This is a genomic window from Rhodococcus sp. 852002-51564_SCH6189132-a (assembly GCF_001665495.1).
Taxonomy (GTDB): Bacteria; Actinomycetota; Actinomycetes; order Mycobacteriales; family Mycobacteriaceae; genus Rhodococcus; species Rhodococcus pyridinivorans.
This window is the reverse complement of record NZ_LZMJ01000004.1, coordinates 115,343-166,032: the sequence shown is the minus strand read 5'-3', so window position 1 is coordinate 166,032 and position 50,690 is coordinate 115,343. Positions and strand designations below refer to the sequence as shown.

The 50,690-nt window shown below is 68.2% G+C and carries 46 protein-coding genes and 2 pseudogenes (1 of these 48 cut by a window edge); 30 read left to right on the top strand and 18 right to left on the bottom strand.

The genetic code is table 11. The features are described 5' to 3' along the window. The first annotated feature begins 162 nt into the window (after window positions 1-162). The 3 genes from A5767_RS01045 to A5767_RS01035 all read left to right on the top strand — a co-directional run bounded on the left by A5767_RS01045 (window position 163) and on the right by A5767_RS01035 (window position 3,319). Window positions 163-1,743, top strand: a complete 1,581-nt coding sequence (locus A5767_RS01045; RefSeq protein ID WP_231913085.1) for an alpha/beta hydrolase — start codon at window positions 163-165, stop codon at window positions 1,741-1,743. Then, window positions 1,740-2,234 (top strand): LppA family lipoprotein, encoded by a 495-nt coding sequence (locus A5767_RS01040; RefSeq protein ID WP_019288108.1) that lies wholly within the window; start codon window positions 1,740-1,742, stop codon window positions 2,232-2,234. The genes A5767_RS01045 and A5767_RS01040 overlap by 4 nt, the downstream gene beginning before the upstream one ends. A gap of 83 nt (window positions 2,235-2,317) precedes the next feature. Continuing rightward, on the top strand, window positions 2,318-3,319 hold the full coding sequence (locus tag A5767_RS01035) for a hypothetical protein (protein WP_064851434.1): 1,002 nt from the start codon (window positions 2,318-2,320) through the stop codon (window positions 3,317-3,319). Between the two features lie 84 nt (window positions 3,320-3,403). On the opposite strand, the gene A5767_RS01030 is transcribed toward A5767_RS01035, so the two are convergent. Together A5767_RS01030 and A5767_RS01025 are read right to left on the bottom strand one after the other, a co-directional pair. After that, window positions 3,404-4,363, bottom strand: coding sequence for a glycerate kinase family protein (locus A5767_RS01030; RefSeq protein WP_033097330.1), 960 nt, complete (start codon window positions 4,361-4,363; stop codon window positions 3,404-3,406). Continuing rightward, entirely contained in the window at window positions 4,360-5,265 is a 906-nt protein-coding gene (locus A5767_RS01025) for a hydroxymethylglutaryl-CoA lyase (protein ID WP_064851433.1), read from the bottom strand. Before A5767_RS01025 ends, A5767_RS01030 begins: the two co-directional genes overlap by 4 nt. A 210-nt stretch (window positions 5,266-5,475) precedes the next feature. On the opposite strand from A5767_RS01025, the gene A5767_RS01020 reads away from it, so the two are divergent. The 6 genes and pseudogenes from A5767_RS01020 to A5767_RS23970 all read left to right on the top strand — a co-directional run. Continuing rightward, window positions 5,476-5,667: a hypothetical protein gene (locus A5767_RS01020; RefSeq protein WP_006553937.1), complete on the top strand. Its 192-nt coding sequence runs from the start codon at window positions 5,476-5,478 to the stop codon at window positions 5,665-5,667. 216 nt (window positions 5,668-5,883) lie between these two features. Next, window positions 5,884-7,959, top strand: coding sequence for a hypothetical protein (locus A5767_RS01015; protein WP_006553938.1), 2,076 nt, complete (start codon window positions 5,884-5,886; stop codon window positions 7,957-7,959). A 106-nt stretch (window positions 7,960-8,065) separates the two neighbouring features. Further along, on the top strand, window positions 8,066-9,061 hold the full coding sequence (locus tag A5767_RS01010; protein WP_064851432.1) for a hypothetical protein: 996 nt from the start codon (window positions 8,066-8,068) through the stop codon (window positions 9,059-9,061). 95 nt (window positions 9,062-9,156) lie between these two features. Then, window positions 9,157-9,519, top strand: a complete 363-nt coding sequence (locus tag A5767_RS01005; protein ID WP_024103494.1) for a PadR family transcriptional regulator — start codon at window positions 9,157-9,159, stop codon at window positions 9,517-9,519. Then, the gene (locus tag A5767_RS01000) at window positions 9,519-10,871 is read left to right on the top strand and encodes a permease prefix domain 1-containing protein (RefSeq protein ID WP_064851447.1); all 1,353 of its coding nucleotides are present in this window, start codon (window positions 9,519-9,521) and stop codon (window positions 10,869-10,871) included. Before A5767_RS01005 ends, A5767_RS01000 begins: the two co-directional genes overlap by 1 nt. Window positions 10,872-11,193: 322 nt before the next feature. Continuing rightward, a pseudogene (locus tag A5767_RS23970) lies at window positions 11,194-11,589 on the top strand (aromatic ring hydroxylase); the annotation flags it as partial. 68 nt (window positions 11,590-11,657) lie between these two features. On the opposite strand, the gene A5767_RS00990 reads toward A5767_RS23970, so the two are convergent. Continuing rightward, a complete protein-coding gene (locus tag A5767_RS00990; RefSeq protein WP_006553946.1) occupies window positions 11,658-12,317 on the bottom strand; it encodes an SDR family oxidoreductase in 660 nt (219 codons plus the stop codon). 86 nt (window positions 12,318-12,403) lie between these two features. Beyond that, the gene (gene lhgO, locus A5767_RS00985; RefSeq protein WP_064851446.1) at window positions 12,404-13,600 is read right to left on the bottom strand and encodes an L-2-hydroxyglutarate oxidase; all 1,197 of its coding nucleotides are present in this window, start codon (window positions 13,598-13,600) and stop codon (window positions 12,404-12,406) included. Between the two features lie 210 nt (window positions 13,601-13,810). Between lhgO and A5767_RS00980 the strand changes: the two genes are divergently transcribed. Both A5767_RS00980 and A5767_RS00975 read left to right on the top strand, forming a co-directional pair. Further along, window positions 13,811-14,611, top strand: coding sequence for a DUF5602 domain-containing protein (locus A5767_RS00980; RefSeq protein WP_064851445.1), 801 nt, complete (start codon window positions 13,811-13,813; stop codon window positions 14,609-14,611). A gap of 21 nt (window positions 14,612-14,632) precedes the next feature. Continuing rightward, a complete protein-coding gene (locus A5767_RS00975; RefSeq protein WP_064851430.1) occupies window positions 14,633-14,998 on the top strand; it encodes an SRPBCC family protein in 366 nt (121 codons plus the stop codon). 51 nt (window positions 14,999-15,049) lie between these two features. Here the strand turns inward: A5767_RS00975 and A5767_RS00970 are convergent, their stop codons facing one another. Together A5767_RS00970 and A5767_RS23550 are read right to left on the bottom strand one after the other, a co-directional pair. Next, window positions 15,050-16,153: a glycosyltransferase gene (locus tag A5767_RS00970; RefSeq protein WP_064851429.1), complete on the bottom strand. Its 1,104-nt coding sequence runs from the start codon at window positions 16,151-16,153 to the stop codon at window positions 15,050-15,052. A gap of 3 nt (window positions 16,154-16,156) precedes the next feature. Next, window positions 16,157-16,876: a helix-turn-helix transcriptional regulator gene (locus tag A5767_RS23550; RefSeq protein WP_231913084.1), complete on the bottom strand. Its 720-nt coding sequence runs from the start codon at window positions 16,874-16,876 to the stop codon at window positions 16,157-16,159. A 174-nt stretch (window positions 16,877-17,050) separates the two neighbouring features. Here A5767_RS23550 and A5767_RS23545 point away from each other — a divergent pair, with 174 nt between their 5' ends. After that, the gene (locus tag A5767_RS23545; protein ID WP_231913083.1) at window positions 17,051-17,194 is read left to right on the top strand and encodes a hypothetical protein; all 144 of its coding nucleotides are present in this window, start codon (window positions 17,051-17,053) and stop codon (window positions 17,192-17,194) included. Window positions 17,195-17,461: 267 nt separating this feature from the next. On the opposite strand, the pseudogene A5767_RS23540 reads toward A5767_RS23545, so the two are convergent. The 4 genes and pseudogenes from A5767_RS23540 to A5767_RS00945 form a co-directional block, all read right to left on the bottom strand. Then, a pseudogene (locus tag A5767_RS23540) lies at window positions 17,462-17,617 on the bottom strand (salicylate monooxygenase); the annotation flags it as partial. Window positions 17,618-17,756: 139 nt separating this feature from the next. Further along, window positions 17,757-18,146 carry an excalibur calcium-binding domain-containing protein gene (locus A5767_RS00955; protein ID WP_064851428.1) on the bottom strand — a complete coding sequence of 130 codons (390 nt, stop codon included), beginning with the start codon at window positions 18,144-18,146 and terminating at the stop codon, window positions 17,757-17,759. A gap of 218 nt (window positions 18,147-18,364) precedes the next feature. Then, window positions 18,365-20,248, bottom strand: a complete 1,884-nt coding sequence (locus A5767_RS00950) for a ketoacyl-ACP synthase III (RefSeq protein WP_064851427.1) — start codon at window positions 20,246-20,248, stop codon at window positions 18,365-18,367. 46 nt (window positions 20,249-20,294) lie between these two features. Beyond that, window positions 20,295-21,128, bottom strand: a complete 834-nt coding sequence (locus tag A5767_RS00945; RefSeq protein WP_006553955.1) for a 3-oxoacyl-ACP reductase family protein — start codon at window positions 21,126-21,128, stop codon at window positions 20,295-20,297. A 672-nt stretch (window positions 21,129-21,800) separates the two neighbouring features. Between A5767_RS00945 and A5767_RS00940 the strand changes: the two genes are divergently transcribed. Both A5767_RS00940 and A5767_RS00935 read left to right on the top strand, forming a co-directional pair. Next, window positions 21,801-22,580, top strand: a complete 780-nt coding sequence (locus tag A5767_RS00940; RefSeq protein ID WP_033097343.1) for an alpha/beta fold hydrolase — start codon at window positions 21,801-21,803, stop codon at window positions 22,578-22,580. A gap of 97 nt (window positions 22,581-22,677) precedes the next feature. Then, complete coding sequence (locus tag A5767_RS00935) at window positions 22,678-23,058, top strand: hypothetical protein (protein WP_231913082.1); 381 nt, start codon at window positions 22,678-22,680, stop codon at window positions 23,056-23,058. Window positions 23,059-23,131: 73 nt separating this feature from the next. Here A5767_RS00935 and A5767_RS00930 read toward each other — a convergent pair whose 3' ends face one another. After that, window positions 23,132-28,615, bottom strand: a complete 5,484-nt coding sequence (locus A5767_RS00930; RefSeq protein ID WP_064851425.1) for an ATP-binding protein — start codon at window positions 28,613-28,615, stop codon at window positions 23,132-23,134. Window positions 28,616-29,406: 791 nt separating this feature from the next. Between A5767_RS00930 and A5767_RS00925 the strand changes: the two genes are divergently transcribed. From A5767_RS00925 to A5767_RS00900, 6 genes are all read left to right on the top strand, one after another. After that, window positions 29,407-30,609 carry a hypothetical protein gene (locus A5767_RS00925; protein ID WP_064851424.1) on the top strand — a complete coding sequence of 401 codons (1,203 nt, stop codon included), beginning with the start codon at window positions 29,407-29,409 and terminating at the stop codon, window positions 30,607-30,609. A gap of 167 nt (window positions 30,610-30,776) precedes the next feature. Then, a complete protein-coding gene (locus A5767_RS00920) occupies window positions 30,777-31,223 on the top strand; it encodes a hypothetical protein (RefSeq protein WP_230826357.1) in 447 nt (148 codons plus the stop codon). 95 nt (window positions 31,224-31,318) lie between these two features. Beyond that, window positions 31,319-32,176 (top strand): ParA family protein, encoded by an 858-nt coding sequence (locus tag A5767_RS00915; RefSeq protein ID WP_006553961.1) that lies wholly within the window; start codon window positions 31,319-31,321, stop codon window positions 32,174-32,176. After that, complete coding sequence (locus tag A5767_RS00910) at window positions 32,173-32,685, top strand: hypothetical protein (RefSeq protein WP_064851423.1); 513 nt, start codon at window positions 32,173-32,175, stop codon at window positions 32,683-32,685. Before A5767_RS00915 ends, A5767_RS00910 begins: the two co-directional genes overlap by 4 nt. Window positions 32,686-32,830: 145 nt before the next feature. After that, window positions 32,831-33,556: a hypothetical protein gene (locus A5767_RS00905; protein WP_064851422.1), complete on the top strand. Its 726-nt coding sequence runs from the start codon at window positions 32,831-32,833 to the stop codon at window positions 33,554-33,556. A 164-nt stretch (window positions 33,557-33,720) separates the two neighbouring features. Further along, the gene (locus tag A5767_RS00900; RefSeq protein ID WP_064851421.1) at window positions 33,721-34,704 is read left to right on the top strand and encodes a TauD/TfdA dioxygenase family protein; all 984 of its coding nucleotides are present in this window, start codon (window positions 33,721-33,723) and stop codon (window positions 34,702-34,704) included. Between the two features lie 72 nt (window positions 34,705-34,776). Here the strand turns inward: A5767_RS00900 and A5767_RS23535 are convergent, their stop codons facing one another. The 3 genes from A5767_RS23535 to A5767_RS23525 are packed head-to-tail and all read right to left on the bottom strand — an operon-like array spanning window position 34,777 to window position 35,485. Then, the gene (locus A5767_RS23535) at window positions 34,777-34,995 is read right to left on the bottom strand and encodes a hypothetical protein (protein WP_006553967.1); all 219 of its coding nucleotides are present in this window, start codon (window positions 34,993-34,995) and stop codon (window positions 34,777-34,779) included. Further along, complete coding sequence (locus A5767_RS23530) at window positions 34,896-35,162, bottom strand: hypothetical protein (RefSeq protein WP_231913081.1); 267 nt, start codon at window positions 35,160-35,162, stop codon at window positions 34,896-34,898. Before A5767_RS23530 ends, A5767_RS23535 begins: the two co-directional genes overlap by 100 nt. Further along, window positions 35,156-35,485: a hypothetical protein gene (locus A5767_RS23525; RefSeq protein ID WP_006553968.1), complete on the bottom strand. Its 330-nt coding sequence runs from the start codon at window positions 35,483-35,485 to the stop codon at window positions 35,156-35,158. Before A5767_RS23525 ends, A5767_RS23530 begins: the two co-directional genes overlap by 7 nt. Before the next feature lie 219 nt (window positions 35,486-35,704). Between A5767_RS23525 and ctaD the strand changes: the two genes are divergently transcribed. Further along, on the top strand, window positions 35,705-37,453 hold the full coding sequence (gene ctaD / locus A5767_RS00885; RefSeq protein WP_064851420.1) for an aa3-type cytochrome oxidase subunit I: 1,749 nt from the start codon (window positions 35,705-35,707) through the stop codon (window positions 37,451-37,453). Window positions 37,454-37,512: 59 nt separating this feature from the next. Then, a complete protein-coding gene (locus A5767_RS00880) occupies window positions 37,513-39,084 on the top strand; it encodes a flavin-containing monooxygenase (protein WP_064851419.1) in 1,572 nt (523 codons plus the stop codon). On the opposite strand, the gene A5767_RS22315 is transcribed toward A5767_RS00880, so the two are convergent. Further along, complete coding sequence (locus A5767_RS22315; RefSeq protein ID WP_082937550.1) at window positions 38,981-39,667, bottom strand: TetR/AcrR family transcriptional regulator; 687 nt, start codon at window positions 39,665-39,667, stop codon at window positions 38,981-38,983. The genes A5767_RS00880 and A5767_RS22315 overlap by 104 nt on opposite strands. 174 nt (window positions 39,668-39,841) lie before the next feature. On the opposite strand from A5767_RS22315, the gene A5767_RS00865 reads away from it, so the two are divergent. From A5767_RS00865 to A5767_RS00840, 6 genes are read left to right on the top strand one after another with little or no spacing between them, the layout of a single operon-like run. Then, the gene (locus tag A5767_RS00865; RefSeq protein ID WP_024103516.1) at window positions 39,842-40,690 is read left to right on the top strand and encodes an urea amidolyase associated protein UAAP1; all 849 of its coding nucleotides are present in this window, start codon (window positions 39,842-39,844) and stop codon (window positions 40,688-40,690) included. After that, window positions 40,687-41,337, top strand: coding sequence for an urea amidolyase associated protein UAAP2 (locus tag A5767_RS00860; RefSeq protein WP_064851416.1), 651 nt, complete (start codon window positions 40,687-40,689; stop codon window positions 41,335-41,337). Before A5767_RS00865 ends, A5767_RS00860 begins: the two co-directional genes overlap by 4 nt. 7 nt (window positions 41,338-41,344) lie before the next feature. Beyond that, window positions 41,345-43,315 (top strand): 5-oxoprolinase/urea amidolyase family protein, encoded by a 1,971-nt coding sequence (locus A5767_RS00855; protein WP_064851415.1) that lies wholly within the window; start codon window positions 41,345-41,347, stop codon window positions 43,313-43,315. After that, complete coding sequence (locus A5767_RS00850) at window positions 43,312-44,079, top strand: hypothetical protein (protein ID WP_064851414.1); 768 nt, start codon at window positions 43,312-43,314, stop codon at window positions 44,077-44,079. The genes A5767_RS00855 and A5767_RS00850 overlap by 4 nt, the downstream gene beginning before the upstream one ends. Then, window positions 44,076-45,107 carry an isopenicillin N synthase family dioxygenase gene (locus tag A5767_RS00845; protein WP_006550408.1) on the top strand — a complete coding sequence of 344 codons (1,032 nt, stop codon included), beginning with the start codon at window positions 44,076-44,078 and terminating at the stop codon, window positions 45,105-45,107. Before A5767_RS00850 ends, A5767_RS00845 begins: the two co-directional genes overlap by 4 nt. 21 nt (window positions 45,108-45,128) lie before the next feature. Then, complete coding sequence (locus tag A5767_RS00840; RefSeq protein ID WP_006550409.1) at window positions 45,129-46,610, top strand: sodium:solute symporter family protein; 1,482 nt, start codon at window positions 45,129-45,131, stop codon at window positions 46,608-46,610. A gap of 52 nt (window positions 46,611-46,662) precedes the next feature. On the opposite strand, the gene A5767_RS00835 is transcribed toward A5767_RS00840, so the two are convergent. From A5767_RS00835 to A5767_RS00825, 3 genes are all read right to left on the bottom strand, one after another. Continuing rightward, the gene (locus tag A5767_RS00835) at window positions 46,663-47,559 is read right to left on the bottom strand and encodes a type IV toxin-antitoxin system AbiEi family antitoxin domain-containing protein (protein ID WP_064851413.1); all 897 of its coding nucleotides are present in this window, start codon (window positions 47,557-47,559) and stop codon (window positions 46,663-46,665) included. A 197-nt stretch (window positions 47,560-47,756) separates the two neighbouring features. Further along, window positions 47,757-48,158 carry a hypothetical protein gene (locus A5767_RS23965; protein ID WP_064851412.1) on the bottom strand — a complete coding sequence of 134 codons (402 nt, stop codon included), beginning with the start codon at window positions 48,156-48,158 and terminating at the stop codon, window positions 47,757-47,759. Window positions 48,159-48,454: 296 nt separating this feature from the next. Beyond that, window positions 48,455-48,922 (bottom strand): MarR family winged helix-turn-helix transcriptional regulator, encoded by a 468-nt coding sequence (locus A5767_RS00825; protein ID WP_064851411.1) that lies wholly within the window; start codon window positions 48,920-48,922, stop codon window positions 48,455-48,457. A 78-nt stretch (window positions 48,923-49,000) separates the two neighbouring features. Here A5767_RS00825 and A5767_RS00820 point away from each other — a divergent pair, with 78 nt between their 5' ends. Further along, entirely contained in the window at window positions 49,001-49,918 is a 918-nt protein-coding gene (locus A5767_RS00820) for an alpha/beta fold hydrolase (RefSeq protein WP_064851444.1), read from the top strand. 162 nt (window positions 49,919-50,080) lie between these two features. Continuing rightward, window positions 50,081-50,690, top strand: the 5' portion of a protein-coding gene (locus A5767_RS00815; RefSeq protein WP_019288141.1) for a phosphodiesterase. It continues 311 nt past the right edge of the window; 610 of the gene's 921 nt are visible here — the first part of the coding sequence; it begins with the start codon at window positions 50,081-50,083; the stop codon falls past the right edge of the window.

Sequence of the window (50,690 nt, the reverse complement as noted above, 5' to 3'; positions counted from 1 at the left end):
CCCCCCCCCCGCCACGCCAACCGCCCCCCCACCTCCGCCGGGTCCCCCCGCGCCCCCGCCCCCCCCGCCCCGCCCCCCCCCGCCCCCCCCCCCCCCCCCCCGGCGGGCCGGCCCGTCGTCGGTGCCCCTTATGCTTCCGCGGCAGGGGGTGGTGGTGTGCAGGTGGACGATCTGGCGGGGTGGGATCCGGATGCGCTCGAGCGCACGGCGACCGAGCTCGCGGCATGTGCCGATGCCGTCGACGCCGTGGCCGGCGACGTCGCGCGGTCGGCGTCCTTCGGCGACGCCTGGAGCGGTGCGGCGCATGACGGAGCGACGTCCGCATTCGCCTCGTACGGGCGGGATCTCGCGGCACAGGCCGAGTCGTATCGGCGCGTGTCCGCATGTGCGCGGTTCGTCGTGCCGCGACTGCGGGCACTGCACTCCGAACTGGGCGAGCTGCAGACCAGGGCCGCTGCGCGGGGTTTCCCGCTCGACGCCGACGAATTGCTCGCGGCGTCGCTGCGATCGCTGCTCGTCCGTGCCGATGGGCTCGACCGCGAGGCCGCCGCTCGCCTGAGTGTCGAATCCGAGCCGCCGGGAACGGTTCTCGGCGAACAGGGTCGACTACATACCGCGATCGCGCGGTCCGGATCGACGACGCTGCCGGTCCTGCCGGATCCGGCCACCGATCCCGTGCAGGTCGCGCAGTGGTGGAACGGTCTCGACGACACGGCACGCACCGCGCTGGTCGCCGAACATCCCGAACGGATCGGCGCCCTAAACGGATTACCCGCTGCGGTTCGCGATCTCGCCAATCGTGCCCTGCTCGACGACGAACGTCGCCGCCTCGAATCCGTCGCGACACAACTGCGGGCCGAACTCGACGCGATGTTCCTCGGTGGCACCGTGATCGACAGTCTCGGCGTCACCGGACTGTTCACCGACGCCGATGCCGGGCTCGAACAGACGGTGCGGAAGATCGAGGCCCTCGCCGCGATCGACGCGACCCTCGCCCACGGCGACCGGCAATTGCTCGCCCTCGACCTGTCCGGACGCGAAGCGATGGCGGCGGTGGCCGTCGGGGACGTCGACACCGCCGAGCACCTGGCCGTCTTCGTCCCCGGCGCCGGCTCGACCGTGCAGGGCAATCTGCAGGGCTACGACACGCAGGTCGCGGCGCTGCGCGACGCCGCTCGGCTCCACCTCACCGGCGGCGATCCCTCCGTCGCGGCGGTCACCTGGCTGAATTACCAGGCGCCCCAATGGGGATGGGGTCTCGCGTTCACCGAGCGCAGTCCGGTCTCCGACCTCGCCGCCCGGATCGCCGCGCCTCGCCTGGTCGACTTCCTCGACGGCATCGCGGCCTCGCGTCCCGACGACCCGCGTATCACCACGGTCGGGCATTCCTACGGGGCCGTCGTCTCTGGTCTGGCGCTGAGGGAGACCGGTGCGGTCGATGCCGCGGTGTTCGTCGGGGCTCCGGGGATCGGGACCGGCGACGTGACCGACCTGCGGATCCCGCCCGGCTCCGCCTATCTCGTCGAAGCCGAGCGCGACATCGTCGCCGACGCCGGAACCTTCGGTGGCGACCCGAGCTTCCTCGACGGCCTGACGCATCTTCCCGCCGGTCCGGGCACCACCACCGCCGGAGTCCCGCTCGCGGGCATCACCGGCCACAGCTCGTATCTCACCCCCGGAACGTCGAGTTCCCACCACATCGCCGGTGTCGTCGCGGGCACCGCAGAACGGAGTACGCCGTGACCTCTGTGTGGAGTTTTCGGCTCGGGGCGTGCGTCGTCGTTCCGGCAGCACTGCTCGCGGCGTGCACCACCACGGTGACCCCGGTCGCGATGCCCGAACCGGTCGCCACGACCAGCGCGGGCGCGGTCGAGTTCTACACCGCCGTGCAGCGCGACGTCCTCACCGCGCTGTCCGCCGAGTTCCCCAGCGTGCGCTTCGAACCGAAGTACGCGAGCACCACCGCGGGATGCACGCTGCCCGACGGCACCTCGGGCCTGACGGTGCACCTCCCGATCCACGGCTCGGGCAGGCCGGTGCCGGTCGACGAACTGGACCGTGCGGCCAGGGTCTTCGAGGACACCGCCGCGCGGGCGGGCTTCCACGGTCGCCATGTGCTGCCTCCGGATACCGGTCTCGCCGTCCGGATGTTCGCGGCCGACGGCTCGTACATCACCTTCGGCAGTTACGTCGCCGCGACCGTCGGACTCACCGTCGGTTGTTACCCGGAGTAGGCCCGGTAGTCGGCTAGGCTCGTCCGAGCGACGGCCGCTCGGACCGTCGTGATTCGTGCTGGCAGCCGTGGAGGGACGAACAGATGCGCCCGATGCTCGGCATCTCCGTCGACGACGGTGAAGTGTGCGCGGTCCTCGTCGATGCCGACGTTCCGAGTCTCGGTCCGTTCGACTCCCAGCGAGGCTTCGGCGCACCCGGGGACACACCGGCGGAGGCCGCTGCCGCTGCCGCCTCCGCCATGGCGGAACGTGCCGCGGCGGCGTCGCTGACCCTGTCCGCGGCCGCGGTGGTGACCGGTCCCGAGAACGACGAGGACGCCGAACCGGTCACCGAGGCGGTGCGAGCCGTGCTCGGTATCGACGTCGACACGGTCCTGCTCGACGACGCGCGACTGGCCTTCCTCGCCGCAGCACCCGAACTCGCGGAACTGCCGGTCCTGGCCCTGCACACCCGTACCTACGGCGTCGAATCCGCATCGATGGTCGACGTCCCCTCGCGCACGGTGCTGTCCACGGTGAGTCCCGACGGCGACGAGTTCGGTCCCTACACGCAGTCCCTGCCCGAGGCGATGGACGAAGCGGTCGCCCGCGCCGGCACCTCGCCCGACGCGGTGGTCTTCCTCGATCTGCGTCCCGGCGACGCCCGTCCGGCACGAGAACTCGCCACCGTCCTCGGTGTTCCCTTCGTGACTCCGCACGGGGTGCCCTGGCATCGCGCGACCGGTGCCGCGCTCGTCGCAGCCGCCCGCCGCTCCCCGACGGTCGTCGCCGCGCCCACGAACCGTCGTCGCGGCACCGTCCTGCCGGCCATGCTCGTCGCGCTCGTCGCCCTGCTGGGTGGGGGACTGGCCGTCGCGGTGAGCAGCGGCGTGCAGGCGGAACGCTCCGCGCCCGGACTGCAGACGGCCGTGGCGCCGCCGCCGTCGCCGGTGCCGTCGCCCGATCGCGCACCCGTCGCCGACCCGTGCTCCGAGGCGCGACCGGCATCGTGGCCGGCCCACGCGTCCGATCCGGTCGACCCGGTGCCGACGCCCGAGACGCCCACCGAGATTCCCTGCGGCAGCGCACCTCCCACCGCTCCGTGATCGGCCGGTGATCGGGCGCATTCCTCAGGTGCGCAGTGCCGAAAGGCGCATCTCTCAGGTGCGCAGTGCCGAAAGGTACATCTCTCAGGTGCGCAGTGTCCGACCGGCGCGCGTCAGCGATTCCGCATCGGATGCGACGACGACATCGGCGAACCGCTCGCGGTAGTCGCCGAGGTCGTCGCCGACCGAACCGACCACCGCGACCACCGGAACGTCGCTGCAGCGCGCGAGGATCGCCGAGACGATCTTGCCCGCCCGCGACTGGCCGTCGAGTCGTCCCTCGCCGACCACCACGAGATCGGCGGTGCGCACGGCGTCGTCGAATTCCACTGCGTCGAGCACGAAGTCGGCTCCCGACCGCAGTTCTGCACCGAACCGCGACCACATCCCACCGGAGAAACCCCCGGCCGCTCCAGAGCCGTCGACCTCCCGCGGGTCGCGGGGGAGGGTCAGCGCCCTCTCTTCGAGGCGGCGCGTGAGCAGCGCGACGGCTGCCGTATCGGCGCCCTTCTGCGGCCCGAAGATCCGTGCCGCATCGGTGTAGCGGGTCGTCACGTCGGACAGCACGGTGACGCGGGCGTCGTCGAGCCCACCCCGCTCGTCGATCGCGGCGATCGCACCTGCGCCCCCGTCGGTCGTCGCCGACCCACCGGCCGCGACGACGATGTGCCGTGCTCCGCGCCGGACGGCTTCGGCCATGACCATCCCGGTGCCGTAGGTGTCGGCGGTGACGGCGTCGCGCGGACCGTCGTGCGGAGTGGTGATGCCGCTCGCCGTCGCGAGTTCGACGACGGCCGTGCCGTCCGGCGACATCCCCAGCAGTCCGCGGCACGGTGCGCGCCACGGGTTCACGGCCTCGACCTCGATCCGGGCGAGACCGAGCGGCCCGGCGAGCGCGTCGAGAGTGCCCTCGCCGCCGTCCGCGACGGGCATCCGGATCGCGGTGTGCCCGGCGCTCTCCACACCGGAGGCGATCGCGTCGGCGACCTCGACGGCGGTGTAGGTGCCCTTGAAGCTGTCGGGGGCGATCAGGATGCGGGTCACCGGAGGACCCAGTCGAAGGCCTCGGCCTCGGAGCGGGCGCCCTGCCGGGCACGCGACCGGTTCGGTTCGTCCAGTTCGGCGACGATGTCCTCGCCGAGCCGGACCAGGAAGCCGAAGACCTCCGGGTCCAGCCACGACGGGCGGGTCGCGAACAGCAGGTCCTCGCTCGCGGTGTTGCCGCTCGCACCTGGTGCGAACGGGCACCCGCCCAGGCCGGCGAGTGCGCCGTCGACGACGGTCGCCCCGGCGTCGATCGCGGCGAGGCTGTTGGCGACACCGAGACCCCACGTGTCGTGACCGTGGTAGACGATCCGTCGGTCGGGGGATTCGGCGGCCAGGCGCGCGACCAGCGACGACACCTGGCCGGGCACGGCCTGGCCCAGGGTGTCGGCGACGACGATGTCGGCGGCCCCGTCGGTGCGCGGATCGCATGCGATCTCCACGACCCGGTCGGGATCGACCGGCCCGTCGAACGGGCACGTGAACGCCGTGGCCAGGCACAACTGGATACCGCCGCCGACGGCGTGGGCGCGTTCGATCGCCGCCGGCATCGCGGCGATGCTGTCCGCGGTGTCGCGGCCGATGTTGGCGCGGTTATGGGCGTCGGAGACCGAGAAGCAGTACTGGAACCGTCGGGCACCGGCCGCGATCGCCTTCTCGACGTGGCGCGGCGTGGCGACCCAGATCCAGCAGCGGTCGAGTTCCTCCTCGGTCAGCGCTGCGACGAGGTCGAGGGTGTTCGCCATCGGCGGCACGAGGTCGGCGCGGGCCAGGGACCCGATCTCGAGTTCGGGCACGCCCGCGGCGAGCAGCGCCCGGACGATCTCCACCTTGCGTTCGGTGGGGAGCAGTTTGCCGGTCAGCTGCAGTCCGTCGCGCAGCGTCACGTCGCGCAGGATCACGTCCGTGCATGCTCGGTCACTCGTCGGTTCCGCCACTGTTTCCGCCTCCCCGTCGTGTTCCTGCCGACCCCACCGTCTCGAACCGCACCAGTATGCCCCGGTCACCGTGCAGGCACGATCCGTCGACACACCGATGGACTTTCGCGAGGACTGTGACAGATGACACTATCCTCACCGTTCTGATCGTGAATTGCCGGAAGGTGCGGGGAAATGGCTTCGGTCCTGGGAAAAGTACTGCTCTGGATCGCTCTGCTGGGGGGACTGGCCGGGGCGGTGATCGCCGTGTGGGCGCTGCACGTGAACGGGCTGGTGGCCTCGCTCATCGTCGCGTCGGTGACGGGACTCGTCCTGCTGCGGCTGCGCCCGGAGGCGCGTGACGACTCCGACATTGCGCTCACCTGAGCGGTCGACCTCGCGCTCACCTGAGCGGTCGACCTCGCGATCACCTGAGCGGTCGACACCGCCCTCACCTGACGGGAAACGGGGCGTTCGGACTGTAGGGTGAGAACCGGCGTCCGGGTCGAGGGCGCCTCGCGTGGACGCGCTGCACGAGCGCGGCGTCGACGCCGGAGAGGGGGCCCGCGGCCTCCGCCGGGCGTGGAAGAGGAGCATCGGTCAGTGTCGCTGTGGTCTCGTGCCTTGTCGTCGGACGAACTCGACAGTCGTCGCTGGGTGGATCTGATGCCGTGGATCGACCGCTACGGATCGGCCCGCACCGCCGCCCTCGGGGCACTCGTGTCGTCGTCCCGCTGGTGGGAGAACGAGTCGCCCGCCGAGACCTGCGAGCACACCGAGATTCCCGAACTGTGCGCCGAACTCGCCCACATCTACGTCACCGACCACCCGGAGCTGCGCTTCGCGGACGGTCTGCTGCGTGAGGACGAAGTGCCCGTGGCCGCACTCGATCTCGGTCCGGCCGCCGCGACCCTCGTCGCGCGCCTCCCGCACGCACCCACCACCGCCGAATTGTTCAGTCGCAGTCCGGCCGATCTGCTCGGGATCCGCGGCGCCGACCGCGACGCGGTGGAGGAGATCGTCTGCGCCGCGCTCGTCGCGACGGTGCTCCGCGAACCGGCCACCCTCGAAGCCGATCCGCGTGCCGCGCGGGTGCCCGCCGCGGCGCTGCTCCTCGACGACCTGGCGGCGCTGGCGCGGTGGAGTCGCGTGTGCGGCCGCGACGATGCTCCTCTCCTGCTGGCCGTGATCGACGACGGGGCGCCGGAGGAGATCCAGGACGCCGCGGCCCGGTTGCGGGCACTCACCGCCCGCGACCTGCCGGTGGCGGCGCCGGCCGATCCGATCGCCGAACTCACCGACTACCTCGAGGGCTTGCCCGACGCGGAACGCACGGCCTTGCGGCGCCGCGTCCACGACGGCGTCGACGACCCGGCCGGGCCGTCCACCTTCCCATTCGGCACGGCGGTCGGCGACCTGCTCGCGGCGTTGCGCGTCGACGTGCGGCCGGTGGCGGCCTTCGACCGGATGGTGCGCACCCACCCGGTGCTGGGCCGGACCGTCCAGGGTTTCGACGTGCCCCTGTGGCGGGTGTTGCACCGTCTCGACGACCGTTTCGAGGTCGCGGACGGGTGGATCGCGGTACCGGATCTGCCCGACGCCGAGAAGCAGACCCGCGGACTGCTCTCGGAGTTCGAATCACCGAACGGTGTGGTCGAGCCCGCCGCCGTGAAGGCCGTGTGGTCGCTTCCCGACGACGAGTTCGAGGCGTGGACCCGGTACTGCGGCACGACGACCTTCGAAGGCCGTTTACTGTCCCCGCCGGACGGGCTCGCCGGACGTGCCGCTCAGGTCCTCGAGGTGCTCGGCGACCCCCTGACCGCCGACACGCTTGTCGCGCGCATGGGGGTCAATGCCGACGTCCACACCCTCGTCTCCGAACTCGCCGACGACGAGCGCTTCACATCCGACGGTGAACGTTGGGCGCTGGCCGAGTGGGACGTCGACGTGGTCACCGCCATCCGCAACCGCATCGCACGGCTGGTCGATGCCCGCGGCGGAAGCGCCGATCGCGACATGGTGGTCGCCGCGCTCGTCGACCGATTCGGCATCTCGGAGGATTCCGCTCGGACGTTCACGGCCGGAGGGGATTTCGAGGTCGTCGACGGCCGTGTCCGGCGTCGTCACCGCTCGCACGTCCCGATCGCCCTGCCCGAGCGCACACGCCGCCTCTACCGGCTGGGGGAGGCCTGGCGCCTGCGCATCCCCGCGACCCGCGACCACCTGCGGGGAGCCGAGTTCACGGTTCCGTCCGCCGTCGCCGCGATCGCCGGGTGCGCACCGGGTGGGCACGTGGTGCTCCCGTCCCGCCTGGGCGGCCAGACCCTGCGCTGGACGGGACCGGTGCCGCGTCTGTCCTCGATCCGCCGGTTTCTCGAGGACGTCGGGGTGGAGGAGGACAACGAGCTGCTGCTCGAGGTCCGAACCGACGGCCGGTTCGACGTCCTGCCGCTGCGCACCGTCGCCGACAACGCCGAACCGCTGCGCAAGGCGCTCTCGCTCATCGGCCACACCGAACCGGAGACCGTCCCCGAGGAGCGGATCGCGTCGGCGTTGGCGTCCGCTCTCGGCCTCGACGGGGAGTCGCGCCCGCGCCGGATCCTGTCGGCCTACCGGGCCCGCAGGGAGACCGAAGTGGTGGCCCTGCTCGAACAGGCGTGGGTCCGTGTCCCGAACTGAGCGGGAAGTGGGTCCGTGTCCCGAACTGAGCGGGAAGTGGGTGCGCGTCCCGAACTGAGCCGGAAGACGTGATGCATCCGGCCCCTCGACGTAGCACGATTGGGGTATGGCCGACACGTCGAAACCCACCGCCGCAGTCCCCACCGCCCCCGACGCGGTCCTCGAGGCGTTGCGGGGAGCAGTCGCGTCGGTGGAGGCCGCCGTCGTGCGTCTCGAAGGCGACGATGCGGCGCCCGGAACCGTCGACCGCGTGCTCGACCTGGCCGGGGCGGAGCCGGCCGGCGACATCGTCGCGACCCACAATGTTCTGACCAGGGCGGCATCGATCGCCGACCACACCGGCGGTCTTCCCGACCGGGACTGGCAGTCGATCGCCGACCTCGGTGAGGTCCTCGCCCGGACGGTGACGCGTCTGCGCGGGCACGTCTCTTCGTCGCTCGACGATCTCGGACTCGACGCGGCGGTGGGTGAGCACGTCGAACTGCTGCAGAAGGTCGCGGTGGAGGAGGCTCTGGGGGAGACGCTGCAGTTGCTCGTGATCGTCGAGGACTGCCTGTTCCTGTGGCATCGCGTGCACCTGGCACGCACGCCCGACGACGAACTGCGCGACGCGCTGACCTCCGCCCGTCAGGTCCTGGCCGACCACTTCACGCAGGACGCCGAACTGCTGCGCCGCGCCCGTGCCGCGCTCGCCCGGTTCGCGGAGGGCACCCCGATCGAGGTCGTACGCCGCTTGTCGTCGGGACGGACGACGAAGGTGCTCGCGGGTCTGCGTCAGGACTTCGACGACTTCCGGTGGGCGTGCCGTGCCGACGAGGCGGGTTGGCTCGACGACGAGGACCCGGTGATCGCCGAGGCCCTGGACTCGATGAGCAGTCCGCTCAAGGCGGTCGGGGGAGTCCTCGGAGACGTGTTCGAACGCGGCCGTGCGCGGGTGACGGAGACGTGGAGTCGCTCCGAGGCTTCGGAATCTGCCGCTTCGGAATCTGCCGCTTCGGAATCTGCCGCTTCGGCATCTGCCGCTTCGGGATCTGCGGATTCCGGATCGACCGCCTCCGGCTCCGACGAATCCACAACCGCCGGATCCGACGACCGGCAGTAGACGCCACCGCACCACCTTGCGGAGAGCGCTCGGTCCTCATACCTAGATCTGCTAGGGTCACCGTTATCCATAGAACCTCTAGGTATGAGGACGACATGTTCATCGAGAAGGATTTGGTGGCCGCGTCCGCCACCCCGCTCGTGCTCGGCATCCTCGCCGAGGGCGAGTCGTACGGGTATGCGATCATCAAACGCGTCAACGAGCTGTCGCAGGGCCGGATGCAGTGGACCGACGGGATGCTCTATCCCCTCCTGCACCGTCTCGAGCGGGCGGGGCACGTGTCCGCCACCTGGCGTGTCGCCGACAACGGGCGGCGCCGCAAGCACTACGCCATCACCGACGCGGGCCGGGAAGTCCTCACCGAACGGGCGGCGCAGTGGACGGTCGTCGCCGAGGCCCTGCACCAGGTGTGGCAGTCGGCCCAGTTGCCTCCCGCCGTCGCGCCGGGGTGGTCGTGATGACACTCGACGCACATCTCGAGGACCGGATCGCCGGCTGGCGCAACTACGTCGCCGACCATCGGGTCATCTCGTCCTCGGACATCGACGAGATGGAAGATCATCTGCGGGAACAGATCTCGGACCTCGTGTCGGTCGGACTGACGGCCGACGAGGCATTCCTCGTCGCGGTCGGCCGGATGGGTGGTCTCGACGAGGTCTCCCGCGAGTTCGCCCAGGAACACTCCGACCGGCTGTGGAAGCAGCTCGTCCTCACCGGTGGCGGTCGCGGTGAGGAGTCCGGAACCCCGCGTCGCCGTAGGGAACTCGCGGTCGTCCTCGCCTGCGCGCTCGGTGCCGGTCTGGCCGTCCGGGCCGGATTCGAGTGGCTCTCCGATAACGCACTGGTGCGCAACGCCGCCGTGCTCATGCTGCCCTTCCTCACGCTGTATTTCGCGTGGAAGCGTCAGATGAGTCCGAAGAGCAGTGCGCTCCTTGCCGTTCCGTTCGTCCTCGTGGCGATCGTGCTCAACGTCTTCCCGTTCGAACCGGGCGGCGCCACCGAGATCATCGCGGCGATCCACGCCCCGGTGGTCCTGTGGTTCGTCGTCGGTGCGGCCTATGTCGCAGGGCAGTGGCGATCCCATCGCCGTCGCATGGACTTCGTGCGCTTCACCGGGGAGTTCGCCGTGTACCTGGCGCTGCTCGCGCTCGGCGGCGGCGTGCTCATGGGGCTGACCGCGGGTGCCTTCAGCGCCCTGGGGATCGATATCGAACCGTTCTTCGAACAGTGGATCGTCCCGTTCGGGCCGGCCGGAGCGATCATCGTCGCGGCCTGGCTCGTCGAGGCGAAGCAGCAGGTCGTGGAGAACATCGCTCCCGTTCTCACCCGGGTCTTCACGCCCGTCACGATCCTCATGCTGGTCGCGCTGTTCGTCGCGGTGATCGCGTCCCACAGCGTCGTCGACGTCGACCGGGGCCTGCTGATCCTCATGGACCTGATCCTCGTGCTCGTCCTCGGACTTCTGCTCTACTCGATCTCCGCCCGCGACCCGCACGCCGCACCGGACGTCTTCGATCTGCTGCAGGTGATGCTGATCGCCGCGGCGCTCGCCGTCGACCTGCTGATGCTCACCGCGATGGCCACCCGCATCGCCGAGTTCGGCTTCACCGCCAACAAGGTCACCGCCCTCGGTCTGAACCTCGTCCTCCTGGTGAACCTCGTGTGGGCGGCGTGGCTCGGCATCTCGTTCCTGCGGGGCCGCACCGGTTTCGCGGCGGTCGAGCGGTGGCAGATGCGCTACCTGCCCGTCTACTGCGGGTGGGCGGCACTGGCGGTCGTCGCGATCCCGCCGCTCTTCCGGTTCGTGTGAGCGCTCTCGACTCGGGACTACCATGCCCAGGACGGACGCGGTGCCCACGTACACGATGAGGCAACTCGCTCTCGTCTGCGATCACCGACCAGAAGGCCCTCGCGGTCAAGTTCCTCGTCCGGCAGCGCGCCCAAGGCGTCAAGCTCACACCGACCGGTCACGCGGTGCTCGAGCGGGCGAAGATGCTGCTGCACCACGCGAGCGAACTCGAGAGCGACGCGCGGTCGGAGGCGGGCGACATCGTCGGTCCGGTGGCGGTGGGGTGTTATCTCTCCCTCGCGCCGACATCGACTTCCGCGAGGACACCCAGAACCGTTTGCGGACACTCCTCGACGCGCCCGATCTCGTCGAGGCACTCGGCGCGACGGCCGGTGAGGCCTTCGTAGCCCGCCCCGACGGTCTGCTGCTGTGCCGTGTGCCGGTCGCCGACCTGGACAGTGTCGCCGCATCCCTGCGCTCCGGTGCCGCTCCGGCCGGCGCGGAGCTCCCGGCCCGGCCCGCCGAGCAGGTCACCGAGGACGACCAGCGTCGTGAGAACGTCTGGCTCGGCCTGTCGATCACCCTGGGCCGGGCCCCTGAGGACGACCGCGAGGGCTTCCTGGCGCGACCCGCGCTGGTGCTCGGCTCGCAGGTCGACCGCCGGCAGTTCGAGGAGGCCATCGCGGCCGCCGCGGACACGTCGCCGCTGCGCGTGGAGGAACTCGCCCCGCAGGCCTGAGCGATCACATCGCTCGTATGTCCGCCCCGATCACCCCTGCTACCGGGGGCGGACTGCTGCGCGGGGAGCTACCTCAGCGCGTCGAGTGCCTCGTCGATCGGGACGTCACCGTTGTTGAACTCGATGGTGCGTCCCACCGTCTCCGGTCGCTCGAGCACCGCTGCGGCGACGGCCGCGACGTCGGCGCGCGAGACCTGCCCCTTGTCGCTCGCCCCGTGCCCCTCGATCTCGATGCGGCCGGTGGGCGGGTCGAGGGTCAACGCGCTCGGACCGAGGATCGTCCAGTCGAGGTCGGTACCCCGCAGATGGGTGTCTGCGGCCGACTTGGCCTCGGCATAGGCATAGAAGCTGTTGTCCTCGGGGACGCCGTGGTCGGGGCGGGCCCCGAAGTACGACACCATCACGTACCGACGGACCCCGGCCTCCTGCGCGGCGGTCATCGAGGCGATCGCCGCGTCGCGGTCCACCGCATAGGTGCGTTCGGGATTCCCTCCGCCCGCGCCTGCAGACCAGACCACCGCGTCGTGGCCGCGCAGCAGCTCGGTGATCTCGGCGATGTCCATCTTCTCGACGTCGGCGACGACGGGCGTGCCACCGGCAGCGCGGACATCGTCGGCGTGATCGGGATTGCGGATGAACGCACTGGTCTCGTGACCGGCATCGGCCAGCAGCCGCTCGAGATGCAACGCGACCTTGCCGTGTCCTCCGAAGAGTGCGATTCGTGCCATGGAGACCTCCTGACGATGAAGTGGTTCCCTGCAGCATGCCCCGAACCGGTCACCGCGAACCGTGACGTCCGCCGCCGGATGCCCGATCAGGCGATGCGTTCGAGTGCGCGGTCGACGAGATACTCCGCGATCGCCATCGACGAGGTGGCCCCGGGCGACGGGGCGTTGCGCAGGTGCACGACCCGTCCGTGCCCGGTGACGACGAAGTCGTCCTCGAGACCTCCGTCGGAGTTCATCGCCTGAGCGCGGATGCCACGCGGACCCGGCCGCACGTCGTCGACGGTCAGCCCGGGCATGTACGCGGCCGCATCGGCGACGAACCGCCGAGTGCTGCTCGCCGTGCGTAGTTCCCGACCCGCTGCGGGCAGGTTGTTCGCGGCGAACCGCCAGAAACCGGGCCAGGCGACGGCATCACGCAGATCCCGCCACGATCCGCGCCCGCCGCGATAGGCCTCGCGGCCGGGGGAGAGGAAGGCGTTGGGTCCCACCATCACCTCACCGTCTATCCGCCGGGTGAGATGCACACCGAGGAACGGATAGCGGGGATCGGGCACCGGATAGATCAACCCGCGCACCTTCGCCGCCGCGTCGGGTTCGAGCAGCAGATAGTCGCCGAGGAACGGGACGATCCGCGGGTCGCGGGTGTCACCCGAGGTGTGGGCGAGGCGGTCGGACTGCAGTCCCGCGCACGTGATCACCAGGTCGAAGGCCAGTTGATCGCCCGGGATGTCGACGACGACCTGCTCGCCCGCCGCACGGATCGCCGTCACGGCGGTACCGGTCCGCACCGTGCCGCCCGCGGCGACGACGTCGTCCGCGAGCGCGCGGGTGACGGCGACGAAATCGATGATCGCCGTGTGCGGGGAATGAAGGGCTGCGATCCCGACGGCGTGCGGCTCGATCGCGGTGATCTCGTCGGCGCCGATGCGCCTGATGCCGGGGACCCCGTTCGCCGTGGCCCGCGAGAAGATCGCGTCGAGCCGGCCGAGGTCCGATTCGTCGAGGGCGACGACGACCTTGCCGCACTCGTCGTAGGGCAGGCCCTTGTCCGTGGTGAACGTCTGCAACAACTCCACCCCACGCCTGCACAACCGGGCCTTGAGGCTGCCGGGTGTGTAGTAGAGGCCGGCGTGGACGACACCGCTGTTGTGCCCCGTCTGATGCGCGGCGAGCCGGTCCTCCTTCTCGAACAGCGTGACGTCGGCGTCCGTGAGGGCGAGTCGCCGGGCGGTCGCGGCACCGATGATGCCCCCACCGACCACCGCGACGCGAAGGTTGCGAATACTCAAGGGCCGCTCCCTGTTCTCCGCGGATCGTGACGTCTGTCTGCAGTCCGGCGAGTATATGCCGCGACGCTGTGACGACGGGTTCTTCTGTCGGATCGCTCGGCGAAATCCCCCGAATGAGGGATGGCCGGGGTGACGAACACCGATCGAGACTGGACCCACGGAATGGAGAGGTTCACCGAGAACCCTCGGCGATCGGATATCACCATGAAGAAACATCGATCATCTCGTTCCATCGCAGTGCTCCTCGCCGCGTGCGTCGCCGTGGCGGTCGGCGGCGTGGCGTCGGCGGTGCCCACACATGCCCACCTGCACTTCGGTCAGGCCGTGAGCGTCGGTGACGGAACCGCGCGTGCGTACGCCACCGTCGATGCGAACGGGGCCCCGACCGCCGTCGGTATCCGCTTCTCGCCGGCGGCCCTCGACGGACTGCCCGATGCCGACGAGATGTACATGCTGCACCTGCCCGTTCAGGCATCCGACACGGTGTTCGACCACGTCATGCTGAACTGGAACCCGCGCGGACACGATCCGACCGTGCTGTTCGGGAAGCCCCATTTCGACATGCACTTCTATATGACCGACATGGCGGCGATCGAAGCAATCGACCCGACCGCACCGGATTACGCCGCTCGCGCGGAACGACTCCCGGACCCGAAGTACATGCCCGGCGACTACGTGACCCCGCCGGGGATGCTCGCATCGCAACTCGCGGTGCCGTTCATGGGTGTGCACTGGCTCGACATCACGGAAAAAATGGTTCCGGGCGTCTACGACTTCACCGAGACGTTCGTCAACGGTTCGTGGGACGGCGACTACACCTTCATGGAGCCCATGATCACGCGGGAGTGGCTGCTGACCCGTCCCACCATCCGCGAACAGATCAAGTTGCCGGCCGCCTATCAGCACTCGGCCTGGTATCCCACCGTCTACAGCGTCGGATTCGACGAGCAGGCGCAGGAATACGACATCGCCCTCGGAGGGATGGTCCCGCGCCAGGAATCCTGACGCGCACCTCCATGAGAACCATTGCGGTACAGCAGGAACAGTCACTGCATCTCGGGTGAGGGCGGCAAGGAGGGATCCGTCTCGCGCGCCACCGTCAAGTTTGCCGGACGGCGGATCGAACTCACCGAGGAACTGGCCCGCGTCGAGCCCGGTAGAGCCCAGCACCGCCGCAGCGTGAAGAGTCCGATCCGGTACGAGACCGTCTATCGCTTCGAGTCGGTGGAGACGGGAACCCGCGTCACCTTCCACCAGGACACCGAGGACGTCGGGAACTTCTTCGGCAGGTTCACCCAGCCGGTCGTGGAGAAACTGTACGCGCGCGATGTGCGGAACAACCTCGAACATGCGAAACAGCTTCTGGAGGAGGGAGATGCGATCGAAGGGTGATGCGGAGGATCGACCGGCACCCACCGGGGGTGCCGGTCCTTCGTGTGTCCGTCAGTGGTCGACGAGCGTCAACACCCGGTCGGCCGCAGCCGATGCACCGTCGACGGTTCGGAGACGGGCGCCGAGTTCTGCTGCCGCCGTGCGATAACCGTCGTCGGTCAGCAGACTCTCCACGGCCGCGCGTATCTGCTCGGGCGAAGCGGTCTTCCGCAGACGGATGTCCGCACCCGCCTTCGCGACCTCGCGACCGATGATCGCCTGATCCGTGACCGCCGACATGGGCATGATCAGTATCGGAAGTCCGTGTGCGAGAGCCCGGAAGGCCGTCGCGTGCCCGCCGTGCCCGACCACCGCCGAGCAGGTCGGCATCAGCTCGTGGTGCGGGATGTACCGGTGGACGGTCGCATTGGGTGGTACGCGCAACCCGGTAGGGTCGATCGCCGGCCCGGTCGTGACGACGAACTCCGCGTCCATCTCCGCCGCGGCGTCGAAGATGTTCTGGTAAGTGCGGCGCTGACCCGGGAAGCCGGCAGTGCTCAGACTGACCAGCACGCGCGGCGGTGTTCGACCGAACGCCGCGGCCTTCGCGTCGTGAATCGCACCGGTCCAGGTCAGCGAGCCGTCCGTGCGCCGTCGCGCGGCCGGGTCGAGCACTCGGTCCGAGCACACGAGTCGCATGTCGGCCTGTTCCCACAGTCGCTTCGGACCCAGGCCGCGTAGTCGCGAACCGATCCCGAACGGTCCGTGCCGGAAGGCGCCGTCGAATGCGGCGAAGAAGGAATGGAACAGCACCACGTACGGCACCCCGGTGCGCGCCGCAGCGTCCTGGGCGTTGAACAGCATGCAATCGACGATCACCAGATCGGTCGGCTCCCCGGCGATCTCGTCCCCCACATCCCGTGCGACGGCGGAGTCGGTCATCATGGCGTAGGCCATGGTCAGCACTTTCGGGGTGCTCAGTTCTACGTGCGGGGTCCAGGTCGGCGAGTGCCGGTAGCCGCAGAAGACGAGGCAGGCATCCTCCGCGACCTTCCGTTGCGATTCGTGACCGAGAACCCGAACGTGATGTCCGCGGCGGTGCAACTCGCATCCGAACGCTGCTTCGAGCGGGTAGTTCCCGCCGCCTTCCAGGGTGACGACCAGGATGCGTGCCACGGCTCACCTCTTCCGATGTGCACCGACCGGGACGCTCGTCGGCGCCGGTTTCTCGACGAACCACCCGTCCGGCCCGATCTCCGTACCGACCCGGGGGAGGCAGTGCGTGAAGAACAGTCGTGCGACGAGTTCCTGCCGACTGTTCACGCCCGTCTTCGCATAGATGCTCTTCAGGTGGTCCTGCACGGTGTACGGGCTGACGAACAGTCCACGCGCGATCTCGGTGCGTGTCTCTCCCGCAAGAACGCGGGCGAGGACATCGGTCTCCCGTTTGGTGAGACCGTGAAGGGCGGCGGTCAGAGCCACGAGCTGACCGGGCTGCGCGGGTTCGATCGCGACGACGATCCGGGCCGATTCTCCTCGGCCGTCCAGCGACCCGGCCCGCAGGACGAGCCACTGACCGTCCTCCGTACGGACACGGACGACGCACGCGGCGGCCCCTTCGTAGCGGAAACGGACGGCGACCACTACGGCCGGGAGCATGAAGGCGCCTTCGGCACCGAGTCGCTCGAGATACTCCACCGCCTGCGGAGTAGCCGATTCGATCTCGTTGTCCGCGCCCACCACCACGACCGCGGGACCGGAACCGCCGGGTGATGCGTCCGCCGCGAGTCGAGGGGATTCGCGGAGCAACGACAACCGCAGTCCGTCGCCGATCTCGCCCACGCATCCTGCGAGTGCTGCCACATCGTCGGCGTCGAAGCGTCGGCCGGGGGCGCGCATGAGAGGCCGCCGCCCCAGACGCGCCCGTCACGGCCCCGGAAGACGAGGCGCACCTCGTCGTCCATTCCCTGCGGTTCGAGGATCTCGCTGTAGGGCAAGGAATCGCGGATGTCGCAGTCGATCGCCTCGCGGATCGTCTGGACACCGGTGCGCGTCCGGGCGAGCTTGCAGTAGGTGTTCGCGAAGCGCGACGTGCCGTACTCGATGTGTGCCACCGTCTTCGCGGCACGACCGGGCGGGGCGTCGGCGCCGAGCATGGTCACGGACGTGAACAACATGCTCGCCGGATCGACGAGAGCGATGCATCCGATGTCGTAGTGGATACGCCGCCGGATCGTGTCGAGGACGGCGTGCCGGAACTCGACCGGGTCGGCGGTTCCGAGTGCGATGTCCCGAACCTCGCTGCGGAGCGCCGACGCCTGCCGTGACGCGGTCATATTTTCAGTATGTGCTGGTCACGGTCGCTCCTTTACCTTTCGGTTGCGGGACGAACGACGTATATACGGCGAATGCCGCCCCCGATCGGTGATCGGGGACGGCATTGTCCGGAACGGGACGAATTGCTCTGCGGCGCTGTGTGAGTGCTCAGCGGTTGCGGTCGGAGCTGTAGCCCCGGAGCCAGTCGGTGTACTTGTAGCTCGAGGTGTCGCGGGTGCGGAACAGCTCGTTGCGGGCCTCGCGACCGGCACCGTCGAGGTGCCACAGGTCGCCCCACATGCGTCCGGTGGTGAGGATGCGGTCGGTCGCGGAGCCGTCGGCGTCACCGGCGGAGAACTCACGTCGCCGCGCTGGCTCTGAGGTTTCCGCACGTACGAACGACGAAGGCTCTTCCATCCCGGAGAGGATGGAAGAGCCTCCGCTCTTTTACGGGACGGACCGATCAGCGCGGATCGCGCTCGCAGCCGATCCCGTCGTTGTCGCGGTCGAGGCGCGGTGCGTATCCGGGGTCGTTGCGGTGGACCGGAGCAGCGCCCGCGTTCCAGGCCTCGGTGCAGTTCTTGAACCCGCCGCTCGGTGCGGACGGAGCCGGACGGGGAGCCGGGGGAGCCGGTGCCACCTGCGGAGCCGGGCCGGCCTGAGGTGCCGGCGGGGACGGGGGAGCCGGAGGTGCCGGCGGCGGAGCGAACGGATTGGACGATCCGCTCGGAACGAGATCGGCGATGCCCTTCGGGAGCAGGTCCACGAGAGGGAAGGCGGTGGCGGTCGAGGGTGCGGCGACCGTCAGGGCCACACACCCCAGCGTCGCAGCGACGATGCGGCGGAACTTCATGCGCGAGGCCTTTCTGTACTTCGTCCGGATCCGATTTGCCGGATCCGATCGAAATGTCGGCCCGGACAGCGCGGGTGTTACGTCGGCCGGTCGCAGACGACGATCGGCCCGCTCGCGACCGGATGTCGCGAACGGGCCGATGTACTCCGGGCCTGCCGGGGGACGGCCCGGATGCCTGTCGTACGCCGGGATCAGCCGGCGTCGGTCCATCTGCCGGCTCAGCCGGCGTCGGCCTCCTCGAACGCCACGACCACCTTCGGGTCGATCCGCATGACGGTGTACCCCGCCACCGCTCCGGCGCCGAAGCCGGGAGCGAAGATGCGCACCGGTTCGGTGATGACCCCCTCGCGGACGGCGTCGTGGATCGCGAGTGGGATGCTCGCCGACGACGTGTTGCCGACCTTCTCGATGTTGAAGTACAACCGGTCGGCCGAGAGTCCGGCGTTCGCGGCGAGCTCGATGACCATCGTCTTGTTCGCCTGATGGGGAACGATGAGATCGATGTCGTCGAGCAGTGAACGCTCGGCATCGTCGGGAGACGGGAGGGCCTTGATCTCGTCGAGCATCTGCGCCAGATAACGACCGGCGAGCGTCTTCACCTCGGGTCCGTAGACCGTGATGAAGTTGTCGAAGTCCGGGTTCGGCCAGATGATCGAGTTGACCTCGCTCGTCGGGCCGCTCGCGTAGCTGTTGAAGAACTCGAGATCGGGTGCCTCGCCCTCGGCGGCCGGAGAGATGACCATCGCCGCGGCGCCGTCACCGAAGATCATCCGGGACGGCCGGACGGTGCCGATCTTGTCCGAGAACTTCTCGACGCACACCACGAGGACGGGGCGCTTGACCTGCTGCAGGATGCGGGTCGCCTCGGCCAGGCCGTAGGGCATTCCCGCGCACGCCGCGATCAGGTCGAACGAGGCATGGGTCTGCCCGATGCCCAGTTCGCCCGAGATCCACGTGGCCAGCGACGGGATCAGCCGACCGCTCGTGCACGTGCAGGTGATGACCGCGCCGATGTCCTGCGGGCCGACTCCGGCGTGGGTGATCGCCTGCTTCGCCGCCGTCAGGGCCAGGTCCTCGAAGGTTCCCGAGGTGTACCGGCGCTGCTCGATCCCGGTCTTGGCCGTGATCTCGTCGGCCGACATGGGCGACCAGTTGTAGGCGGTGTTACGGATCAGGTCCTCGTTGGTGCACACCTGGTCGCCGTGCGCGACCGCGATCGCATCGATGCGGGGTGCGATCGCGAACTCCGAGCGCACGTCGACGGCCGGGTAGGGCGCAGACGGTGCCACCGGTTCGTGCCGCGTGTACGAGGTGGCCTTACGGGTCCTGCCCGACATGACCCGGTTGATGAACCGCTGGACCTCGCGATTGCGCGGATGGGAGGCCACGACGTAGTCGTCGTCCTTGAGGTCCGCGACCCGGACGAGTTCGGTTTCGCTTCCGTCCCAGGGCTGCTGGTTGTGCAGAACCATCGACCAGCGGCTCAGTGCCTCGAGTTCGGCGACGTCCTCGTGACAGTCGAGGATCTCGTCGTATCCGAAGACGGGGTGGTTCGGATCGTAGTGGCGAACACGCAGGGTGATGTTCTCCGGATCGGAGATCAGCTGTGGCACGGTCGGTTTGACCGTGGGCAGGTCGCCGGCGAAGTGACGACGCGAACCGAAGACCGCGAAGAGTCGATCGAAGATGTGGTCCTCGGCGGCACTGTCCCATGCGCGGGGGAGAGCGCGGTAGGCGTCCTCGACCGCCCCCAGCCGCTCTTCGGCCTCGGGCCAGGGAGTCAGACGAGGCATGTAGACGTCGTCGCGGTTGCGGGGAACGTCGCCCCAGCGAATGACGCGCCGCTCGAACATCATCAGCGGGAATCGGTCGGCCCAGAAGACGTTCAGGGCCATGTCCCGCATGATCTCGAACTTCGAGGCGTACTTGCCCAGTTCGTGCCGGGAGAGGATCTCCGAGACCGTGGGTGCCTTGGTGTCGAAGTCGCGTCGGATGACGGCGTCGAGGTGGTCGACGCTGCTCAGCGTGGAGAAGTCGAGTTCGGGAACGAAATTGGAGGGGAAGACAATTCGGCCGTGCCGATTGAGCTCGAATGGCTGCATGTGCGAGGGGACCGTTCGATTCGAAGTAGTGGGTGGGGAGACCGGATCACATGTCCAGGCCGCCGTTGACGCCCCATACCTGACCGGTGATGTACGAGGAGGCGTCCGCGGCGAGGAAGTGCACGACCCGGGCGATCTCCTGCGGGTCGGCCAGTCGTTTCACGGGGATGGTGTCGGTGATGCGTGCGAGAACCTTCTCGGGGATGGCCTCGACCATCTCGGTGGCGACGAAGCCCGGGGTGACGGTGTTGACGGTGACGCCGATGCCGTTCGGGTCCAGCTTGTCGTTCTTGGCCAGGTAGAAGGCTGCTTCCTTGGCGAGGGTCTTGGTGAGACCGAACAGGCCGGCCTTCGATGCCGCGTAGTTGGCCTGGCCGATGTTGCCGGTCTCGCCGATGACGGAGGAGACGTTGACGATGCGTCCGGTGCCACGCTCGAGCATGTGGCGCAGTGCGGCCTGCGCCAGGTAGAACGCACCCGAGAGGTTCACGCCGATGACGGTGTCCCAGTCCTCGTCCTGCATCTTCAGCACCGTGCGGTCGATGGTGATGCCGGCGTTGTTGATCAGGATGTCGAGACGGCCGTGCGTTTCGATGACCTCGTCGATGGTGCGTCGGCAGTCGTCGGCGTTCGCGACGTCACCGCGGTGCACGGAGTAACGGACGTCCTTGCGGCCCGTCTCGTTCAGGTCTGCGAGGAACTGATCCGCCTGGGCGGTGTTGCGTCCGTAGCCTGCGGCGACGGTGGCGCCCTGGCTCGCCAGGCTGCGGCTGATCGCCGCACCGATGCCGCGTGTGCCGCCGGTGACGAAGGCGACGCGTCCGCGGAGCTTGTTTCCGCCGGCAGCGATCTGCGAGCTGGGTTCGATGGTGCTGGTCATGCTGATCTCCTCGCTGTGCGAGGGGGCGACGGGCGCGGCTGTTCGCCGACGTCGCACAAACGCCCCCTGCGCGTTGATTTCTCTGTGGAGGAGCACGTTTCGAATCCCCCTGACTCGAACGCGTGTCCCCTGAAACGAGCCTTCATCGGCTCATAACTCCCTGCGGCACCAATCATGCACCACCTCGATGATGTTGTCACCAGAAACAATTCGAGTCTCGAATTTCGTCAATTTGTCCGAATAGTTCGAGAAGTATTGGAGCACAATCATATTCGACGAAGATTCGGGGTTACCCCACGGTACGAACATGCTGAATGTTCGTATCCATCCGGACGTACAGCCTGCACGAATCGGACTGCTCCAGAATGGCACAACGTGCTACCGGGGAGTCAGGTACAACCGTGTGCACATGGCGTGGACGCGAACGTGTTTCGCGCATGGTCCCGAAAGTAATTGCAGATGAAGGGATTCGGGGTCGATTTCCTACCGTGGGCGGTCGCTTGACGCCTGTCGGGGAGAGGCGCACTCCGTGCCGCCGAAGCTCGACCAAGACGAGCTCGTTGGTATTCCCCGTTCGAAAACGCGCCACACCTGACGTCGGTGTGATTCTCGACACTACGGAGGGTCGTTGTGGCGAAGCACAGGTCTTTCCGGCGATGAGAGGATGGCCCCGTGAGCAACACTCGTCTTGTCGAAACACCGGTGGCCGAACTCGAGGTACGTCTCGACGGGGAAGGGCCGGCAGTCGTCCTGCTGCCCTCCCTCGGGCGCGACTCCTACGAATTCGATCCGATCGCGAGCGACCTCGCCGCAGCGGGATTCACCGCTCTGCGACCGCAACCCCGGGGTATCGGCAGCAGCCGCGGACCCATGACCGGTCTCGACCTGCACGATCTCGCGGGCGACGTCGCCGCCGTCATCGAGCATTTCGACGCCGCACCCGCTGTTGTGGCCGGTCATGCGTTCGGGCACTACGTGGCCCGGGTACTCGCCGCCGACCGGCCCGAACTCGTCCGGGGGGTCGCCGTGCTCGCCGCCGGGGCGCGCCGGTTTCCGGCTTCGCTGACCGAGCGTGTCGCCAAGTGCTCCGACCTCTCGCTTCCCGACCACGAACGACTCGTGCACCTGCGCGACGTCTTCTTCGCCGCAGGACACGATCCGGCGGTGTGGCTCGACGGGTGGTGGCCCGACGCGATCGTGTCGCAGCGGGCAGCGATGGCCGCGACCGACAAGGAATCGTGGTGGACGGTGGCGCCGTCACCTCTGCTCGACGTACAAGCAGGAGAGGACGTTTTCCGGCCCGCGGAGACCCGAGGTGAGCTCGTCGACGAGTTCGGGAGCGAACTCGTCTCCACGGCCGTCGTGCCGGCTTGCGGGCACGCCCTCGTCCCGGAGGCTCCTCACGAGGTAGCCAGGATCCTGGTCGAGTGGATCCGTACGCGTCTCGGATGAAGGTTTCGTCATCTTCGGCTCATCGACCCCTCATCGTCGTGCGCCAAAGTTACCGGTGACCAGGACGAACACCGAGTCGAGGAGAACGATCATGGCGATGAGCCGCACCGCATGGGCCGTGACCGCTGTAGCGGTCGCGATGACGGCCGGCACCGTCGGTTTCGTGTCGGCGAACCGAGGTGAGCCCGCTCCCTCCGAACCGTCGTCGTTCACCGTCGCCCGCGTGGTGGACGAGACGACGACCGGCGGCCCGGATGGAACTGTTCGGGCGGGCGTCGACCCGGCCCGGGATGCGGGGCCGGGTGACCTGCCCACCGACATCCCCTACATCGACGTCACGAGCTGCGACGCGTGGTTCGAGGACTGGGACGACACGGTGCCGGACCACGTCGAGGACTTCTACGACGCGTGGGACGACCGCTGTGACGATGTACACGACGACCGGGACGACGACCGGGACGACGATCACGACGACTGACCCGCACGACGGCCCCACGACGACGAGACCCCACCGGAAGTGTTCCGGTGGGGTCTCGCTCTCGTTGCGTGGGTTACGCGAGCGTGCGTGCCATGCCGCGCTCGACGGCCGCGATGATCTGCGGCCGCAGCTCGACCGCCGGCACGATCGCGTCGACCGAGCCGACCTGCTGTGCGCGCTGGATGTTGTGGATCGCCTCGAACTCGGCTGCCACCTCACCGAGCTTCTCCGACCGCACCGCGGTGCGCAGAGCGGTGAGCTCGACGCCCAGTCGTGCCTTGTCGCCGTCCTCGGCGGCCCGCAGCTGCGCCTCGAGTTCCACGACCCGCGGATCGCTCGCGGTGCGCTTGTTGACGTCGCGGGTGAAGACCACCGCAGCCGCCGGAGCGCCACCGAGCACCGAGGCGAACGAACCCTCCACGGCGAGGACTTCCATGTTCTCGTTCAGTGCGCCCGAGAACACCACGAAGGCACCACCGTGGTAGCGGGAGACCACGACGAACACGATCGGACCGTCGAAGTTGACGATGGCCCGGCCGATCTCGGCGCCGTACTCGAGCTGCAGGTTGCGCAGCGACTCGGGGGAGCCGTCGAAGCCCGACAGGTTGGCGAGCACCACGAGCGGACGGTTGCCGCTCGCCGCGTTGATCGCCCGTGCCGTCTTCTTCGACGACTTGGGGAACAGCGTGCCCGAGGTCCACTGGTCCGGTCCGTCGGCGGGGAACCAGCCCTTGCGCGGGATCGCGCGGGACTCGATGCCGATGACCGTCACCGGGTTTCCGCCCAGGTGCGCGTCGAACACGACCGAGGTGTCGGCGTCGGCCATGTCGGCCCACCGTTCGAGCACAGCGTGGTCCTGGTCGACCACCGAGCGCATCACCGTACGGATGTCGAACGGCTTCTTGCGATCCGGGTTGGTCTCGGACGAGAAGATGTCGCCCACGGTGGTGAAGTCGCTGGACGGATGCACGTGCGGGTACACGCACACGTTGCGGTCGACCGGGTCGGTGGACGCGGCCTTGCGCGGGAAGCGCTCGCTCGGCGCGACGTAGGCGTGGGCGTAGTGCGCGAACAGCGTCTCGATGGCGGCCCTGAGGTTGGGGGCCCAGTACTGCGCCTGACCGTTGGGGCCCATGACGCGGTCGTAGCCACCGATACCGAAGTTGTCCTCGGCGGAGACGCCACCCGAGTAATCGAGCGACTGCTTGCCGGTGAGCACCATGGCGCTGTCCGGGGTCATCACGAGGATGCCCTTGGTGTGCATGAGCATCGTCGCCTCGGCGTTCCAGTACGGCTGCGCGCCGACATTGATGCCGGTGACCACGACGTTGATCTCGCCGCCGTTCTGCGTGAATGTGATGATGCGACGCAGACCGCGCGACACCCAGTCCATGTTCTCGGTGCCCGAGTCCATGGAGATCGTCGCGCCGGACGACAGCGCGAACCACTCGACGGGAGCGTTCAGGCTCTCCGCCAGGTCGATCGCGGCGACCACACGGGAGCACTCGGCCTCCGCGACGGTGCCCAGCGCCTTGGTGGGATCACCGAACAGCGTGACGCGCTTCATGCCCTCGGGGTACCGCGGGGTCGGGGTGTCGACGACGCCGACGATCAGACCCGCGGTGTTGCGGCCGTAGGGGCGGTCGACGGGCACGAGGGTGCCCTGCTCGTCGAAGTCGTACTCGACGAAGGTGCCCTCGCCGCCGGTGAGCAGCGGGATCAGCTCGTACGGGTAGACGGTGCCGCGGGCACGGGACCGCTGGACCTTCTGGGTGTACTCGTCGAGCGGCTTCAGCGGCTCCTTCGGCGGCTCGGTGATCCGCACGATGACGCCCGCACCGGAGCGGTACGAGAAGCGCAGGGCGACCTCGCGTGCCGGCTCGTCCTGGCGATCACGCCACGACCCGATGACGGTGATCTCCTCGAGTCCGGCACCCACGGTCAGCGGCGCGGCGTTGCGGCCGATGCGGCGTAGGTCCTCCATGTCGAGATCGACGGCGGGCCACACGTAGAGCACCACGCGGTTCGCGTCGAGACGTCGCCCGCCGCGGTTGGCCTGGGCGCGTCGCATGCCGTCGAGCGAGCTCGCGAGAGCGCGTTCGAAGGCCGGCAGTCCGACGATGCGACCGGACTCGTCGCGCTGCGGCGTCAGGTCGCGCACCTCGGCGAGGGCGATGAACCGCTCATCGGACGGATTGTCCTGCGACACCAGGTGATACAGGTAGGTGTCCGGGTTGGCGGGCAGGCGGGTGCCGTCGAAGTTCTTCAGGCGCCACAGATCCAGACGCTGACCCGTGAGCGGGTGGATGTCGCGGATGTTGGTCTCCTCCGCGTATCCGGTCTCGTAGGGGCGGAAGGTGAACACGTGCTCTTCGGCCGTGTCGGTGTGGCAGACCGTCACGGTCACGCGACGGGCCACGCCGGTCACCGGGCGTGCGGCGAGTTCGGCGCGCAGCGCGTCGGCCTGGGCGTCGGCATCGGCATCGGCCGGAGCGTCGTCCCACGCGAGGTACAGGTCGATCACGAGGTTCTTCGTGTCGGGAACCGAGGCCGCCGACTCCTCGACGGCGTCGAGCAGCGACGCGAACTCGGCCTGCGGGGCCTCGGCGGAGATCAGGTACAGGCGCGTGCCGCGCAGATCGAAGTTGCCGGTGACGAACTGGTGTCCGCCGACGGTGCACGAACGCACGTCCTCGAGGGTGCGGATCTTGTACGCCCGGCGAGCGATGACCTCGAGCAGCGGGCCCGGAACGGTCTCCGGACGCGTGATCTGCTGTGCGAGAAGGTCGATCAGTGGCTCGGGTGTGGCGACCAGCGAATCGATGCGCTGCGCGTAGTCCGTCGCCTGCGGATGCTCGGCGAGGTACGCGAGCGAACCGCGGACCCCGTCGTAGACCTGCTCGCGGGCCTTGCGGATCACCGGCTCCTCGAAGTAGCGGTACCGCAGGTTGCGGGCGGTGTCGCCGATGACCGGGAAGCGGACCTGGGTCGCGACGATCAGCCGGTCGAGGACTTCGTTGAGCTCGTGGGAGATCCCCACCTCGGTGTCGTCGCGCTCGACCCAGCGGTCGAGTAGCGAGGTGACCACGGGGACGTGGGCCTCGATGCGCTCGAGCGCGAGGAACAACCGGTAGACGGCCTCCTCGAGCTCCGGGGTGCGATCGAGTTCCAGGACGTCGTAGTGCCGCAGGGCACGGGCGAGACGCGCGCGGAAGCTGTCGGGCAGACCCCCGACCTCCACGTCGAGCGGCTGCAGGTAGCCGTGGAAGAACTCGCGGGGGCTGTGGACCCGGTCGTCGCTGTTCTTCTCCTCCTCGGTCGGACGGTTGCGCGACAGTTCGCACACGTCCGCGAAGGTCGTCAGCAGCGAGAGCTCGGCGCGGACGAGCGCGCACGAGTCGACCGAGTCGGAGAGACGCTCGTACTCGGCGAGCAGTGCCGCGGTGCGCTTGGCGGACACGTCGTATCCGGTGACCAGAGCGGCGAGCGAGTCGAGGCGAGCGAGTGCGTCGGCGGCGACATCGTCGCTGAGCGAGGGTGCCGGTGCAGCGAACTCCACGCGCTCGACGGTCTCGGTGACGACCTCCTCGACGATCTGGTCGACCCGCAGAAGCGGGGCGCCCGCGTCGACCTGCGCGTTGACGACGGCGAGGATCTCGCGGACCTTGCCGGCGAAGGGAGCGCGGACCGCGGTCTCCATCTTCATCGACTCGAGCACGACGAGGGTCTGACCGGCCTCGACCTCGTCACCGACGGCGACGGGAACCGCGACGACCACGGCCGGGGCAGGGGTGCGCACCACGCCGGCCTCGTCCTGGCTGATCTGGTGGCTGATGCCGTCGACCTCGACGAGGAAGTGGGCCGGACCGGCGATCGACACCACGTTGTGGCGGCGTCCGCCGAGGGTCAGGCGCGACTCGTAGTCGCCCAGCCGCTCGACGTCGACGTCGAACTCGGCGGAACCGGTGTCGACCCGGTAGCGGTGCGGGCCGACCTGGCCGACGACGAGCTCGTAGGCCTGGCCCTGGTAGCTCAGCTCGATCTTGCGTCCGACGGCGTGTCCGGCACGCGGGCGACCGCCGCGGGCGGAGGCGAGGAAGGCGGAGCGCTCGTGGGCCTCGTCGGTGTCGTAGACGTCGACAGCCGTCGCGATCAGAGCGACGTCGGCGACCTTGGACGGACCGGTCTCGGTGCCGGCGCCGGTGCGGTCGAGCCAGCCGGTGTCGGCGGAGGCGTCGATGACCTCGGGACGGTCGAGCAGGTCGAGCAGGAACGACTTGGTCGTCGTGCCGCCGTCGAGGACGACGGTGGTCTCGCGCAGAGCGGTGCGCAGGCGGGCGAGTGCCTCGTCGCGGTCGCGGCCCCACGCGATGATCTTGGCGACCATGGAGTCGTAGTCGGGCGGAATGACGTCGCCCTGGGCGATGCCGGTGTCGACACGCAGACCGGAGCCGAGCGGGAACTTGAGCAGCTGCACGGTGCCGGGAGCGGGTGCGAAGCCGTTGGCGGCGTCCTCGGCGTTCAGGCGGGCCTCAACGGCGTGCCCGAACTCGCCGGGGCACTCGCCGGGAAGCTTCTCGCCGGAGGCGACGAGGATCTGCAGCTTCACGAGGTCGATGCCGGTCGTGGCCTCGGTGATGGGGTGCTCGACCTGGAGACGCGTGTTGACCTCGAGGAAGGTGAAGATCTTCAGGTCGGGCTGGTAGAGGTACTCGACGGTGCCGGCACCGGCGTAGCCGGCGGCGCGGACGAGATCGGCCGAGACCGTGCGCAGGTGGTCGGACTGCTCCTTGGTGAGCAGCGGCGAGGCGGACTCCTCGATGACCTTCTGGTTCTTGCGCTGGATCGAGCAGTCGCGCACGCCCGGGGCCCAGACGTTGCCGTGCTTGTCGGCGATGACCTGGACCTCGACGTGGCGTGCGTCGGTGACGAGACGCTCGATGAACACGACGGGGTCACCGAAGGAACGCTCGGCCTCACCCTGGGTGCGCTCGAGGGCGAGCTCGAGCTCGTCTTCGGCGTAGACCTTGCGGATGCCACGGCCACCGCCGCCGGAGCGGGCCTTGATGATCAGCGGGTAGCCGATGGCCTGCGCGTGGCGGCGCGCGTCGGCGCGGGAATCGACGGGTCCACCGGACCACGGTGCGACGGGAACGCCGACCTTCTCGGCGAGGAGTTTCGCCTCGACCTTGTCGCCGAGCAGACGCATGGCGTCGGCGGAGGGACCGATGAACGTGATCCCGAGGCGGGCGCACAGCTCGGCGAAGGCGGGGTCCTCGGCGACGAAGCCCCAGCCGACCCAGACGGCGTCGGCCTTCGCCTCGAGGAGCGCGCGCTCGAGTTCTGCATGATCGAGGTAGGGGGTCGCCGCCGTCGTCGACGGCCGGAGGGTCACTCCTTCGTCGGCCTGACGGACGAACATCGCCCGTCGCTCGGCATCGGTGTGCAGAGCGATCGTCTTGATGTCGTAGCCGTGCTCGGAGTTGAGCTCCCGGACTGCCCGGATGAGGCGTACGGCCGCCTCACCGCGATTGACCACTGCGATCCGCTTGAACATACTCGTTGCCACCGTTCTCCATGGTTTGTGCACGCATCGGGCGCGCGTCTCGAAGCTCCACCCCAATGAGGAGGTCAACCTAACCGGTCCTACCTTCCACGTCTCGTGTTGGTGACGCGAGCGGGAACATGTAGCAGTCGGCTCCTCGTGGTTGGCATGGGCATGCGTGTTCGTCGTCGATCCACCGGGCAACATCCGCGGTGTCCGAAGGACCGTTTCGAACAGGTCTCCGCAGCTACGGCCGTCGGTTGCGACGGTCACGTCCCCCTGGGCGAAGGCTCCGTTCGGATTACAGCATGGAGGAAACATGAGGGTTTGTCACGTTTTGCTTCCATGGGGGCGATCGGCGGCGACCTCGTGGCCGACTTCTCTCACAGGCATTCGCGCGCAGAGGATTTCGCTCGGGAGCGGGTGTCGGGGAGGGGGTCTCCGGTCCCGGAGGCCGCCGGTACTGTGCAGTAACACCGATCGGTAACTTCCTGGGGGGTCAGGGACCCGTCGCCGGCGTCCTCTCGCTTCTGCTGGTACGCAACGGTTTTCGCGCGCCCCGTCTCGGGCGCGATCCGGGATCGGGCAAATCGTTCGGAGCTACCTCGATAATGCTGTGACATCCGTCACGAAGGGCGAAAAGGTGAAGGTCTCAACCGAACCGGAGCGCGGCCGTGGACGTGTGGGATCGTGCCCGTCGAGCGCCCGGGATCGGGGCCGTTACCGGGCATTTCTCCGAGCCCGCGCGGAATCTGGAACAGTGGACGGTGCATGCCTGCGGACGAGCCGCGAGGAGGATCCCCGTGTCCGAAGCCGATCGACCCCACCTCCCGGGGCGCGACGACGCGCCCGGCCGGGACATCCCGTCGGTGGACCGGCGGACACGTATCGCCGGGCAGGTCCGCCGGTGGTGCGAGACCGGCAGTATCGAGGGCGGGCACGCTCCTCTGTCGGACGCCGCGGCGGTCGCACTGGCCGCCGGCTACCTCGACGAATCGGCACGTGCTGTGCTGGCGAACCGCCGGCGCGTCGGGCGCCGGTTGCCCACCCTCGACGGATTCGGTGAGCTGCGCCGCCTGTCCGACGAGCACGCCCGCCTCCGCACACGGATCGACGGCCTGCGTCCCGGCGCTGCGCGACTCGCACTCGAATACCGGGCCAACGAGCTCGGCAAACGCATCCGGGCGGCGCGACAGACCGTCGTGCACTCGCCGCTGCACTACGCCCAGGGCGTCCGCGCCGTGCGCCGCGACCGACGCGACGGGCTGCATCTCGAGATCGAACAACGCGAGGCGCTGTTCGCTGCACTGCAACGCACCCCGGCGCCCCTGCCCGTCACGCCCGTCGAGCAGGCCCGGGGAGTGGTGCTCGGTGTCGCCGTCGACCGCGTGGGTCGCTGGTCCGAACGCACCCCGCTGGCCGAGACGGGGCGTCGCGTCGCCGAACGGCTCGGACGCGAGGTGCCCTCCGGCGACGACCGCTTCGTCGACCGCTACGACACCCTGCTCTTCCTCGCCGGTTCCCTGTACGACCGCGTCGAGGCATCGGCGGCGTGGCGTTCGGAGTACTTCGAGGTTCAACGAGCCCAGCTCGATCTCGCCGAGGAGCTCACCCAGATCGCGGTGGACACCGTCGCCCTGCGCGACCTGCTCGACGAGTTGCAGTCCGCGATCCGATCGGCGCCCGAGGCGCGGTCCGGTCTCGAATCCCGGGTGGCAGCGCTCGAACCGGTATGGGACCAGATCCTTGCGCGCGTCACCGCGCTCGCGCGCATCGGCGACCTGCTCACGCGCGCGGAGGGCCATCTGCATCTCACACACATCGCGCAGCGGACCGCGAGTCTCGACCAGCGGATCGACGACCTGATCGGCAGATCGGGTGCGCGCGAGTTGTCCGCCGAGAACACCGATTTCGTCGGCGACCAGCTCGGCGCCGCAGCCGAACCGATGGTCGCGCTCCGCAGTGCTCTGTGGACGGACATCGCCGAGCTCACCGCAAAGGAGTAACTCGGAGTTACTGTCATTTGTCACATCGATTCGGCTGCGTTTCGGGTCGTATCCCCGAACTCGTGGAAAGTGACCGTCTTCGCTGGTGTATTCGTCCGAACCGGTGGTAGCTTCCTCGCGTCCTATCGGGGGTCGATACACAGGGGGGTGCGGTGGCGTCGCGGTTCGTGCGTACGGGTTTTGCGCTGGCTGTCGCTGCGGTGCTGGGGGTCTCGGGTTGTTCGGGGGCGACGACGAGCGTGTCCGTCGTCGACGACCCGCAGCTCGAGGCCGAGTTCGAATCGGTGCTCGTCTCCGGACAGTCCCGCACGCTCGGGGAGGTCGCGGCCGCAGCGGGTGTCGAGTCGTGGGACCGGATGTACTACTTCCGCGTCCCGGTGCTGATGAGCGAACTCAACCGCGTGATGCACACCCCCGGAGTCACCTGGCGGAACATGCCGGGATCCGATGCCGAAGGGCTCATCGTGTTCGTCTCGGAGGGGCAGATCGTGCGCGCGGTCGCCGACCGCGAGCCGCCGCTGTACCTGAGCGGTTTCGCGACCTCCGATTCGTACGTCACGCCCGACGAACTCGCCGGCATGCCCCGTCTCGCGGTCGAGTCGAGGGGCCGCTGATCCGGTAGCTGTCACCCGGCTGCCTCGTATGTCCGCCTTCGGGTAGTTTTGCTCGCGATATCGAGTAATGAATTTCTTTCCCGAAGAGGTGTGGGGTGGCACGGGTAATCGCGACGATCAACCTGAAAGGTGGCGTCGGCAAGACCACGACGACGGCCGCTCTGGGCGAGTTCATGGCGGCGGAGTTCGGGCAGCGGGTGCTGATGATCGATCTCGACCCGCAGACCAACCTCACCACGATGATGGTGGGGGAGGAACGCTGGCAGGAACTGAACGAACTCGGTCTGACCCTCGCGACGCTCTTCCGTAAGGCGATCACGCCCCACGCCGACGCGTTCGACATCGAGAAGGCCGTCCAGAAGAACGTCTCGCCCGTGCGAGCGGTCCGTGATCTCGACCTGCTCGCGTCGTCGCTGGATCTCATGGACATCCAGGAGGGGCTCACCCACCAGCAGTACGCCGATCCCGGCTCGCACCGTCCCGTCGAGGTGCTGCTCTCCGCTGTCCGGCCCATCGCCGACCGGTACGACTACATCCTGATCGACTGCCCGCCGAATCTCGGGATCCTCACCCTCAACGGATTGCGTCTCGCCGACGGCTATCTCATCCCGACGATTCCCGACATCCTGTCCACCTACGGAATTCCGCCGCTGCAGACGAAGATCCAGGAATTCGCGACACGGACCGGGCACACCGTGCGGGAGATCGGTCTCGTCATCACGAAGTACCGCAGTGCCTCGAATCTGCACCGCACGATCATCGAACAGCTCCAGCGCGACCCCCGGATTGCGAGCGTCGTTCCCGCCTGGGTGCCCGAGGCCAATCAGATCGCGGCGTCCGCCGAGTTCGTGCCCTACGGCACGCTCAAGCGAAAGTACGGCAACACCGGCCAGTACGACGCACTGCGAATCCTCACCGAGACGATCATGATGAATGCGCAGGTGTACCTGTGACGAATCCCGACCCCGATACCGACATGGCACAGGCGCGTCTGCGGGTGCGCATCGGCGAGGCGAGTTCGGCGTTGCTCCGTCTCGACGAGGCGGCACCCGGCACGGCCGGCGCGCTCGTCGCTCTCGTCCAGGTGATCGCCGATGAGGCGGCACGCACGCCGCGGTTCGCGAGGGCACTCGCGGGAGCGCTCTCGGTTACCGCGGACGCAAGCGCCCCGACCCCTGCTCCCGCTCCTGCTACGCGCCCGGCCGCGGCCCGAACGTCTGCGCGTCGCAGTCGTCGCGCACCCGGGGCCTTCGACCCGTTCGCGGTGTACCGCGAGAGCGGGGAGGCGACTCTGCGGGAGAGGCTGGCGTCCCTCGGGGTCGAACAGCTCAAGGACATCATCGCCGAGCACGCGATGGACTACGACAAACTCGCGATGCGCTGGCGTACCCCCTCCAAGCTGCAGGACCGCATCGTCGAACGGGTCAAGGCGCTCACCACGAAGGGTGATGCTTTCCGGTGATCGGTCACAGTCGGTTCTTCTTCTGCTCGTAGCAACGTATGGTCGCAGCAGACCTCCGGTCTCGACGAGACCGCGCAGGACGTGGGCACATCGAGCGTCGATCCCGAGTCACCGCTCGGTGTGCGCACCGAGAAGAGGAGTCGATATGGGGGACATCGTTCGACAGGGAGTCGTGGCCTTCGTGGCCGAGGTTCTGGCGCGCGGCGGCCGGGCCGAGCCGATCCCGGGACAGCGGGACGTCCGAGTGCGCGGTGCGGACGGATCGGAACGTGTGGTGAGGGTGTGCTCGACGGCGAGCGATCCGTGGCTCGCGCGACGCCGCGACGGGATTCCCGCCGCCGACGGTGGAGGCGTGTCGCACTGGGTGTTCGTCGATCTCGCACCCGAGGTACCGGCGTTCTACGTCGTGGACGCGGACGATATCGAGGGAGGGATCGAGGAGGAGGTCGCGCTCTGGCTCGCCGACCGCCCCGGCCGCACCCCGACCGGCAGTCATCCCATCCAGCGCAGCAATGTCGTTCACGGTCAGGACAATTGGGATCTTCTCGGTCTCGACGTCGTCAAGGATCCTCGGCACGACGCAACGCCGGTGCCGGCAGCGGCCGTCCGCGTCGAACGTCCGGCCGCACCGGCGGTCACCGACCCCGAGACCGACGACGAACGGCTCGCGGTGGTCGCCGACATCGGGGGTTACCGCGTGCAGGGGCGCCTCGATCAGGCCTCCGGGACGCTCGAGATCACCCGGGGACCGATGGAGGGCCGCCGCTTCCCGGACGCCGCGGCAGCCGCACAGGCGCTCGTCACCTTCTTCGACGACCCCGAGACCGTTCCCGACGCCGATGCCTTCTGGCGGAGCGAGATCCTCAGGTGAGAACGCACTCCCGATAGCGGCTTCGGCTCGTTTCGATCTCCCGTAAGCGAGCTCGGCTCGTTTCGATCTCGCTGACCACAACCGTCGACTCTGCCGACGGATGGCGGTGAACTGAATCGGCGCAAGCGACAACGCCAGGTTCAGATCATCGAAGGAGAGATCGCATGACCATCACCGAACTCGATCGCGATACGACCACCGCCGAATCCGTCTACACCGCCGGGGGCATCGTCGTCACCAAGCTGGGGGAGCATATCGGTGCGCGGATCGACGGGGTGCGGTTGTCCGGCTCGTTGGCGTCCGAGACCGTCGAGGCCATCCTCTACGCACTCGCCGTGCACAAGGCGATCGTCTTCCGCGACCAGCATCACCTCGACGACGAGGAGCAGTGGGCCTTCGCCGGCCTGCTCGGCACGCAGACCCAGTCGCACCCCACGGTCCACTCGAAGGGTAAGCGGCTGTTGCCCATCGAGGGTGCTGCGAACAGCTGGCACACCGACGTCAGTTTCGTCGACCGCATTCCGAAGGCGTCGATCCTGCGGGCGGTGACCCTGCCGCCGTACGGCGGTGCGACGACGTGGGCCTCCACGACCGCGGCCTACGAGCAGTTGCCGGATGCGCTGAAGGCGCTCGTCGACAACCTGTGGGCCCTGCACACCAATCTCTACGACTACGCCGAGAAGCTCGACGCGGGCAGCTCCGATCCGGCGCTGACCGAGGAGCGACGCCGCTACCAGGACGAGTTCCGCCGCAACACCTACGAAACGATTCACCCGGTGGTGCGGGTCCATCCCGAGACGGGTGAGCGCACCCTGTTGCTCGGTCACTTCGTCAAGGAGTTCGTCGGTCTCGAGCCGTCGGAGACCGCCGCGCTGCTCCAGCTGCTGCAGAGTCGGATCACGAAGCTGGAGAACACGTTCCGCTGGTCGTGGGAGAGTGGCGACGTCGCGATCTGGGACAACCGCGCCACGCAGCACTACGGCATCGCCGACTTCGGCGACCACACCCGCCGCCTGCATCGCATCACCCTCGCCGGCGACATCCCCGTTGGCGTCGACGGCTCGCGCAGCAGGGTCGTGCAGGGCGACGCGAGCGAGTACTCGGTGGTCGAGGAGCCGGCGCGACTGCCCGGCTTCGACGGGCACTGACACAGCAGAGCGCGAAACGGTCATAGGAGCGCGAAACATCCCGCGCCGAAGACCGTTTCGCGCTCCTCAACGTCAGGCCACGACGTACTTCTCGTTCTCGCGGACCCACAGCACGCCGTCGCCCGCTGTGGGTCCTTCCTTCTCGAACTCCTCGGGTACGAGCGACGTCTCGTCGCGCAGCACGATCGCGGTCATGATAGGGGCGGCGGCGAGGTTCTCACCGTCCACGCGCATCCAGTCGGCCGTGCGACCGGCGAGGTAGATCCAGCCGTCCGCGTCCTTGTAGGCCACCCGGCGAGGATCGCGTTGGAGTGGAACAACGGCATCGACAGGTAGATTACGTCGTCGCTCGTGATCGAGAACTGCGGGACGAGCGTGCTGCCCGAGAACAACACCATCATGTGGGCGAGCATCACCGGCTTCGGATCGTCGCTCGTCCCCGAGGCGAAGATCAACATGAACGGATGGTCGGCCCGACCTTCCGGTACGGCTCGAGCGGACAGGCCCCGTCGACGAGCGCCCGCCACTCGGGGCTCGCGACGTCGAAGACGGTGACGTCGCCGAGATCCAGGCCGTCCAGCAGAGGGGCGTGCTCGGCATCGGTCAGCAGGATCTGGCAGTCCGCACGCAGGATGTCGCGTGCCAGACCCTCACCGCGTCGGGTGTTGTTGAGGCCGACGAGCGGGAAGCCCGCGAGCCCGGCCCCGGCGATCGCGTGGACGACGGCCGCGGTGTTGTTCTCGAACAGGTCACGGAGTGCCTGCTGGACGGTCTCTGCCATGGCTACCTCGGATATATGGAGAACACGTTCTCTTCGCCGTACACGAGTCGTTCGGGTCGCTCGTCGTCGCGTCACAATTCGGTCCGCGAACCCGGTGCGCGTGTGAGGTGGAACGCCTACTCTGAGTTCACCTGCAGCATCGCGGGTGGTGATCGCCGTGCGCCGTCGATCCCGTCCGCGCCGCACCGTTGCCGCCTCACGGCGGCTCGAGGAGGCCCGATGAACGCGGTTGTCGCTCCCGTCAAGCCCACGCGGCCGTATCCGCCGCGTTATCACTCCAAGGGCGCGGTCCTCTACGACCTGATCACCACGACGGACCCGAAGAAGCTCGGACTGATGTACATCTTCACATCGTTCGCGTTCTTCTTGTTCGGTGGTCTGCTCGCCCTGCTGATGCGCGCGGAACTGGCTGTGCCCGGCCTGCAGTTCCTGTCGAACGAGCAGTACAACCAGCTGTTCACCAACCACGGCGGCATCATGTTGCTGATGTATGCGACGCCGGTCGTCTTCGGTTTCGCGAACTACATCCTGCCGCTGCAGATCGGCGCTCCCGACGTCGCCTTCCCGCGCCTGAACGCCTTCAGCTACTGGCTGTACCTGTTCGGCGCGCTCACCGTGGCATTCGGGTTCATCACTCCCGGTGGTGCCGCGGACTTCGGCTGGACGTCCTACATGCCGCTCGCCGACGAGATCCATTCACCCGGTATCGGCGGCAACCTGTGGTTCCTGGGTCTGGCGGTGATGGGTCTGGGCACCATCCTCGGCGGCGTCAACATGATCACCACCGTGGTCTGTATGCGTGCACCGGGGATGACCATGTTCCGCATGCCCATCTTCACGTGGAACATCTTCATCACGATGATCCTCGTGCTCCTCGTCTTCCCCCTCCTCGCCGCAGCGTTCATGGGGGCTTTCGTCGACCGCGTGATCGGTGGCAACATCTACGATCCCGCCACCGGCGGCGTGCTCCTCTACCAACACCTGTTCTGGTTCTTCGGTCACCCCGAGGTGTACGTCGTCGCGCTGCCGTTCTTCGGCATCGTCTCGGAGATCTTCCCGGTGTTCTCCCGCAAGCCGATCTTCGGATACAGCGGCCTCGTGTACGCGACCATTGCCATCGCCGCGCTGTCCATCGCCGTGTGGGCACACCACATGTACGCCACCGGCGCCGTGCTGCTGCCGTACTTCTCGTTCATGACCTTCCTGATCGCCGTCCCGACGGGCGTGAAGTTCTTCAACTGGATCGGCACGATGTGGAAGGGCCAGATCACCTTCGAGACGCCGATGCTGTTCGCGGTCGGCTTCATCGTGACCTTCCTCTTCGGTGGCCTGACCGGTGTCATCCTCGCGAGCCCGCCGCTGGACTTCCACCTGCACGATTCGTACTTCGTGGTCGCGCACTTCCACTACGTGCTCTTCGGCACCATCGTGTTCGCGACCTACGCCGGCATCTACTTCTGGTTCCCGAAGATGACCGGCAGGATGATGGACGAGCAGCTCGGCCGCTGGCACTTCTGGCTGACCTTCATCGGTTTCCACACCACCTTCCTGGTGCAGCACTGGCTCGGTAACGAGGGCATGCCGCGTCGCTACGCCGACTACCTGCCCTCCGACGGGTTCACCACCTTGAACACCATCTCGACGATCGGGGCCTTCGTCGTGGGCGCGTCGACGCTGCCGTTCCTGTGGAACGTCTTCAAGAGCTACCGCTACGGCCAGGTCGTCACCGTCGACGACCCGTGGGGTTACGGCAACTCGCTCGAATGGGCGACGACCTGCCCGCCGCCGCGGCACAACTTCTACGAGCTGCCGCGGATCCGTTCGGAGCGTCCCGCCTTCGAGCTGCACTATCCCGACATGGTCGAGCGGATGCGTGCCGAGGCGCACGTGGGTCCGGGTAGCGACAAGCACGAGGTGAACGTGCTCGAAGGTGCCGACCGCACGCCGGGCGACATCCCCCGGGAGTGATCGACCGCGATAGCTCCGCGCATCGAACGAACCCCGCCGAAGGACGGAGTCGAGCGAACATGACCGCAGTCGAACCCGGCGGGAGCGTGCCCGCCGAGGTGGATGTCCTGATCGTCGGTGCCGGTATCTCCGGCATCGGCACGGCCTACCACCTGAAGACGAAGAGACCGGGGACGAGCTTCGCGATCGTCGAGGCGCGTGACGCGCTCGGTGGCACGTGGGACCTGTTCCGATATCCCGGCGTGCGCTCCGACTCCGACCTCCACACCCTCGGGTACGAGTTCAAGCCGTGGCGGAAGAAGCATGCGTACGCCGGAGGCGGTGAGATCCTCGGCTATCTCCACGAGACGGTGGACGAACACGGACTCCGTCCCTACCTGCACCTCGGGCACCGCGTCGTCGGCGCGTCCTTCTCGTCCGATACCGGCAGGTGGACGGTCACGCTCCTGCGCACGAGCGACGACACCATGCTTACGGTGACCTGCTCGTTCTTCTTCTCCGCGACCGGCTACTACGACTACGACGAGGGGTACAGCCCGGAGTTCGAGGGCAGCGACGACTTCCGCGGCACGATCGTCCATCCCCAGCACTGGCCCGAGGCTCTCGACTGTGCGGGCAAACGCGTCGTCGTCATCGGCAGTGGCGCCACCGCGGTGACGCTCATTCCCGCCCTGGCCGGCGTCGCCGAGCACGTGACGATGCTGCAGCGCTCCCCGTCCTACGTCTTGGGGTGGCCGAAGGAGAACAAGGTCGTCAACGCGCTGCGACGTGCACTCCCGACAGCGGCGGCCGACCGTGCCGTCCGTTCCCTGAGCATCCGGATGCTGCACGAGATGTACCGGACGAGTCGCCGGGCGCCGAACCTTTTCCGCCGTCTCCTGCGCCTTCGGATGACGAGCGTGCTGCCCGACGAATATCCCGTCGACGTGCACTTCAACCCGTCCTACGACCCGTGGGATCAGCGCCTGTGCGTCGCGACCGACGGTGACCTCTTCCACGCCATCGCCACCGGCGAGGCGTCGGTGGTCACCGATCGGATCGCCCGGTTCACGCCCACGGGGATCGCCCTCGAATCGGGGCGCGAGATCGAGGCCGACGTCATCGTCACCGCGACCGGCCTGAAACTGGTGCCGTTCGGGAGGATCGAAGTCGACGTCGACGGCGTCCCGGTCTACTGGCACGAATGCGTCACCTACAAGGCGACGATGCTCACCGGCGTGCCGAACTTCGCCTTCGCGTTCGGCTACACCAACTCGTCGTGGACCCTCAAGGTCGACCTCACCGGCCATCATCTGTGCCGGTTGCTCGACCACATGGAGGACCAGGGCTACGACGTCGTCACCCCGATCTGCGACGATCCGGCCGTCGGCGGAGGGCCGTTCTGGGACCTCACGTCGAACTATCTCCGGCGCTCGGCCGACGTGTTCCCCACATCCGGGGAAGGCGGCCCGTGGTCGATGGAGCAGAACTACTATCTCGACCGCAGACGGCTGCGCCGCGAACCGGTCGACGATCCCGCTCTGCGTTTCACGCGGGTGGCCGAGCCGGCGGGTTCATCGAGCCCAGCAGGTAGCCGGGAACCCCCACCACGAGTGCCCGGGCCGCGCTCGTCACTGCCGCAAGGTCGCTGACACCGAGCACCGTCAGCGATGCCGTCGCCAGCGCTTCGGGGAGCCCGGCGTCGACGTCGCCGTCGTCGGCTCGCATGCCGATGACCGATTCGACGACCCGGAACGGCAGATGGGTGCGAGGATCGCCGTAGCCCACGATCTGCGCCGCCAGGGTCCGGTAGCGCTCCATCAGGTGCCGACGTTCCTCCCGGAACCGATCGAACGGTTCGGTGCGAACCTCCGGAAGGTGGTAGAGCGCACCGAGATTCCATCTTCCCGCGGACAATTGGGCGGTGTCGAACCAGGCGAGCGCACACAGGCGCACCTCGGGCGGCAGCGCAGGGTCGAGATTGTCGTCGAAGTCGAGGGTCGGTTCGACGGTGTCCTCGAGCAACGCGACGAGGATGTCGTTCTTCGTCGCGAAGTGGTTGTACAGCGATGCCTGCCGGATCCCCACGGCCTCGGCGATCGTGCGTGTCGATGTGGGGGAGAACCCGCGGGTGGTGAACAGCTCCGCGGCGGCGTCGAGGATCTCGGCACGCGCGGTCGGCCCGGGCCGTCGCGGGGCGTGGAGGCGGGGGCGTCCTGGTCCTGCATGGGTCACGCCTCCACTGTGACACGACGAAAGGTGCTGCAGCGCCACCGTCTTCGTGCGTGAAGTTTTCGTCACACGTACGAAACACGCGTCACGGACTCGTTACGCCATGGACATTCCCCGAAGATGCGCGATGGGAAAACTGTCGATCGACAGTTTCCCCGGACCGCCGATCGGAGCACCATGACCGAGACCCTCGCGACCGCCACCACGCACGCTGCTCGTGCCCATGCCCGAGCGCAGGCAGGAACCGTCACCGACGCCATGCCGATCGTCCCGGCATCGTCGTGGCCGGCTCCGCCCAGCGGTCGCGCAGCGTCGATGACCTGGGCCGAGACCGTCCCCGGTGGCCGCTACACCAGCAAGGTCCTCGCCCGCGGCACCCGCCTGCGCCTGCGGGACGTCCACGGCACCGCCTGCGCCAACATCCTCCTGTTCCGCGCCGACGCCCCGCACGAACGGCTCAACGTCGCCGACACGGTGAAGGTGCCGTGGCAGGCCTATCTCGGTGTCGGGCACCCACTGCTCTCCGATCAGGGCCGCGTCCTCGCCACGATCGTCGCCGACACCTCCGGACGCCACGACGCGCTGTGCGGCACCACCCACGTCGCGGGGAACACTGCGAAATACGGTGAGGGATCGCTCCATTCGAGCTCTCCTGCGGGTCGCGAACTGTTCACCGTCGCCGCCGCCAAGCACGACCTGCAACCGCGCGACCTGCCGCCCTCACTGTCCTTCTTCCACGGTGTCCGCGTCGAGGAGGACGGCAGCCTCGTCAGCACCGGCAACGCCGGTCCCGGTGCCGCCGTCGACCTGCTGATCCACCTGCCGGTGATCGCCCTGATCGCCAACACCGCACACCCGCTCGATCCGAATCCCGAGTTCACCACCGGCAGCCTCGAAGTCCTCGCCTGGCGAGCACCCGGCGAACTGAACTCGCTGCCGAACACCGACCCCGAGTGCCAGCGCGCCGTGCTCAACACCGACGACGCTTGGGCCGCCGCCACGTCCGAAACGGAGATCCACCGATGACCATCACCGCCGACACCGCAGACCTCGCCCTCGTTCCCGGTCGCGTCGTCCTCGACGAGATCGTCGGACTCCGCGGCCCGTGGTCGGCCGTCGTCGCCGCCGGCGACGTACTCACCATCGTCGACCTGCACGGCAACCAGGCGGTCGACACCCTCGTCTACGACGCCGCCGACCACACCCGCCGCTACAGTGCCGCTGCCACCGTGGCCGCCCAGCGGAACCTCTTCCTCTCCACCGGTTCGGTGTTACGCGACGCCGACGGTGAGCCGCTGATGACGCTCGTCGCCGACGAGGTGGGCAACCACGACACCGTCGGCGGTGCCTGCTCGCAGGAGTCCAACACCCTCCGCTACGGGCACCACACCAAGCACCAGCACGCCTGCGTCGAGAACTTCCTCATCGAAGGCGCCAAGTGGGGACTGGGCAAGCGCGACCTCGTCTCCAACATCAACTTCTTCATGAACGTGCCGGTCGAGGCCGACGGCACCCTCGGCATCGTCGACGGCCTGTCCGCACCCGGCAAGCGACTCGCAATCCGCGCCGAGCGCGACGTGCTCGTCCTCGTCTCCAACTGCCCTCAGATCAACAACCCGTGCAACGGCTTCGACCCCACGCCGGTCCGCATGATCGTCACCCGCGGGGAATGAGGTAGTCATGACCACGAAGATCACCGTCGAACGTCCCGGAATGCTCACGACCGTCCAGGACTATCCCGGACGCACCGGTTACTGGCAGATCGGTGTGCCACCCTCGGGCCCGATGGACGACCTGTCGTTCCGCCTCGGCAACGTCGCGCTCGGCAACGACGAGGGCACCCCCGGTCTCGAGACCGCCATGGCCGGCCCCGCCCTGCGGTTCACGGAGGAAACCGAGGTGTGCGTGACGGGTGCGCCCGTCACCGTGCGCATCGACGGGGCCACCGTCCCGCAGTGGCGCCCGGTCACCGTCCCGGCGGGCGGCCTGCTCGACGTCGGAGCTGTCTCCGGGCCGGGGTTGCGCGTCTACGTCCTCATTCGCGGTGGTCTCGACGTTCCCGAATTCCTGGGCAGCGCAGCGACCTTCACGCTCGGAACGTTCGGCGGTCACGAGGGGCGCACGCTGCGCGAGGGTGACGTCCTCGTCGTCGGGGAGAACGCTCCCGGCGCGAGCGCCCCGGTCCCGTCCGAGCACGTGCCCGCACTGAGCACGCGCTGGGAGATCGCGGTCACCGAAGGTCCGCACGGCGCACCGGAATTCTTCACCCGTGCCGACATCGATGCCCTCTACGCCACCGACTACGAGGTGCACTTCAACTCCGACCGCACCGGCGTGCGGCTCATCGGCCCCAAGCCCGAATGGGCGCGCACCGACGGTGGCGAGGCGGGCCTGCACCCGTCGAACATCCACGACAACGCCTACTCCGTCGGCGCACTCGACTTCACCGGCGACACCCCGATCCTGCTCGGCCCCGACGGTCCCAGCCTCGGCGGGTTCGTGTGCCCGGTGACCGTCGTGGCCGCCGACCGTTGGAAGCTCGGCCAACTCGCTCCCGGCAACACGGTCCGGTTCGTGCCCGTGAAGTCGCAGCACACCGCGTCCCGCCGCGAACTCGGCGTCGCGCGTCGCGCCGGACTGTCGCTGGTCACCTCGGCCGGTGGCGACGGTGACGACGGAGTGCTCACCCGCCGTGACGGCCACACCGCCGTCACCTACCGCCGTAGCGGCGACGACAACGTCCTCGTCGAGTACGGCGACATGACCCTCGACCTGGCGCTGCGGGCCCGCGTGCACGCGCTGCACCAGCGCCTCGAGGCCGACCGTCCTGCGGGTCTGCTCGAACTCACCCCGGGAATCCGGTCGCTGCAGGTCAAGGTCGACCCCGACGTCCTGCCCGTGCCGACCCTGCTCGGCCTGCTCGGCGAGGTCGAGGACACCATCGGCGACAGCGACGAACTCGAAGTCCCCAGCCGGCAGGTACGACTCCCGCTGTCCTGGGACGACCCGGCGACCCGCGAGGCCATCCAGCGCTACATGCACGGCGTGCGCTCCGACGCCCCGTGGTGCCCGTGGAACATCGAGTTCATCCGCCGCATGAACGGCCTCGACACCGTCGCCGACGTCTTCGACACGGTCTTCGCCGCCGACTACATGGTTCTCGGCCTCGGCGACGTCTACCTCGGCGCCCCGGTCGCGACGCCGCTCGACCCGCGGCACCGTCTCGTCACCACCAAGTACAACCCCGCGCGCACCTGGACCCCCGAGAACGCCGTGGGCATCGGCGGCGCCTACCTGTGCATCTACGGCATGGAAGGCCCCGGCGGCTACCAGTTCGTCGGCCGCACCACCCAGGTGTGGAACCACCGGCACCCGCAGCCGGCCGGCCCGTTCGAGGACGGCACCCCGTGGCTGCTGCGCTTCTTCGACCGCATCTCGTGGTACCCCGTCGACCCCGACGAACTGCTCGATCTGCGAGCGGATCTCGCTGCGGGTCGCGGTGGGGGAGTGGAGATCACCGACGGCACATTCTCCCTGACCGAGCACCGGAAGTTCCTCGCGGACAACGCTGCTTCGATCAGCGGGTTCCAGGCGACGCAGTCCGTCGCCTTCGGCCAGGAACGCGCGCGGTGGAAGGCGGACGGCGTATGACGGCCGCCGAACGGATCCGTCCGGTGGGAACCCGGTTCGAGCGAACACTGTTGGCTCGGCCGGGAGCAATCCCGGACACCACCACCCGCGTCACGTGGCTGCAGGGTGAGCGGTTGTACTGCGACCTGCGACGACCGGCGACACTGCCGACGGTGACGGCCTCTACTCTCGCCGAGATGGAGATCGACGACCTGGTCGCTCTCGCGAGCCAGGACGGATTCGCCGGCCGACTGCTCGACAGCAGCAACCATGTCGAATGGGAACGGGCCGTGTCGTTCCATCCGCTCGGACCGACACCCGACGCCGGCACCCTGGGGGCCCTCGACACCGACACCCTCGTCGAACACGGTGTGTTCGAGGAGTACACCGAGCACTGGCGCATCACGGATGTCTCGCCCGACATCGAGGAGTACCTACTCGAGGACGTCGAGACCGGAGCGACCGCAGTGCTCGTGCGGGTCGGAGAGTGCTTCGCATTCGGGCGGAGTCGCGATCATGCGATCGGATCCGAACCCCTCGTCGAACAGATCCTCGGCGCAGCGACGGTGTCGGATGCCCGAGCGTTGCTGGACTGCGAGATCGCGGTGGGTCGCATCGAAGACAGCCGGTGGACCATCTCCGCATCGACCCTCCCGTACCGAAGCGGGCGCAATCTCCACCCCGTCTTCGGTCACGAGATCCGCACCCGAGACACAACATTCGACGGAACGTCCATCACCCGTCGGTGGCGTTCCGTCCACCCGACCCCGAGGAGTGACACATGACGTTCACGAGTATTCCCATCGTCGATGTGCATGCGCTGGTGTCCGGCGACGAAACCGGACGCGACGCCGTCGTCGCCGAACTCGGGCGCGCCGCGCGAGAAGTCGGCTTCGCGCAGATCGTCGGACACGGAGTCGACCCCATCCTCGTCGGCGGATTGAAGGACGCGGCCGAACGCTTCTTCGCTCTTCCCGACGACGCGAAAATGGATGTGTACATCGGCAATTCCACCAACCACCGCGGCTACGTGCCGCCCGGTGAGGAAGTGTTCGCCGGAGCCACACCGGACCACAAGGAAGCATTCGACCTGTCGATCGACCTTCCGTCCGATCATCCCGAATATCTCGCCGGCAACCCGCTGCTCGGCCCGAACCAGTGGCCCGACCTGCCGGACTTCGACGAGCCCGTGAATGCGTACTACGAATCCGTCTTCGCTCTGGGACGTGTGTTGTTGCGTGCCTTTGCCGAAGCACTCGGCGAGGCGGCGGATCGGTTCGACCGCTATGTGACCACGCCGCCTGCTCAGCTTCGAATGATCCACTATCCCTACGATCCCGACGCCTCGGACCGTCCCGGCATCGGTGCCCACACCGACTACGAGGTGTTCACTCTTCTGCTCCCCACGGCACCGGGACTCGAGGTACTCAACGCCGACGGCGACTGGATCGACGTGCCCTACCGCGAGGATGCCTTCGTCCTGAATATCGGTGACCTGCTGGAGATCTGGACCAACGGAGTATTTACAGCGACGTCACATCGGGTGCGTAAGGTTGCCGAGGAACGTTACTCGTTCCCCTTGTTCTTCAACGTCGATCACGACACCCGGGTCGACCCGCTGGAGAGGTTCGTCGACGCCGACGGACCGCGCTACGGCGGAGTCACTGCCGGCGAGCACCTGTTCGCCCAGACGGCCCAGAGCTTCACCTATCTCCGCAAGCGGCTCGCCGCGGGCGAGATCACCCTTCCCGACAATGCACGCCCCCTCTACTCGCTCGGACGCGAAGCCCAACGCAGCGCTCCTGCCGTCTGACCCTCTCCATACGGAGCAGCCATGATCATCACCGGTGTCGCCGTGTGCCTCGTCGTTCTCCTCGGGGCCGGCTTCTACTCCACCCGCAAGGTCCGCGGACAGGCCGGGAACTTTCTTCTCGCAGGTCGCTCGCTCGGTGCCCCTGTCCTTGCCGTCCTGCTCATGTCGCAGGTCATCGATTCCAACGCGACCCTCGGTTCCGCCGACCTCGCGGCCGGATTCGGATTCTGGGCGGGTGCGGCGATGCCGCTGGGTGTCGCATCGAGCGTGCTGCTCGTCGGACTGTTCTTCGCGAAGCGCCTACGCGCGACGGGCGTCGTGACCCTGCCCGAGTTCTTCGCCCGCCGCTTCGGCCGCGGCACCGAGATCACCGCGTCCGTGCTCACGGTCGGCAGCTTCGGCATCCTCCTCGCCGGCAACCTCGTCGCCCTGGGCTACCTGCTCCAGTACTTCCTCGGCCTGAACTACACGGCGGCGGTGCTGGTGATCATCCCGTTCGTGCTCGCCTACACGGTGGCCGGCGGCATGTTCGCCAGCGTCTACACCGGCATGGTCCAGTTCGCGATCATGGCCGTCGGCATCGTCTCGCTCCTCGTGTGGACGGCCTTCGGACCCGGCTTCACCCACGGGGACGGCCTCGGCATCGGCGATCTCGGACAGCTCACCGATCCGGCGCAGGGGGCCGCGGTCAACTGGGCCACCATCGTCGCTCTCGGTCTCGGCAACCTCGTCGCGATCGACCTGATGCAGCGCGTGTTCTCCGCCAAGTCCCCGATCGCTGCGCAGCGCGCCTGCTTCTCTGCGGCGACCGGCATTCTCGTCCTGTGTGTGCCGCTGTCCTTCGTGGCCCTTGCTGCCGTGTCGATCGTCGGTGACAGCGCAGCCGACGCCCCGATCCTCTACGTTCTGCTGGGCGAGTACACGCCGCAGTGGTTGTCGATCCTTGTGCTCTCCGGTCTGGTGACGGCTTCGCTGACCACGATCAGTGGTGTGCTGCTGTCCACCGCGACGGTTCTGGTGCGCAACGTCTTCCGCGTAGGCGGCGAGAACGCCGCGATGTCGTCGGACGTCATGAAGGCCACCCGCCTGCTCATGCTGCCGATGGCTGCCTTCGGTGCCCTCGTCGCGCTGCGGGTCCCGCAGACCGGCATCCTGCTCACCCTCACCTTCGACCTGCTGCTCGCCTCGCTGGTAGTGCCGTTCATCCTCGGACTGTTCTGGTCGCGCGGTGACGGTCGCGCTGTGGCTGCCGCAGCGATCGCCGGTATCACGGTGCGCGCCGGCTTCTTCGTCCTCACCCCGACGATCTACGGCGTCGACAACACCCTGCTGTACATCCCGAACTCTCTGGTCACCTCGAGCGTCGACGGCTGGACGACCTTCATCGGCTTCCTCGTCTCGCTGGTCGCGTACGTGACCGTGGCGCTGGTGCGCAGCCCGGTCCCCGCGATCACGGCTCCGGAGCCCGTCGTCGTCCCCGTGAAGCAGCCGGCCGCGGTGTAGTTCGCGCGCCGAACCGGGGTTCGCTACCGCAACACGCGGGGCGAACCCCGGTTCACCGCGTCAGCTTCGCAGCACGACGCGCAGCTTGCCGCAGTCTCTCCGCCACGACGTCGAACCGCTCGAGTTCCGCCCAGGTCCAGCGCACCACCTCGTAGCCAGCGTCGCGGATCGCGTCCTGCCGGAGCTTCTCGTCGAACACGTCGCGCGGAGCGGAATACTTGATCCGTCCGTCGAACTCTCCGACGATGCCGTTCTCCCAGAAGAAGTCGACGCGATAGCGTCGACCGTTTCCACCCACGATCTCGTACTGGAGGATCGGCCGCGGGAGTCCCGCCTCCGCAATACGTAGACGCGACAGCGACTCTCCTGCACTCTCGCTCCGACCGTCCAGGAACGGAACGACGGCGCGGGCCTTCGCGAGACCGTGCCTGTGTCCGGATCCGGCGAGCACCCGGAGCAAGTCCGCCGCGGCGTCCGGATACAGTCGCAGAGCCGAGTCACCCACGACGACGGCCTGATCTCTCGGCAACGTCCGGGCGAGGTCGACGACCGTCCGGGCGACCGATGTCACCGGCAGGCCGTCGAGGAGAACGACGTCGTCACCGACTTCGGTCGGGTGCACATGGATCTGCGACGTCATCCGCCCGTGCCGGTGCGGTGGCCTGGAGACGTGTACGTGTTCGAGCGAGGCCTTCCACAGATCCAGCCCATGAAGGGACGCCGCAGAGACGTGGCTCAGGACCGTTCCTGCGGAGAGTTGCCGACCGAGATGCCGTGCCCGGACCCGGTGCACCCCGACCTCGCCGAGCGCCTCGACGTCCGATCGGTGCAAGAACATACCGCGTCCGAGGCGGACGAGGTCTTCGGCCCTGGTTGCTCTGCGGATGTCGTTGTCGGACATGCCGGATTCCGTCAGTGTCGCGGTCGTGAGTATAGGTGGATCGCCCATGAGTCGATCGTCGCAGCCCGTGCGGGTGCCGAAGCGCCGCAGAAAGTCCACAGGCGCATTCTGTGGATGAATACTTCCGCTGTGGAGAACCCGTGCCCTACAGCAGTTCGCCCGCCGAACCGTACTTCGCCCGTGCTATAGGCGGGGTGAAGTACGGTTCGGCGGGCGAGGTTCTGCCGAGTATCCGTGTTCGCTCACTATGCGCGGATCGATGAAGCCACCCCGACCGACGTCTCCCAGAACTGCGCATAGCGGCCGCTGCGACGCACCAGCTCTTCGTGGATTCCCTGCTCGACGATTCGCCCTCGGTCCAGGAACACGATCCGGTCGGCGTCGCGGACGGTGTGCAACCGGTGCGTGACCAGGAGCACCGTCCGTCCCGCCGTGAGCCGCTCCAGGCCGGCGCGGACGACCGCCTCGTTCTCGACGTCCTGCCGCACACCGACGTGCTCGAACAGTTCGAACGACGCCGCGAGCAGGAAGGCGTGGCTGCCCTCGTAGACCGGTCCGGGCGAGATGTAGTCGTCGACCTTCTCCGCGCCGGTCGAGGCGAGGACCTCGTCGACGAAGTCGGAGAGTTGTTGTGCGCTGGCCTCCATCGGCAGCCGTCTTCCGACGGGACGCAGTCCCAGTCGTTCGTGCCGGCCGCGCTTCCGTTCGGGTCGCCGAACGCGTGGGCGAAGCCGTCCAGGAACGTCTTTCCGACGGGCAGGGGAGGAGCGGGCTCCTCCGCGGCTGCCGTTCCCGCCCCGACCACAGTGAAGGCGACCGCGAGTACCGCGGTGGCCCATGAGCGTATGTGCATTCCCACCCCCGAAGTATGTGGATGGGCAAGGAAGTCAACAGAAATTCTCTCCGCTGGGGAGTGTGTTTTCCGCGCGGGGTCGGGGCCGCGTCAGCCCTCGGTGTCCTCCGGGGAGCGGGCGGCTTCTACTGCGGCAGTCATGGAGCCGAGGAATTCCCGCACGACGTCCAGTTGCGGCTCGGAGAAGGGTTCGAGCGCGGCGGATGCTCGGGCGAAGAGCGGGCCGAAGAAATCCCATCCGAGTTTCTCGGCGGCCGGGGTCACGCGAAGGATCACGCGTCGCCGGTCGTCGCTGTCGCGATCCCGCCTCACGTGGCCGGCCCGTTCGAGCCTGTCGACGAGTGCGGTGACCGAGGCGGTATTGAGCCGCAGGTGCTCGGCGAGCCAGCCGGGTGTCGCGATCTCCCCGGCCCGTTCCCGGTCGAGAAGTCCGATCAGCGCCCGCAGATCGGTGGGGTGCAGCGCGTGTTTCTGTGCGAATTCGGCGCCGAGCAGATCGAGTTGCACCGTGAGCGCGCGCAACCGGTGGATCATGTCGAGTCTGCCGTCGTCCGTCATGTCACCTCCACCTCTCGACAGACTCTACTCGCCCACCTAGTATCTCGATCATCGAGATATTCGACAGTGGAGGTTCCGATGCTCCGGTCACCACGCACATCGTTCGCAGAATCCGACGAGGGGCGCGCTTTCTACGCCGCGTACGACGCGCTCCTCGCGAAATGGCCACGCGGCACCGTGATCCACGATCTCGACTCCCGCTTCGGCACCACCCGCGTCACCGAGTACGGGCCACCCGAGGCGCCGCCGGTGCTATTGCTCCCGGGTGCCGGCGCCACGTCGATGGTCTGGTTCGCCACCGCCGCAGCCCTGGGGGAGGCCCACCGCGTGCTGGCCGTCGACATCCTCGGCGACGTCGGACGCAGCGTCGCCGACGGTGATCCCGTACGCAACGTCGACGATCTGCTCGGATGGCTCGGGTCCGTCGCCGATGCCCTCGGGGCGACGCGGTGCGCACTCGTCGGTCACTCGTACGGCGCGATGATCGCGCTCGCGGCGGCCGTGCGCACACCCCATCGGGTCGACCGGCTCGTGCTGCTCGATCCCAACTCGTGCTTCGCCGGGATGCAGCCTGGATATCTACTACGGGCGCTTCCCGTCCTTCTCCGGCCCACCGCCGCCCGCGAACGGGCATTTCTCGGGTGGGAAACCCGAGGGGCACAACTCGATCCCGGCTGGATCACCTTGATGGCGCTCGGCGCGGAGCATTTCCCGACCGCGAAGACGATCGTGCCCCAGCGGCCGTCGTCCGAAGAGCTGGGGCGGTACACGGCCGAGACCACGGTGGTGCTCGCGCCGTTCGGGCGCGTCCACGACCCGGACAAGGTGGCACGTGCTGCACGGCAGGCCCTGCCGTCCTGCCGGATCGTCATGCTGACCGCCGGTACCCATCACACCCTGCCGATGTACCCGAGCGACGAGATCGACACCGTGCTGCGGGATGCGTTGGGTACCGGTGCTCCTGTCGATCAGAATTATGATCCAGATCACCGATGAAGGTCGGATTATTCGTTTCCGCAGGTCACCACGTAGTAACGGACTGTTCTCCGCAGGTTCGGGGTCTCTATGTGAGCCGGAAGTCGTGGAGCCGTAGAAATACACTCGCTACCGTTGAAAGCGACGAAGTGCCCCGAAACGGGCGAATGGAAGTGAGAAATCATGGGCAGTTCTCCGGCCCCTGAGCGAATTGCCGAATACCCCAGACCTTCGCACACGCTGCTCCACCTCACCGACACCCACCTCGTCGGTGGAGACGAACTCCTCTACGGCACCGTCGACGCCGACACCCGCCTCGGCCTGATCCTCGACGACATCCGTGCCTCCCGGGTCCGACCCGACGCCCTGGTGTTCACCGGCGACCTCGCCGATCGCGGCCAGCCCGACGCCTACCGCAAGCTCCGCGGACTCGTCGAACCACTGGCCGCAGCGCTCGACGCCGCGATCGTGTGGGCGATGGGCAACCACGACGACCGCGCGACCTTCCGTGAAGAGCTGCTCGACGAAGCGCCTCTCGGCGCACCGATCGACGCCGTCCACACCGTGGGCGGACTTCGGATCGTCAGCCTCGACACCTCGGTCCCGGGCCATCACCACGGTGAGGTGACCGACGACCAGCTCGCCTGGCTCGCCGACGAACTCTCGACACCCGTCCCGTTCGGTACCGTTCTCGCACTGCATCATCCGCCCGTGCCGAGCGTGTTCGACATGGCTGTCCTCGTCGAACTGCGCGACCAGGCCGGTCTCGCCGAAGTGCTGCGCGGCACCGATG

What these genes read in the sequence shown, in the direction of transcription:
- A5767_RS01035 (WP_064851434.1), top strand. Translation starts at nt 2,318, where the DNA reads ATGCGCCCGATGCTCGGCATCTCCGTCGACGACGGTGAAGTGTGCGCG.
- A5767_RS01020 (WP_006553937.1), top strand. Translation starts at nt 5,476, where the DNA reads ATGGCTTCGGTCCTGGGAAAAGTACTGCTCTGGATCGCTCTGCTGGGG.
- A5767_RS01010 (WP_064851432.1), top strand. Translation starts at nt 8,066, where the DNA reads ATGGCCGACACGTCGAAACCCACCGCCGCAGTCCCCACCGCCCCCGAC.
- A5767_RS01005 (WP_024103494.1), top strand. Translation starts at nt 9,157, where the DNA reads ATGTTCATCGAGAAGGATTTGGTGGCCGCGTCCGCCACCCCGCTCGTG.
- A5767_RS01000 (WP_064851447.1), top strand. Translation starts at nt 9,519, where the DNA reads ATGACACTCGACGCACATCTCGAGGACCGGATCGCCGGCTGGCGCAAC.
- A5767_RS00990 (WP_006553946.1), bottom strand. Translation starts at nt 12,317, where the DNA reads ATGGCACGAATCGCACTCTTCGGAGGACACGGCAAGGTCGCGTTGCAT.
- A5767_RS00980 (WP_064851445.1), top strand. Translation starts at nt 13,811, where the DNA reads ATGAAGAAACATCGATCATCTCGTTCCATCGCAGTGCTCCTCGCCGCG.
- A5767_RS23550 (WP_231913084.1), bottom strand. Translation starts at nt 16,876, where the DNA reads ATGCGCGCCCCCGGCCGACGCTTCGACGCCGACGATGTGGCAGCACTC.
- A5767_RS00955 (WP_064851428.1), bottom strand. Translation starts at nt 18,146, where the DNA reads ATGAAGTTCCGCCGCATCGTCGCTGCGACGCTGGGGTGTGTGGCCCTG.
- A5767_RS00950 (WP_064851427.1), bottom strand. Translation starts at nt 20,248, where the DNA reads ATGCAGCCATTCGAGCTCAATCGGCACGGCCGAATTGTCTTCCCCTCC.
- A5767_RS00945 (WP_006553955.1), bottom strand. Translation starts at nt 21,128, where the DNA reads ATGACCAGCACCATCGAACCCAGCTCGCAGATCGCTGCCGGCGGAAAC.
- A5767_RS00935 (WP_231913082.1), top strand. Translation starts at nt 22,678, where the DNA reads ATGAGCCGCACCGCATGGGCCGTGACCGCTGTAGCGGTCGCGATGACG.
- A5767_RS00930 (WP_064851425.1), bottom strand. Translation starts at nt 28,615, where the DNA reads ATGTTCAAGCGGATCGCAGTGGTCAATCGCGGTGAGGCGGCCGTACGC.
- A5767_RS00905 (WP_064851422.1), top strand. Translation starts at nt 32,831, where the DNA reads ATGGGGGACATCGTTCGACAGGGAGTCGTGGCCTTCGTGGCCGAGGTT.
- A5767_RS00900 (WP_064851421.1), top strand. Translation starts at nt 33,721, where the DNA reads ATGACCATCACCGAACTCGATCGCGATACGACCACCGCCGAATCCGTC.
- A5767_RS23530 (WP_231913081.1), bottom strand. Translation starts at nt 35,162, where the DNA reads ATGTTGATCTTCGCCTCGGGGACGAGCGACGATCCGAAGCCGGTGATG.
- A5767_RS23525 (WP_006553968.1), bottom strand. Translation starts at nt 35,485, where the DNA reads ATGGCAGAGACCGTCCAGCAGGCACTCCGTGACCTGTTCGAGAACAAC.
- ctaD (WP_064851420.1), top strand. Translation starts at nt 35,705, where the DNA reads ATGAACGCGGTTGTCGCTCCCGTCAAGCCCACGCGGCCGTATCCGCCG.
- A5767_RS00880 (WP_064851419.1), top strand. Translation starts at nt 37,513, where the DNA reads ATGACCGCAGTCGAACCCGGCGGGAGCGTGCCCGCCGAGGTGGATGTC.
- A5767_RS00865 (WP_024103516.1), top strand. Translation starts at nt 39,842, where the DNA reads ATGACCGAGACCCTCGCGACCGCCACCACGCACGCTGCTCGTGCCCAT.
- A5767_RS00860 (WP_064851416.1), top strand. Translation starts at nt 40,687, where the DNA reads ATGACCATCACCGCCGACACCGCAGACCTCGCCCTCGTTCCCGGTCGC.
- A5767_RS00855 (WP_064851415.1), top strand. Translation starts at nt 41,345, where the DNA reads ATGACCACGAAGATCACCGTCGAACGTCCCGGAATGCTCACGACCGTC.
- A5767_RS00850 (WP_064851414.1), top strand. Translation starts at nt 43,312, where the DNA reads ATGACGGCCGCCGAACGGATCCGTCCGGTGGGAACCCGGTTCGAGCGA.
- A5767_RS00845 (WP_006550408.1), top strand. Translation starts at nt 44,076, where the DNA reads ATGACGTTCACGAGTATTCCCATCGTCGATGTGCATGCGCTGGTGTCC.
- A5767_RS00840 (WP_006550409.1), top strand. Translation starts at nt 45,129, where the DNA reads ATGATCATCACCGGTGTCGCCGTGTGCCTCGTCGTTCTCCTCGGGGCC.
- A5767_RS00835 (WP_064851413.1), bottom strand. Translation starts at nt 47,559, where the DNA reads ATGGGCGATCCACCTATACTCACGACCGCGACACTGACGGAATCCGGC.
- A5767_RS23965 (WP_064851412.1), bottom strand. Translation starts at nt 48,158, where the DNA reads ATGGAGGCCAGCGCACAACAACTCTCCGACTTCGTCGACGAGGTCCTC.
- A5767_RS00825 (WP_064851411.1), bottom strand. Translation starts at nt 48,922, where the DNA reads ATGACGGACGACGGCAGACTCGACATGATCCACCGGTTGCGCGCGCTC.
- A5767_RS00820 (WP_064851444.1), top strand. Translation starts at nt 49,001, where the DNA reads ATGCTCCGGTCACCACGCACATCGTTCGCAGAATCCGACGAGGGGCGC.